The sequence below is a fragment of the Falsiroseomonas oleicola genome (genome assembly GCF_019029495.1).
Taxonomy (GTDB): Bacteria; Pseudomonadota; Alphaproteobacteria; order Acetobacterales; family Acetobacteraceae; genus Falsiroseomonas; species Falsiroseomonas oleicola.
Genome location: NZ_JAERQM010000001.1, coordinates 219,583 through 273,320, shown reverse-complemented (window position 1 = coordinate 273,320; position 53,738 = coordinate 219,583). Strand labels below are relative to the sequence as shown.

The following is a 53,738-nucleotide window of genomic DNA, read 5'->3' as shown; positions in this document are numbered from 1 at the left end:
CGGCGCGTGCCAGCGAAGGCGGAAACCAGCATCAGCAGCGTCGATTTCGGTAAATGAAAGTTGGTCAGCAGCGCATCCACGGCGCGGAAGCGGTGGCCGGGCAGGATGTAGATGCCGGTGAGGCCCCGGAAGGGCGCCACCGTGCCATCTACCGCCGCCGCGCTTTCCAGGGTTCGCAGCGCCGTGGTGCCGATGGCGACCACGCGGCGGCCCTCCGCCCGGGCGGCGTTGATGGCGGCGGCTGTGGCCTCCGGCACCTCGCACCATTCCTGGTGGATGTGATGGGCGCGGGGATCATCCTCCCGCACCGGCAGGAAGGTGCCGGCGCCGACATGCAGCGTCACCGTGGCGCGCCGGACGCCGCGCGCATCGAGGGCTGCCAGCAGATCGTCGGTGAAATGCAGGCTGGCCGTCGGCGCGGCCACCGCGCCGGGGTGGCGGGAGAAGATGGTCTGGTAGTCTGCCGCATCCTGCGGTCCGGGCGCACCCTCGCGCTGGATATAGGGCGGCAGGGGCACTTCCCCGGCGCGTTCCAGCGCGGTGGCCAGCGCCGCCTGGTCGGGGCCGAAATCCAGCATGGCGCTGCCGCCGTCGCGGGAGACGACGCGCGCGGTGCACTCCTCCGCGCCCTCGATCCGCACCTCGTCGCCCGGGCGCAGCCGGCGGGCGTTGCGGATCAGCGCGTGCCACAGCCCGCCGCCCTCCGCCCGGTTCAGCATGATCTCCACCCGCGCCGCGCCGCGCAGTCCGTGCAGTCTGGCCGGGATCACCCGCGTGTCGTTCACCACCAGTAGGTCGCCCGGGGCCAGCAGCGCGGGCAGGTCGCGCACGCCCCGGTCATCCAGCCCATCCGGTCGCACCACGAGCAGCCGGGCGGAGTCGCGCGGACGGGCCGGGGCCTGGGCGATCAGGGCCTCCGGCAGCGCATAGTCGAAATCATCGGTCCGCAAGGGAAGCATGGCGGGCGCATGTGGCCCGCCCGCTCCGGCTTGTCCAGTTCAGCCCGGATGCCAGCGCACCAGCCGTCCCGCCGCCGACACCTCACCCTCCGTCACCCCGATGATGGCGGAGACGTCGACCTGGCCCTGGCCCGGCACTTCGAGGGTGGGCGGCTCGACGCTGACGATCCGCGTTCCGGCCGGCGCCTCCAGATGGCCGGCGGGACGTGCCTCGGTAGAGGGAGTGTCGGCATCCCCGGCGCTGGTGGCGCTGCCCCGGCCGGCATAGCCGACGCCCTCCATCGGCGCGAAGGAATAGCGCGTCTCGGCCGCCTCGCCCTCCGGCTGGGTCTCGTAGCGATAGATGGGAAAGCGTTCGGCCATGGCGGAGGATCCTGTTCCTGTTCGGAACGGCAACGCGACGCCATGGCCACAGGTTGCTTTTTGTTCAGGCGCGGATCAGGCCGCGTAGGACGGTGACCGCGTTGCTGCCTGGGAAGGCGGCGCCGACGGCGGCTTCCGGCAGGCGCAAGTGATCGCGCAGCAGGCCCTTGGCGATGGCGCGGAGATCCTGCGTCGGCTGCAGGTCGCGATTCTCGAACAGCTTGTCCTCGCCGAGGCCAGGCCAGTCAGCGATGACGCGGCCACCCGCCACGGCGCCGCCGACCAGGAAGGCGACGCCGCCGGTGCCGTGATCCGTGCCCATATTGCCGTTCACCCGCGCGGTGCGGCCGAATTCGGTCACCACCAGCACGGCCGTCCGCGCCCATTCCGCGCCGAGTCCCTCCTTCAGGGCGCCCAGCCCGTCATCCAGCGCCCGCAGCGGTCCCATGATGCGGTTCATCTGCTGCACATGGGTGTCCCAGCCGCCCAGCTCCATCGCCGCGACGCGCGGGCCGCCGGGCTCCGCCATCAGCCGGCCGGCGGCGCCGGCGAGGTTGGCAAAGGCGGAGCGTTCGCGATCATTCTCCACCATGCCAAGCGTCTGGCTGGCAAAGCCCCGGCTGCGCATGCCCTCCGCGAAGGCGCGGCCGAGCGTGCTGTCCGAATCCTGCAAGGCCGCCAGCCGGTACATCAGCTCCGGGGCCGGGCGTTCCAGGCCCGGCGGGGAATAGGCACCGACCGGGACGGGCCCGCGCATCAGCAGCGGCACGGAGGTGCCGACCGCCAGCCCGGCCCGGGCCTGGTCGGGGCCCTGGCCGCCGCGCGGCAGCGCCTCCAGCGCGCGGTTCAGCCAGCCGCTGGCCAGCCGCTGCTCGCCGCCGCTTTCCAGCATGTCCTGGGCCTCGAAATGGCTGCGGCTGCGATAGGGGCCGGCCACCGCATGCAGCACTGCCGCCTCATTCGCCGCGAACATCCCATGCAGCCGGCCGAGGCCCGGATGCAGGCCGAACTTGCCGCCGAGGTCGAGCAGCCCGTCCTCCTGCCCAGGTTCGGGCAGCTTCAGCCGGCCGCGCAGACCTTCCAGCGCCGGATCGCCATAGGGCTGCACGACATACAGCCCGTCCAGCGCGCCGCGCAGCAGGATGACGACCAGCCGCCGGTCGCCCGGGGCCTCGCCGAAGGCAAGGCGGGCGGGGCCGACGGCAAAGCTGGCGCCGAGGCCGAGCAGCAGGCCGCGACGGGTGGTGCGGAAATGGGCATGGGGTGCATCGGTCATCGGTGCATGAACTCCGGGCTGCCGAGCAGCAGGGTCAGCGCGTCGCGCATCGATCCGGCGCGGCGCATTTCTGTCACCGTCTCCGCCCGGGCCAGCGGGCCGAGGGCGGTCTCCACTGCCTCCGCCGCATCCACCCCGCGCCCCGCGCGTCCGGCGAAGGTGTAGGCCCAGTCCACGCGGCGCATCAGCGCCTCCGGCGCCGCCCAGTCCGCGGCGATGTCGGGCCAGCCGATCGGCTGCTCCGGCCGCCACAGCGGCTGCGACAGGGTGTTGAAGCCATTGATCAGCTGGCTGGCCTGGGCGTCCGGCACGCCCAGGGCGCGGCCGGCGGCGATGACGTAGTCGATCGGTGGGCGGAATTTCGACAGGGGCGGATCCCAGGCCTGGGGCAGGGCGATCAGCGCGTGGCTGGTCGCCGCCAGGTCGCCCTTGCTGTCCCGCAGCACCGTCTCCAGCGCCCGCACGGCCTCGGGCGGCGGGCTATCGGCCACGAAATGTCGGGCCAGCTTCACCGCCAGATGCCGCCAAGTGGCCGGATGCTCGGCCAGGAAGCGGATCGCCTTCTCGCCCTCCGCCTCCCCGGGGCCGAAGCGGCGGCCGAGCAGGTGCTTGTCGCCGGGTTCATGCGAGGCGGCGCGGAACTGAAAGTCATAAGGTTCGCCGCCGCTGGCGAAGGACCAGCCCGTCAGGATCTTCGCCAACTCCTGCACATCGCCCTGGGTGTAGCCTCCCGCCGGGGACATGGTGTGCAGTTCCAGCATCTCCCGCGCCAGGTTTTCGTTCAGGCCGCGCCGGGAGCGACGGCCATTGGCGCTGCTCGGGCCGATGGATCCCGCATTGTCCAGATAGATCAGCATGGCTGGATGCCGCGCCACCGCAACGGCCATGTCGGCGAAGCGGCCGGTGACATGAGGACGAATCGCCCCCCGCTCATAGCTGCCGATCAGCGGCGTCAGGCTGCCGGAGCGGCGACTGACGGTGAAATGGTTCATCCAGAAATCGACCAGCCGTTCCCGGAACGGCTGCTCCCCGGTCAGCCGGCGCCGCACATGGCCCAGAGTCTCGGCGCGGATCAGTTGTGCCAGGGCGCGTCGCGTCTGCTGCGGGTCGCCGACCGGGTCGCGGGGGCGCCGGGCTGCAAAGTCGTCGCCGCGCAAGGCCAGGGCCTCGGCCAGCGATGGACCTTCCGGCGGGGCGCCCGGATGGTCGATCTGCGCCCGCAGCCAGGCCAGCGGGTCGGCGGGTGGCGCGTCCCCGTGCCGGAGGCCGAGGCCGAAACGAATGGCGGCGATATGGCCCATGATGCTCATGGGCGGCAGCCTAGCATCGGCGGCGCCAGCCGCCCCAACGCGGCTTCGTGACATAGGGTGACTCGGAGTCCCGCATCATCCCCCAGGGCATCCTCCCGCCATCGCGGATGCGTTGACCCCATGGCCGCAGAGTGCGAGAGATCATTCGTGAACGCCATAGACCCGGACATCGCTGGTCAACTCGCCTCAGAACTGCCTCGCGACGATTTCGTGCGGATCCTCCGCACCTTCGAGGATGATCTGGGACGGCTGGCCCGGCTTCTCGAAGCCGCTGTCGCCACCGGTGACGAGGATGGCTATCGCCGTGCGGCGCATAGCCTGGCCGGTGCTGCGGCGGCTGTCGGCGCCTTGCGGCTGGAGCATGTGGCCCGGATCGCCATGGATCCGCGCAACCCTGCCGATCCGCGGGCGCTTGCGGTCCAGGTGCGGCAGGAGGCTGCCGCGGCGCTGGCGGAACTCGCAGCCCTGGCGGACAATCCGCCGGGAAGTGCCTAGGGCCCGATGGCCCAGGCCGCAGCGCGGGTCCTGATCGTCGAGGACACGCCGACCCAGGCGGAGGTCGCCCGGGCGCTGTTGCGCGATCTGGGGCACGAGATTCGTCTTGCCGAGACCGGCGCGGATGCGCTGGAGCAGGGATTGGGCTGGCAGCCCGACGCCATCCTGATGGACCTGGAACTGCCCGATTTTTCCGGCTTCGAGGCGATGCGGCGGCTGCGCGCGGCGGGTGTGGAGGCCGCGATCATCGTTGTGACCGCGCATGGCAGCGTGAACCATGCGGTGGAGGCGATGCGCGAGGGCGCGGTGGACTTCATCGTCAAGCCCTTCGCCAAGACGCGGCTGACCGTGACCCTTCAGAATGCGCTGGAAAAGCGCGCCTTGGCCTCGGAACTGCGCGCGGTGAAGGCGCAGCTCAACCGCGACCGCTTTTTCGGTTTCATCGGGGCCTCCCCGACCATGCAGGCGGTCTACCGCACCATCGAAAGCGTCGCCGCCAGCAAGGCCAATGTCTTCATCACGGGGGAGAGCGGCTCCGGCAAGGAGCTGGCGGCCGATGCGGTGCACCGCGCCAGCCCGCGACGTGCCAAGCCGTTCATCGCCCTGAATTGCGGCGCCATTCCGCGCGACCTGCTGGAATCGGAGATCTTCGGCCATGTGAAGGGCGCCTTCACTGGCGCCACCGAGACTCGCCCGGGCGCCGCCCGCCTCGCCGATGGCGGTACCCTTTTCCTGGATGAGATCGGCGACATGCCCATCGATATGCAGGTCAAGCTCCTGCGCTTCGTGCAAACCGGCACCTTCCAGCCGGTTGGCGCCTCGAAGGCGGAGAAGGTGGATGTCCGCATCGTCTCAGCCACCAACCGCGACCCTTGGGCGGAGGTGGAGGCCGGGCGCTTCCGAGAGGATCTGTATTACCGCCTTTACGTCGTGCCGCTGGAACTGCCGCCGCTGCGCGATCGGGGTGACGATGTGCTGCTGATCGCGCGGCAGTTCCTGGGCACCTTCGCGCGGGAGGAGGGCAAGCGCTTCCGCGGCTTCACGCGGGAGGCGGAGCAGGCGCTGGCCGGCTATTCCTGGCCAGGCAATGTGCGGCAATTGCAGAATGCGATCCGCAACATCGCGGTTCTCCATGATGGGGAACGCGTGGAGCGTGCCATGCTGCCGCCCATGCTGTTGCGTTCTTCGCGAGTGCCGACGCCGGCGCTGTCAGCCTCTCCGGACCCAATCGCGGCCGATGCCCCGCCCGTCATGCCTGAACCCGGGCTGGCCCCGGCGGTCCTGGACAGCGCGGCGCCGCAGGCCGCTCCGTCCCCAGAAGCGCCGCCTGAGGATCCGCCGCGCGCGCCGGAGGCGTTCCTGTCGCTGGCCGAGGTTGAGAAACGCCACATCCTCGCCGCGCTGGATGCAACCGGCCAGGACGTGCCTCGCGCAGCCGCGATGCTGGGCGTCAACCCTTCGACCATCTATCGCAAGCTACAATCCTGGCGAGAATGACGATCTTGCGGGAATAAGGGCGTGACCGGTCAACGGTGGGAACCGGGGCGGATTATCATCGCTTGACCAGACAGGCGATGCGTCGCCCCGCATGATGATGGAGCCCGTTCTGTAGGGGCGCTGCGGCATGCAGCGCGAGGAGAGCTGGATGGAGATGATGCGTACATTGGCGGATCACAGCATCCGCCGGGCCCTCAGCTTCGCGGGGTTGGCGGTGGTGACCCTGATGCTGGCGCTGTCCTTCGACATCGTGCTTGCGCTGCGCACGGGCGGCAATCTGCTGGCCATGCTGTGCCTCGGGCTGATCTGGACCGCCTGGCGCACGCCGCATCGCAACATGCGGCGCAGCGAATTGTGGTCACTGTTGACCGAACACGCCGCCATCCTGGCGCGCAGCCTGCCGCCCGCCGAGGCGCAGCGCCTTATGGCGGCAACACTGCGCCAGCGTCTGCTGTGGCATGCCGAACAGGTCGGCGCCGCGGCGCTGGTGCTTTGGGTGGTGGCGCTTCTCCTGGGTTTCCTGGCGGGATAGCAGGGGCGGAGGATCAGGCGGGGGTCTCGGGCAGGGCGCGATCGCCCAGGCCGAGGGCGCGCTGCATGAAGACGACGTCCACCCAGCGGCCGAATTTCAGCCCCGCGGCCTTCAGCACCCCGGCCTGCCGGAAACCCAGCGAGATATGCAGGCCAATGGAGCCGACATTCTCCGAATCCCCGATCACCGCCAGCATCTGGCGGAATCCGCAGGCCGTGGCGCGATCCAGCAGGACCTCGACCAGTGCCTTGCCGACGCCCTGGCCACGCACATCGTCCCGGACGTAGATCGAATTCTCGGCGGCGAAGCGGTAGGCTGACCTTTCCCGGAACTGGTTGAAATAGGCGTAGCCGATGACAACGCCGTCCAGTTCCGCCACGAGCCAGGCCCAGCCCGCATTCTGCACCTTGGCGACGCGGGTCGCCATTTCGGCCTCGGAGGGTGGATCCTCTTCGAAGGTGCCTGTGCCGACCAGCACGTGATGGGCGTAGATGGCCGTGATGGCGGGCAGGTCGGCCGCGGTGGCGTCGCGGATCAGCATGTTGCGCGTGTCCCAGGATCAGCGGTGGGTCAAGGATTACAGCAATATCGCCGAAGGCGGTATCGCTTGGCCGGTTGCAAATCCGCCAGCGGCGGCCAGTCGCGCCGCCAGATATCAGACCGGCAGGCGCAACTCCGCCGCCACTCGCTCCGCCACCGCCAGCAAGGCGCGGTCGCGCCCCGGTGCCGCGGCCAGCGAGAGGCCTACCGGCGCGCCTTCGACCCGCGCGGCCGGCAGAGTGACCTCGCAAAGCCCGGCGAGGCCGGCGATGGCCGTGACGCCCATCGTGCGCTCCCGCACCGCCTGCTGCGCCTCTCCATCCGCGTCCAGCCTGGGCGCCGGGACCGGGGAGGTCGGGTAGATCAGCACCGCGCCGCCGGCCAGCAAAGCGCGCAGGCGCTGGCTGAACCCCCGGCGAAACTGCCGGGCGCTGGCGGCGATATGCGGATCAGTGGCCTTCGCGGCAGCGAAGCGCTCGCCCACGCCAGGACCGAAGGCGGGCTTCGTGGCCTCGACCCAGGTGCCGAGACTGGCCCATGCTTCCTCCGCCTGCGCCGCCCGGAAATGTTCGAAGACTTGCGCCAGCCCTTCCGGCGCCAGGTGGATGGACAGGCTGGGACCGAGCACGCGTTCCACCATCGCCAGGGCGCCGACCAGGGCGGTGGCGGTCTGCGGCACTGCATTCACCCAGGCTTCCTGCACCTTGATGAGCGGGCCGAGGCCGGATTCCCCGCTATGCGGGAGAAGCACCTCGCCGACCCGGCGCAGCACGCTGGCCTTGGCGGCGAACCAGCCTGCCGTGTCGAAGCTGGGGCCGAGCGGGCAGGCCCCCGTCAGGTTGACCGCCCCCCAGGACGGGCGGATGCCGAACAGGCCGCAATAGCTGGCCGGGATACGCACCGAACCGCCAGTGTCGCTGCCCAGCGCGAAATCGACCAGCCCAGCCGCCACGGCCGCGGCGGAGCCACAGGAGGAACCGCCCGGAAAGCGATCCGGTGCCGCGGGGTTGATCGGTGTTCCATACCAGACGTTCTCGCCGGTCAGGCCATAGGCGAGTTCCACCGTCTTTGTCTTGCCGCGAAGGTTCGCGCCGGCCTGGAGCAGGGCCAGGATCACGGGGGCCGTGGCGGCGGCGGGCGCATGGGTGCGAGCCCAATCCGGGTTGCCATAGCCGGTTGTCACGCCGGCCACGTCGAACAGGTCCTTGACCGCGAAATCGAGCCCCGAGAGCGGACCCTCCGCTGCGCCGGCCAGTTCGATCCTCGGGCCGGGGACGAAGGCGCCCACCTGATCGTCAATGGCACGCGGCATGGCTGGCCTCCGTCATCATCCCCGGCCGGATTCGCTCGCGGGCGGCCGGGTGCGCTATCGCATTACATCAGGGCCGGTTGTCGTTCCACTGTATCGCCCAACCCCGAATTGCGGTCAGGATGCGGATGGCGGATGCGCTTGGCTGAGGGATTGCCGGGGACGGTTCTGATGGTCCCAATTGGCATCCTCCAGCCAGGCGGCAATCCGGTCGCGCCGGGCCGGCCATTCATCCGCCAGGATGGAGAAGAAGGCGGTGTCGCGCCGCCGCCCCTTCACCACCAGATGCGCCCGCAGTTCACCCTCATACACGAAGCCCAGTCGCGCGGCGGCGCGGCGGGAGGGGGCGTTGAGCGCATTGCACTTCCAGACCAGCCGGCGGTAGCCAAGGTCATCCATCGCATGCCGCATCAGCAGGAACATCGCCTCCGTCGCCGCGCGCGTGCGCTGCAGGCGTGGGGCGAACCAGATATGGCCGATCTCGATCGCGGCATTGGCCGGCTGGATTTCCATCAGGGTCAGCCAGCCGGAGACGGCGCCGCTGGCATGCGGGCGGATCGCCCAAGCCATGGGGTCGTGCTGGGCTGCGAAGCTGGCCACATGCCGGCGCATCGCATCCGCATCCGCGAAGGGGCCGTAGCCCATATAGGCCCAGCCGTCGCCACGCGGGTCGCCCTGGGCGGCGTCCCAGAGCTCGGCGGCATGGCGAATGGCCAGCGGCTCCAGCGTCACGGACTGGCCGCGGTGGGGGATGCGGGCGGGCAGGGGGCGGGGCGTGGCATCGACGATCTCGCCGACGGGGGGCAGTTCGGTCATCGCGTTGGGGCCAGTCCTTTCGTGTCGCTGTCACCATGCCGCAGCACCGGCGCCACGGCGAGCCAGCGGAGCACCTTCAATCGCATTGCAGCAGGGCCGGCTATGTCGCATATCGGCGGCATGTCCTCCCCCAGCGCACCCGCCCCGCTTGAGACCGCCCCGCCCGGATTTTACCTGGAGCGGGTCCTCACCGTCCATCACTGGACCGATCGGCTGTTCTCCTTCACCTGTACGCGCGATCCGCGCTTCCGCTTCGTGGCGGGGCAGTTCGCGATGATCGGCCTGATGGTGGAGGGCAAGCCGCTGGTGCGGGCCTATTCCCTGGTCAGCCCGCCCTGGGAGGAAACCTTGGAGTTCCTCTCCATCAAGGTGCAGGACGGTCCCCTGACATCGCGCCTCCAGCACATCACGCCGGGCGACGGTGTGCTCATTGGCCGCAAGGCGACCGGCACGCTGCTGATCGAGAACCTGCTGCCAGGCGGCACGCTGTGGCTTTTCGCCACCGGCACGGGGCTGGCGCCCTTCCTCAGCCTGATCCGCGACCCGGAGACCTATGATCGTTTCGACCGGGTCGTCGTGGTGCATACCGTGCGGCAGGTGGCGGAACTGGCCTACCGGGAGTTGATCTCCACCGATTTGCCGCAGCATGAATTGCTGGGCGAACTGGCGCGGGACAAGCTTGTCTACTACCCCAGCGTCACGCGCGAATCCTTCCCGAACCAGGGGCGGGTGACGACGCTGGTCGAAAGTGGCCGGCTCTGCGCCGACCTAGGCCTGCCGCCCATCTCGCCGGAGCGGGACCGCGCCATGCTCTGCGGCAGCGAAGCAATGAACGCCGATATGCGGGTGCTGCTGGAGCATCGCGGCTTCACGGAGGGGGCGAACAACCGGCCCGCGACCTTCGTGGTCGAGAAGGCCTTCGTCACGAAGTAACGACCTCCGGCCCCGCCCCAAAAGGGGCATTGCGTATCATTGCTGCGATGCCTAATGAAGAAGGGGAGCAATGCGCCGATTGACCCGCTGAAGCGGGCAGGGGCACGTCCAGAGGGCAAAAAAATGAGCGAGACGAACACGCGTGCAGCCGGCCGCCGTGGCCTGCTCAAGGCGGCAGCCGTAGGCACCGCCGGAACCGCCATCCTGGCCACCCCGAGTGTCAGCCGGGCTCAGACCGTGACCATGCGCTTCCAGTCGACCTGGCCGCAGCGCGACATCTTCCATGAATTCGCGAATGATTTCGTCACCCGTGTCAATGCGATGGCGGGCGGCCGGCTGCGGCTGGAACTGCTGCCGGCCGGCGCTGTCGTGGGCGCCTTCCAGTTGTTGGATGCGGTCTCCGCCGGCACGCTGGATGGTGGGCATGGCGTCTCTGCCTATTGGTTCGGCAAGAACAAGGCCTTCAGCCTGTTCGGCACGCCGCCGGCCTGGTTCGGCAATGCCCATGAATATCTGGGCTGGTTCTACTATGGCGGCGGCGAGGCCCTGTACAACGAGTTGATCCGCGACATCCTGCGGGTGAATGTCGTGGGCTTCCAGACTGGGCCGATGCCGACCCAGCCGCTCGGCTGGTTCAAGAACCCCATCACCAGCGTCGACCAGTTGCGCGGCCTGCGCTATCGCACCGTGGGCCTGGCGACCGACCTGTTCAACGCGATGGGCGCCGCCGTGACGGCGCTGCCAGGCGGGGAGATCGTGCCGGCGCTGGAGCGTGGCGTGATCGACGGCGCCGAGTTCAACAACCCCTCCTCCGACCGCGTCCTTGGCTTTCCGGACGTGGCCAAGAACTACATGATCCAGAGCTTCCATCAGAACACGGAGACCTTTGAGATCCTGTTCAACCGGCCGCGCTACGATGCGCTGCCGGACGATCTGAAGGCCATCATCCGCCATGCCTCGGAAGCAGCATCATCCGACATGTCGTGGAAGCAGCAGGACCGCTATTCTCGCGACCTGATCGAAATGACCCAGACCCAGGGCGTCCAGGTGCGCCCGACCCCCCGCGCGATCCTGGATGCGCAGTTGCGGGCCTGGGACCAGGTGGTGACGAACCTGGAAAGCGACCCGTTCTTCAAGAAGGTGACGGACAGCCAAAGGACCTGGTGCCGTCGTGTCGGCAATTTCTACCTGCGCTACCAGGCGCCGGCGGCCATCTCCTACACCCATTTCTTCGCGCGCCAGAACTGACGCGCCCAGGTCACCTGCGATGGGACCCGTCCGGCACCACCGGGCGGGTCTTTGCGCGTCAGCCGTAGAGGTTGAGAGGGGAGAAGCAAGGTGCAGCCTGTCCTGCTGGCGATCGACCGGTTCAGCGCCTTCGTGGGGAAGCTCTTTGCCTGGCTGATCCTCGCGCTGACGCTGGCCATCTGTTACGAGGTCTTCGCGCGCTATCTGTTCCGGGCCCCGACGAGCTGGGCCTTCGACATGTCCTATATCCTATATGGCACGCTGTTCATGATGGCCGGCGCCTATACGCTGTCGCGCGGCGGTCATGTGCGGGCGGACTTCGCCTATCGGCTGGCATCCCAGCGACGTCAGGCCCTGATCGACCTCAGCCTCTATCTGCTGTTCTTCCTGCCGGCGATGATCGGCATGATGATCTATGGCTGGGATTTCTTCCTGCTGTCCCTGGCGCAGAATGAGCAGTCCTCGGTCAGTCCGGATGGCCCGCTGATCTGGCCCTTCAAGTTCATCATCCCCCTCGCCGCCGCCACCGTTCTGCTCCAGGGCTTCGCCGAGATTGCGCGCTGCGTGATCTGTCTGCGTGAAGGCGCCTGGCCTCAGAAGCTGAACGATGTGGAGGAAATGGAAGTGCTGGCGCTGGAGGCGGCGCGGCGACTCTACGAGGCCGAGCAGGCGGAGAAGTCGGCATGAGCGATCCAGTCATCGGCATGGTGATGCTGGGGAGCTTCATCTTCGTCATCCTGCTGGGCTTCCCGGTGGCCTTCACGCTGATGGCGATGGGCATTGGCTTCGGCTACCTCGCCATGGAAATGCGCGTCTTCGACCTGCTGGTGCAGCGCACCTATGCGGTGATGGCGAATGACGTCCTGATCTCCGTGCCCCTGTTCATCTTCATGGGCTATGTGATCGAGCGGGCGAATATCCTGGACCGCCTGTTCCGCTCCCTGCAGATGGCCTCCGGCGGCCTGCCCGGCGCGCTGGCGCTGGCGACGCTGGCCACCTGCGCGCTGTTCGCCACGGCCACGGGTATCGTTGGCGCGGTTGTCACCCTGATGGGGCTGCTGGCGTTTCCGGCCATGCTGCGCGCCGGCTATGATGCGCGACTGGCCGCGGGTGTCACCTGCGCCGGCGGTTGCCTGGGCATCCTGATCCCGCCCTCGATCATGCTGATCCTCTACGGCGCCACCTCCGGCACCTCGGTCGCCCGGCTTTACGCGGCCGCCTTCTTTCCGGGGCTCGGCTTGGCGCTGCTGTACATGCTGTATGTCGTGATCGTCGCCTCCGTGCGACCCGGCGCCGCGCCGCGCCTGCCGCCCGAGGAGCGCAATGTGCCGGTGGGCACGATCCTCCTGGCGCTGGTGACGTCCTTCTTCCCGCTGGCACTGCTGATCGGCATGGTGCTGGGCGCCATCCTTTTCGGCCTGGCGACGCCCTCGGAAGCGGCGGCCATGGGGGCGATGGGGTCCATCCTGCTAGCGCTGGCCTATCGCGCCCTGAACTTCCAGCGGCTTAGGGAAAGCGTCTTCCTGACGGCCCGCACCACCGCCATGGTCTGCTGGCTGTTCGTCGGCGCCTATATCTTCACCTCGGTCTTCGGCTATCTCGGCGGTCACCATGTGATCGAGAACATCTTCGTCGAGCAGCTCAGCCTCAACACCGTCACCTTCCTGATCCTGACCCAGTTCATCATCTTCCTGCTGGGCTGGCCGCTGGAATGGTCGGAGATCGTGCTGATCTTCGTGCCGATCTTCCTGCCCCTGCTGGATACCTTCGGCGTCGACCCGATCTTCTTTGGCGTGCTGGTCGCGCTGAACCTGCAGACCTCCTTCATGACGCCGCCCGTCGCAATGGCCGCCTATTACCTGAAGGGGGTGGCACCGCCGGAAGTGCGGCTGACGCAGATCTTCGCGGGCTGCCTGCCTTTCGTCGGCATCGTCATCGTCGGCATGGCCATGCTCTACATCTTCCCCGGCATTGCCACCTGGCTGCCTTCCTATCTGTATGACCATGTGCAGAGCGGGCCGGTGCAGGATCTAATGTCGATCCCCGAGGGCGGCTTCGACGTGCCGGAACTGCCCGACCTGCCGCCGCTGAACTGAGGACCGGATGACGCAGATGGGGGAGGTGGCGGACCGCGCCGCGGCGGCGGCGAAGTGGCTGGTGGAGGCCCTGGAAAGTGGCAATCCTCTGGCACCCTTGCCAGAGGGCCTGGCGCCCCGCGATGCGGAGGAAGGCTTCGAGATGGCCGCCGCCGTGCTGGAGGAAACCGGCCAGGCCCCCTGCGGCCTGCGGATGATGCTGCGGGGGATGGCGCCGCCGATCCTGGGGCCTATGCCGGAGGGCCGGCTGATGGCCGACGGCGCGACGGTGGCCCTGGCCGGGCTGCGCCACCCTTGCGCGACCGGTGCCGTGGTGGGGGTGCTGGCCGAGGCGCTGGAGCCGGGCTCCGACGCGCCCCCCGTGCTGGCGCGGCTGCATCCGGCGATCGACATCGCGGCGACGCGCTTCACCGACATGCCTTCCGATCCCGCCGTGCTGACGGCTGATCTTGGCGGGCTGGGCTACGTGGTCACCGGCAAGGCGCGGCCGCCTTCCGGGGCCGAGGTCGCCATCCATCTGGGGGCGCCGGACAGCCGGCGCCGCGGCATGGCGCTGGATCTGGCGCCGCGTTTCGCGGAGGCGGCCGCCGCGGCGCGGGGGCTGGGCGGGCTGCCGGCCGGCGCGCTGCTGGTCGTGGCCGGCCTGACGCTGGGGGTCGTGCCGGAGCCTGGCACCGCGCTGGCGACGCGAATCTCAGGCCTCGGCCGCGCGATGGTGCGCTTTGTCTGATCCTGGATCAGGCCAGGCGGAAGCGTGAACGGGTCAGGGGGTCATTCGCCAAAGCGGTGGTGATGGCCTCCCGCGCCAGGCCGCTATGTGTCACGCCCAGCACCTGCTTGAACCAGGGGCTGCGGCCCCGAATCCGGGCCTGGAACAAATGGTCCAGCGCCTCGGAGACGGCGCCCCGGCCCTTGCAGCAGCCGCATTCCGCCAGATGGCCGGTCGGTGCTGGCATGAACTCTGCCAGCGTGACCATGCCGGATGGCACCGGATGGGCGCGTGGCGCTTCCAGCAACAGTGCGACCTCCTGATCCGACCGCAGGGCGGACAGATCCTGGGGGGAGATCAGGCGCAAGGGGATTCGGGCGTCCATGGACCAGCTCATACCCTAGACATAAGGATATCTTTATGTCATTTGCAAGCCATGGATGACCTGCTCACCCAGCTTCGCGCGGCGGCCGAGCCGACCCGCCTGCGCCTGCTGTCGCTCTGTGCCCGTGGCGCGTTCTGCGTGTCGGATCTCTGCGGCATTCTGGGCCAGTCCCAGCCCCGTCTGTCGCGGCACCTCAAGCTGCTGGTCGAAGCCGGGCTGCTGGAACGGATGCCGGAGGGGGCGAATGTCTTCTTCCAGCTTCCGGCCAGTGCCGATCTGGTCCGCCAGATCCTGGCCCGGCTGCCGGAGGAAGACCCGCTGCTGGCCGCAGACCGCCGCGCCGCTGCGCGCCTGGCGGCGGAACGCGCGCGCATCGCCTCTGACGCCTTCCGCCGGCATGGCGCCGACTGGGACGAGATGCGGGCGCTGGAGCTTCCGGCGGCCGCGATCGAGGCGGCGCTGCTTCAGGCTCTGCCCAACAGCTTCGAGCGTCTGCTGGATATCGGCAGCGGCACGGGGCGGCTGATGGAGGTGCTGGCGCCGCGCTGCGCCCATGCGCTGGGCGTGGATGCGAGTCGGGAGATGCTGGCCCTGGCCCGAGCCCGGCTGGCCGAACGCGGGTTGAGCCATTGCGCCGTGCGCCAGGCCGACATGTACCGCCTGCCGCTGCCCGATGGCGGTTTCGACGTGGTGACCTTGCAGATGGTGCTGCACTACGCCGAGGACCCCGCCGCCGCCCTGGCCGAGGCGGCGCGGGTGCTGAATCCAGGTGGCATTCTTGTCGTGGTTGATCTGGCGCCGCATGCGCGCGCCGATCTGTTGGGCCGGCACGCGCATCGCTGGCCCGGCTTCGACGATGCCCAGCTCGCCGGCTGGCTGGGGGCGGCGGGCTGCGCGCTGCGCCACCCGCACAGCATCGATGGGGCATTGCCCGTGCGGCTATGGCCGGCGCAGCGCCAGACTGTCCCCGTTTCCGTTTCGTCTCGTTGAAGGGTCCATCCCCTATGTCCCGCCCGCATCTTCTCGACGCCCTTAAGGATCAGGTGCTGCTCTGCGATGGCGGCATGGGCAGCCGTGTCCAGGCGCTGACGCTCGACACCGACCGCGATTTCTGGGGCAAGGAGAATTGCACGGAGGTCCTGAACCTCTCGCGTCCCGACCTCGTCCGTGAAATCCACCGCGGCTATTACGAGGCCGGCGCCGACATGGTGCTGACCAACAGCTTCGGTGGCTCGCCTGTCACGCTCGCGGAGTTCGAGCTGGAGGACAAGGCCTTCGAGATCAACAAGCTCTCGGTCGAGCTGGCACGGGAAGCGGCGGAGAGCTTCGCCGATGGCCGCCACCGCTGGGTGATCGGCGATATCGGCCCGGGCACAAAGCTGCCGAGCCTGGGCAATATCGGCTACGACGCGCTGGAAGCCGCGCTTGTCCTGCAATGCGAGGGGCTGATCGCCGGCGGAGCCGATGCGTTGCTGACGGAGACCAATCAGGACACGCTGTTCATCAAGGCCGCGGTCAACGCCGCCAAGATCGCCCGCGCCCGGGCGAAGTCGGATATCCCGATCTTCGTGCAGGTGACCGTGGAGACCACCGGCACGCTGCTGGTCGGCCCCGACATCGCCGCCGCCACGACCGTGGTGCATTCCCTCGACGTGCCGCTGATCGGCCTGAACTGCGCCACCGGCCCGCAGGAGATGGCGGAGCATGTGCGCTGGCTGTCGCAGAACTGGCCCGGCTTCATCAGCGTGCAGCCGAATGCCGGCCTGCCGGAGCTGGTGGACGGCAAGACCCATTACCCACTCAGCCCGCAGGACCTGGCGAGCTGGATGGAACGCTTCGTGCTGGAGGATGGGCTGAACCTGATCGGCGGCTGCTGCGGCACCTCCACGCCGCATATCCAGGCGCTGGACGGTCTGCTGCGCAAGCTGGGCGGCGCACGCCACCGCCCGGCGCCGGTGCCGAGAAAGCCGGTCTGGGTGCCCTCCGTCGCCAGCCTTTATGGCGCGACCTCGCTGCGGCAGGAGAACAGCTACTTCTCGATCGGCGAGCGCTGCAACGCCAATGGCTCCAAGCTGTGGCGCCAGCGGCAGGAAGCGCATGACTGGGATGGTTGTGTTGCGATTGGCCGCGAGCAGGTGGCCGAGGGATCCAACTCGCTGGACATCTGCACCGCTTTTGTCGGCCGCAACGAGACGCGGGAGATGGACGAGGTCATCCGCCGCTTCACCAGCAGCGTGAATTCGCCGCTGGTGATCGACAGCACCGAGACGCCGGTGATCGAGGCCGCGCTGAAGCTGCATGGCGGCAAGCCCATCATCAACTCGATCAACTTCGAGGATGGCGAGGAAGCGGCGCATGACCGCCTCAAGCTGGCGAAGAAGTTCGGCGCCGCCGTCATCGCCTTGACCATCGACGAGGTCGGCATGGCGAAGACGGCGGAGGACAAGCTGCGCATCGCGACGCGGCTGGTGGACTTCGCCTGCAACCAATACGGCCTGGCCCAATCCGACCTGCTGATCGACCCGCTGACCTTCACCATCGCCACGGGCAATGAGGACGACCGCAAGCTTGGCCTCTGGACGCTGGATGGCATCCGCATGATCCGGGAGAAATTCCCGGACATCCAGATCATCCTCGGCCTGTCCAATATTTCCTTCGGCCTGAACCCCGCCGCGCGGCATGTGCTGAACAGCGTGTTCCTGGACCATGCGGTGAAGGCCGGGATGACCGGCGCCATCGTCCACGTCTCCAAGATCAAGCCGCTGCACCAGATTCCGCCGGAGGAGGTGGAGGTGGTGGAGGATCTGATCTTCGACCGCCGTCGCGAAGGCTACGACCCCTTGCAGAAGGTGCTGGAGATCTTCTCCGGCCGGAAGGCGGCGGACAACGTCAAGAAGGTCCGTGCCGAGACCGTCGAGGGCCGGCTGAAGGACCGCATCGTCGATGGCGACCGCAAGGGGCTGGGCGAGGAGCTTCAGGTCGCGCTCGACCAGGGCAATACGCCGCTGTCCATCATCAACGACGTGCTGCTGGACGGCATGAAGGTGGTGGGGGAGCTGTTCGGCGCCGGCAAGATGCAGTTGCCCTTCGTGCTGCAAAGCGCCGAGACGATGAAGGCCGCCGTCGCCTATCTCGAACCCTTCATGGAGAAGGTCGAGGGGCAGGAGAAGGGCACCATCGTGCTCGGCACGGTGAAGGGCGATGTGCACGACATCGGCAAGAACCTGGTCGACATCATCCTGACCAACAACGGCTACAAGGTCGTCAATCTCGGCATCAAGGTGCCGCTGATCGACATCGTGGCCGCGGCGAAGGAACACCGGGCCAATGCCATCGGCATGTCCGGCCTGCTGGTGAAATCCACCGTGGTGATGCGCGAGAATCTGGAGGAGATGAGCCGCCAGGGCATCGACATCCCCGTGATGCTCGGCGGCGCCGCGCTGACCCGCAACTATGTCGAGGATGATTGCGTGAAGGCCTATGCCTGCGGGCGCGTGGCCTATGCACGGGATGCCTTCGATGGCCTGCACCTGATGGACAAGGTGATGGGCAATGGCTTCGAGGACTACCTCCAGGCCTTGCAGGCCAAGCGCGTGGGCAAGGCGAAGAACGAGAAGCGCACCCTGGGCCAGGCCGATCCGCGCGGCTTCGCGCCGGTCGATCTCGGCTATGCGCAGGAACGCCGCCGCCGCGTCGCCGCCGAAAGCGCCGTGCCGGTGCCGCCCTTCTGGGGCGCGCGGGTGGTGGAGGCGCCGCCGAAGGCGATCATCCCCTTCATCAACGAACGCAGCCTGTACCAATTCCAATGGGGCTTCCGGAAGGCCGGGCGGTCGCTGGAGGATTTCCTCGGCTGGGCGAAGCAGGAATTGCGCCCGGTGTTGAAGCGCATGCTGGCGCTGGCGGAGGAGCAGAAGATCCTGAAGCCGCAGGCGATCTACGGCTATTGGAAATGCGCCGGCCAGGGCAACGACCTGGTGCTGTTCGCGGAGGACGGCGTGACGGAGCTCTGCCGCTTCAACCTGCCGCGCCAGCCGAAGCCGGACGGTGAATGCATCGCCGACTTCGTCCGCGACATCGAGGAGGGTCCGGCCGCGCGCGACGTGATCGGCCTTCAGGTCGTCACCGTGGGCCAGAAGGCTTCCGACATCGCCCGGGAATGGTTCGAGGAGAACCGCTACCAGGACTACCTCTATCTGCACGGCCTGTCCGTGGAGATGGCGGAGGCGATGGCGGAATACGTCCATAAGCGCATCCGCGCCGAGCTCGGCTTCGCGGCGGAGGATGACCGCGACATGGACAAGATGCTGCAGCAATCCTATCGCGGCGGCCGCTATTCCTTCGGCTACCCGGCCTGCCCGCGGCTGGAGGATCAGGAAGGCCTGCTACGCCTGTTGCAGGCGGAGCGAATCGGCGTGTCGTTGTCCGATGAGTGGCAACTGCATCCGGAGCAATCGACCAGCGCCATCGTGCTGCACCATCCGCGGGCCAAGTACTTCTCGGTCTGACGCAACGGTTGTCGCGGGGGCGTTACACCCCGTCGCTTTGCCCAAGGCATCGCGCCCGGGATATTGCGCCCGCCGCGGCATGGGGGCAGGGCGATGGGGTGGTTCTTGTCAGGGCTCGCGGGGCTTGGCCTTCTCGCTTCGGCCTGGAGTTCCGGCTTCTTCTGGACCTGGTCCTTCACGGTCATGCCGGGACTTGCCGAGGCGCCGCCGGAGGTGGCGATCGCCGCGATGAATGCGGTGAACGGTGCGATCCGAACGCCATCCTTCGGCTTCGTCTTCTTCGGCCCCCTGTTGCTGGCAGGGTTGCTGGCGGCGGCGGCGGTCTGGGCGCGCCATGCGCGCATGTCCGCGGTCGCGGCGGCGGCGCTGTTGGTCTATGGCGCTGGCGTCATCGGCGTCACGGCCGCCTTCAACCTGCCGCTGAATGCGGGCCTTGCCGCGGCCGCGCCGGTGGAGTTGGCGGCGGCGCGCGCCGTCTGGAACGATTATGCGGGGCCGTGGTCGGCGTGGAATCACCTTCGAACCCTGATGGCCACGGCCACCTTCGGCCTGTTTCTGCTCGCAGGACTGTTCTGCCTGCGGCGCTGAGCCTCGCCGCCACCGGGGTCCATCGCGCGGTCGGTGGGCGATGACGCGGCGCGGCAGACGCCGTGTCGACGGCAGGAGGGCGAAGCGTCGGGCGCGGGGCGTTGGCCTTGGCCTCCTGCTGTCCCTGCTGCTGCACATGGCCGGCGCCCTGGCGTTCCTGGGCGTGCAGCACGTGCCGGCGGTGGCGCCGCCTGAACAGCAGGTGGCGCTGGTCTGGGCGGACCAAACGCCCGGCGCGGGCGATGCGGCCGATGTGGCGCAGGCCGCGGCGCCGGCCGAGCCCTCGCCGCCGCAGCCGGCCCCCGCCCCGCCCGAAATCCCGCCCGAGGCGCCGCCCGTGCCGACGGAGGCACCCGCCGCCCCAGCGGAGCAGGCCGAGGCGCCGGCACCCGTCCCGCCGCCCCCGCCTCCCGCGCCGCGCCCGCCCCCCAGCCGCGCCGCCGCGCCGGCGCGACGAGAGGCGCCCCCACCTGAGGCGGCGCCGGCCGGCACGCCGGTGCCGATGGCGGCTGGGGCAGGGGAGGCCATTGGCGCCGTGGTGCCACCCCGCCAGGCGGCCGGCGCGTCCAATCCACCTCCCGAATACCCCCATGCCAGCCGGATCCGGAATGAGCAGGGTCGCGTCACGCTGCGGGTGGAGATTGACGCCATCGGCCGGGTCGTCGATGTGCGGGTGTTGCGCTCGGCCGGCTATCCCGCCCTGGACGAGGCGGCGATGCAGGCGGTGCGGCGATGGCGGTTCGAGCCGGCGATGCGCGATGGCGTGCCGGTTCTTTCCTCCACCGCCATCGGCATCACCTTCCAGCTTGAAGGAGACCGAAGATGGTAAGGCTGGACGTGATCATGACCCGTGGCGGCGATGCAGGGGAAACCTCGCTCGGCGATGGCACGCGGGTGCGCAAGGATGCCCTGCGCGTGGCGGCCTATGGCACAGTGGATGAGGCGAATGCCGTGATCGGCGTGCTGCGCCTGCATCTGGGGGGTGACCCGGCGGCGGATGCGATGATGGCGCGTATCCAGAACGACCTGTTCGATGTCGGCGCCGATCTCTGCGTGCCCGGCACCGGGGAGGACCGGCTGCGGGTGACCGATATGCAGTGCCTGCGGCTGGAAACGGAGCTGGCCGAGATGAACCGGCCGATCCCGCCCTTGCGCAGCTTCGTGCTGCCCGGCGGCAGCCCCGGCGCCGCCCATGCCCATCTGGCCCGCACCATCGCCCGACGGGCCGAGCGCGACGTGGTGTCGCTGGCGGCGGAGGATGCGGTCAACCCCGCCGTGATCCGCTACCTCAACCGCCTGTCGGACCACCTTTTCGTGCTGTCGCGCCGGCTGAACGGCAATGGCGCCGGGGACATTGCCTGGACCCCCGGCGCAAGCCGCTGAAATAGGTTAGCTGAGCGGTCCGGAGGCGTATTTGGCGCAGCCGGGCCGGGTGAGAAGCCGCTGGTACCAGGCCTCCAGCGCCGGCATCGGCGCCCGCTCGATCGGCATGACGAACCAGCGATGCGCGTAGATGCCCAGCGCGATGTCGGCCAGGGTGAAGTCCTCCCCGGTGATGAAGGCGCGCCCCGCCAGGTGCCCGTCCAGCATGGCCCAGAGCTGTTCGGCCTCGGCGCGCGCCTTGTGGGTCGCGGGCCAGTCCCGGTCCGCCTCGGGGATGCGGACATAGGTGAAGAAGACCGTCGTCATCGGCCGGTTCAGCGTACCGAGTTGCCAGTCCATCCAGCGGTTGCAATCGGCGGCCAGCCGCAGGTCGGCCGGGTAGATCGGATTTCCCGGCGCCTTGCCGCGCGCCAGGTAGCGCAGGATGGCGTTGCTCTCCCACAGCACGAAGCCATCCGGTTCCTCGATGGTGGGGACCAGCGCATTGGGGTTCTTGGCCAGGTAGTCGGGCTCCCGCGTGCGGCCGAAGGCGCCGCCGGCATCGATTCGCTCGAAGGGCAGGCCGAGCTCCTCGCACAGCCAGAGCACCTTCATGACATTGGACGAATTGGCGCGGCCCCAGATGCGCAGCATTTTGTCTTCCCCTCCGGTCTGCGTGGCACGTTAAGGCGCGGGGCGCAGGGGGTCCAGTTGCCGTCCGGCCCGCGCTGGCCGATGAATGCGGCACGATGAACGCCTCCTTCCTGGTCGCGGCCCTGGCCGCCGCGGCCCCCCTGATGGCCATGGGTTTCGAGCGCTGGCCCGGACTGGCCCCCTGTGCGCTCTGCCTCTGGCAACGCTGGCCCTATTGGGTGGCGGCAGCGCTGGCCGTGCTGGCCGGGCTGCTGCCCGTGCCCTGGCGCGCCTGGCTGCTGCGCGCCGCGGCGCTGGCCGTGGTTGTCTCCGGCGCGATCGCCGCCCTGCATGTCGGGGTGGAGCAGGGCTGGTGGCCCTCGCCCCTGCCGTCCTGCCTGGCGCCGAGTGTCGGCAGCGGAACCAGCGTGGATGACCTTCTGGCCAGCCTGACGCCGCTGCCGAGCAAGCCCTGCGACGAGCCGGCCTATCTTCCGGGCCTGCCCCTTTCCGTCGCGACGATGAACCTGATCTATGCCCTGGCGCTGGCCGGCTGGACCTGGCGCCAGGCCGGACGTTCAGGGAGGGTGTGATGCCGAATCGCGAGACCGCCGAGGGACGCCTGCCGGGCGACCCGACCCCGCGCGACTATGTCGCCCGGACCATCCGGGTGGACCATGCCGGCGAATATGGCGCCAAGCGGATCTATGAGGGCCAGCTCGCCGTGCTCGGCCGGACCAAATACGGGCCGGTGCTGGAGCATATGAAGGCGCAGGAACAGGTGCATCTCGACACCTTCACCCGGCTGATCGGGCAGCGCCGGGTGCGGCCGACGGCCCTGCTGCCGATCTGGCACGTGGCCGGCTTCGCGCTGGGCGCGGCCACCGCCCTGCTGGGCCATCGCGGCGCCATGGCCTGCACCGTGGCGGTGGAGGAGGCGATCGACGAACATTACCGCGCCCAGCTCGACACCCTCGGCGAGGATGAGGCCCCGCTGCGCGCCGATATCGAGCGCTTCCGGCAGGAGGAGCTGGAACACCGCGACATCGGCCTGGAGAACGAGGCGGAGCTGGCGCCCGCCTACAAGCTGCTGAGCGCCGCCATCAAGGCGGGCTGCAAGGTGGCGATTAAGGTCAGCGAGCGGGTGTGATCGCTCAGCTTTCCAGCTCGCTGTCCCAGTACAGGTAGTCGCGCCAGCTTTCATGCAGGTAGTTGGGCGGGAAGGACCTGCCGTTCTCCTGCAATTCCCAACTGGTCGGCTGGCGCGGCTCCTGCCGGGGGAACATCCGGCATTCGCGCGGCAGCTTGTTGGCCTTGCGCAGGTTGCAGGGGCCGCAGGCGGTGATGACGTTCTCCCAGGTGGTGCGGCCGCCGCGGCTGCGGGGGATCACGTGGTCGAAGGTCAGTTCCGGCGTCGGGCGTCCCTCGCCGCAGTACTGGCATTCGAAGCTGTCGCGCAGGAAGACGTTGAAGCGGGTGAAGGCCGGGCGGCGGGCCGCCGGGATGTAGTCCTTCAGCGCGATCACGCTCGGCAGGCGCATGGTCATGCTCGGCGAATGGACCGAGGCCTCATATTCCGACAGCACCGAGACGCGATCCAGGAAGACCGCCTTCACAGCATCCTGCCAGGCCCAGACCGAGAGGGGGAAATACGACAGGGGCCGGAAATCCGCGTTCAACACGAGCGCGGGAAATGACTGGCCGATCTGGAAGTGTCCGCCGTCAGGCAAGCGCCACTCCTATGAATGGCGACACATACCCAGCCCTGGGGCCACAACTGTTAGCAAAGCCCCATATTCTGTGGCAGCGCCGCGTTGACCGGACCTTCATGCCAGGGCCACTTCGCAGGCGCAACCGCCGGTTTTCGAGGTTTCACGCGGTGGTCATGCACCGCCCGCCAATTCGCGCTGGAGCGCGAGCGCGCCGAGGCTGATGCCGACCTCGTCGATGCCATGCGCGAGCCCTGGGCGATACACAGCCTCCACCGTCAGTCCCGCCGCGCGCAGCGCCTGTTCCGCCCGGCGGCTGGCGGCGGCGGGCACCACCTCATCGGCCTCGCCATGCACCAGAAGGATGGGTGGGGCCGTCGGGGGCAGGGAGTCGGGGGCGAGCAGCGCGCCGGCATAGGCCAGGATGGCGGCGCAGCCGCCGGGCCAGGAAAGCCCGGCCTGCAAGGCCATCATCGCCCCCTGGCTGAACCCCGCCAGGGCCAGATCGCGGGAGGTCAGGCCGAGGCGCGCCAGTTCCGCCTCCACATGCGGGCGCAGCCAGGCGGTGGCGGCTTCCGCCCCCGCGCGCATCATGGCGGGGGAGCGGTCCTGAAGGCTGAACCACTGCCGACCATAGGGGGCCATGTCGCAGGGCTCCGGCGCATGCGGAGCGATGAACAGCGCTTCCGGCACCGCCTTGCCCCAGCCGGGGGCGAGGTCGATCAGGTCGAAGCCATCGGCGCCGACGCCGTGCAGCAGAACCACCAGCTTGCGCGGCGTCCCAGCCGAGGCGGGGCCCCAGCGCGGCCCATCCCATCCATTCGCCATCGCTTGCTCCCCCTGCCGATCGTCCGCTACGCCCGGACAGGATGACCGCGCCCCGGCCCCTCGTCACCCGCTTCGCGCCCAGCCCGACGGGTTTCCTGCATCTGGGCCATGCCCATTCCGCCCTGGCGGGGTGGCGCCGGGCCCGTACCGGTGGCGGGCGCTTCCTGCTGCGGATCGAGGATATCGACGCGACCCGCTGCCGGCCCGAATTCACCGATGCGATTTTTGAGGATCTGACCTGGCTTGGCCTCGACTGGGACGGGCCGGTGCGGGTGCAGTCGCGCCACATGGCGGATTACCGCATCACATTGGATGCCTTGGCAGCGCGGGGGCTGCTTTATCCCTGCTTCTGCAGTCGCGGTGACATCGCGCGGGAAATCGCGGGCAGCGCGGCGGCGCCGCATGGCCCGGACGGCCCGCTCTACCCCGGCACCTGCCGCCGGCTGACGGAGGCCAAGCGGCGGGCGCGGCTGGCGGCGGGGGAGCCGCATGCGCTGCGCCTGGATATGGGCCGCGCATTGGCCGGATTGGCCGGGCCGTTGGATTTCGAGGAGGCGGGCCAGGGCCGCCTGCACTGTGACCCCGCCCGCTTCGGCGATGTGGTGCTGGCGCGGAAGGAGGTGCCGGCCAGCTACCATCTCTGTGTCACCCATGACGATGCGCGGGATGGCGTGACTCTGGTGACGCGCGGCGTGGACCTGCTGCCGGCCACCGACCTGCACCGGCTGTTGCAGCATCTGATGGGCTGGCCGGCGCCCGCCTATGCCCATCACGCCCTGCTGACCGACGCCTCCGGACGGCGCCTGGCGAAGCGGGACGGCGCGCCGACGCTGCGCGACCTGCGTCGCCAGGGCGCCAGCCCGGCGCAGGTGCGGGCCACGGCGGGGTGGCCTGACTGAAAGAGCGGACCGGTCGCTTGACCGGTCCGAGCGCCCAAATGGGCGCCGCGCCAAGTGGCGCGTAGCCAAGCCGGCGGATGCCGGCGCCGGCGATTGAGGCGGTGATCGGCTACGATCGCCGGGATTTGGTATTAATGCCCACCGCCCAGATAGGCGTCGCGGATTTCGGGGCGCGCCAGCAATTCGGCGCCGCTGCCGCTCATGGTGATGCGGCCGGTCACCAGCACATAGCCGCGATGGGCCAGGCGCAGCGCCTGGTTGGCGTTCTGCTCCACCAGCAGCACGGTCAGCCCCTCCCGCTCATTCAATTCGCGGATCGCGGCAAAGATCTGCCGCGAGATCAGCGGGGCGAGGCCGAGCGATGGCTCGTCCAGCAGCAGCAGGCGGGGGCGGGACATCAAGGCGCGGCCGATGGCCAGCATCTGCTGCTCGCCGCCCGAAAGCGTGCCGCCGCGCTGCGACTGCCGCTCCTCCAGCCGCGGAAACAGCGCGAAGACCTTGGGCAGTTGCGGTGCCGGGTCCTGCCCCGCGGCCTGCGCGCCGAGGATCAGGTTTTCCAGCACCGACATCCGCGGGAAGATGCGTCGGCCCTCCGGCGACTGGGCGACGCCGCTGCGCATGATCTCATGCGTCGGCTTCGCGGTGATGTCCTGGCCGTCCAGCAGGATCCGGCCGGTGCGGGCACGGGGATCGCCGCAGATGCTCATCAGCAGGGTTGATTTGCCGGCGCCATTGGCGCCGATCAGGGTGACGATCTCGCCCTTATCGACATGCAGGGACACGCCCTTCAGCGCCTCCACCGCGCCATAGCCGGTGGCCAGCCCCTCTACCTCCAGCATCGTGCCGGGCATCAGGCCTCCTCCTCCTCGCCCAGATAGGCGGCGATGACGTGGCGGTCGCTGCGGACCGTGGCGGGCGGCCCCTCGGCAATCTTCCGGCCGTGGTCGAGCACCACGACCTGGTCGGAAATCCGCATGACGATGCCCATGTCATGCTCGATCAGCAGCACGGAGGTCGGCGCGCTGGCGGTCGCCGTGCCGTCGCGGATGGCGGCGAGCAGTTTCGCCAGGTCGTCCGATTCACGCGGGTTGAGCCCGGCCGCGGGCTCATCGAGGCACAGCAAGGCCGGGCCGGTGCACATGGCGCGGGCGATTTCCAGCCGGCGCTGGGCGCCATAGGGCAGGGCGCCGGCCGCGTCATCGGCGCGGTCCAGCAGGTTGGTGGCGCGCAGCCAGTCCACCGCTTTCGCGATCGCCTCGGCCTCCGCCGCCTTGTAGCCGGACAGGCCGAGCATGGCGCCGATGCCGAAGCCGGTGGCCTTCTGCAGCTTCAGATGCTGGGCGATCAGCAGGTTCTCCAGCACCGTCATGCCGGCGAACAGCCGGATGTTCTGGAAGGTGCGTGCGACGCCGGCGCGGGCGATGCTGTGGTCCTTCAGGCGCTGCAACTCGGCGACGCTGCCATCCGCGCGGCGCAGGCGGATGCGGCCGCCGGTCGGGCGGTAGAAGCCGGTGATGCAGTTGAAGACGGTGGTCTTGCCGGCGCCGTTCGGGCCGATCAGAGCAGTGATGCTGCCGCGCTGGACCGCGAAATCCACCGCATCCACGGCGAGCAGCCCGCCGAAGCGCATGGTCAGCCCCTCGACCCGCAGGATCTCGCTGCCCGCCTCCTCCGTCGCGCCGCTCATCCGCGGCCCTCGCCCACCAGGCTTGCATCGATGCGCCGCCTCTCGCCCAGCAGCACGCTGGGAGCGCGGGAGCCGACGAGGCCGCGCGGGCGCGCCACCATGATGACGACCATGGCGGCGCCGAAGACCAGCATCCGGTACTCGTCCAGGTCGCGGAACAGCTCGAACCCGCCGATCATGACGATGGCGGCGACCGCGATGCCGATCTGGCTGCCGAGGCCGCCCAGCACCACGATGGCCAGGATGATGGCGCTTTCGATGAAGGTGAAGCTTTCCGGACTGATGAAGGCCTGGCGGGTGGCGAAGAAGGCGCCGGCGAAGCCCGCGAACATGGCACCCAGGGCGAAGGCGGTCAGCTTGGTATTTGTGATGTTGATGCCGAGCGCGCGGCAGGCGATTTCATCCTCCCGCAATGCCTCCCACGCCCGGCCGATGGGCTGGCGGCGGATGCGGATCGCGACCCAGTTGGTCAGCAGGGCCAGGCCGAGGATCAGGTAGTACAGGAAGATCACACGGTGGGAGGGGCTGGGCTCCAGCCCGAAGAAGCCGGCGAAGGTGCCGGGGCCGCCCGACATGCTGAAGGGCAGGCCGAAGAAGGTCGGGCGCGGGATGCCGGAGATGCCGTTGGGGCCACCGGTCAGGCTGACCCAGTTCAGCAGGACGATGCGGATGATCTCGCCGAAGGCCAGCGTGACGATAGCCAGGTAGTCGCCGCGCAGCCGAAGCACGGGGAAGCCAAGCAGCACGCCCCAGAAGGCCGCCAGGATTCCGGCCAGCGGCAGGCAGATCCAGAAGGACAGGCCAAAATACTGGGCCAGAAGCGCGTAGGAATAGGCCCCGACCGCGTAGAAGGCGACATAACCAAGGTCCAGCAACCCCGCGAGCCCGACCACGATGTTCAGCCCCCAGCCGAGCATCACATAGGTCAGCACCAGTATCCCAAGGTCGAGTTCGTAGCGGCCGATACCGGGGATGAAGGGCAGCACCAGCGCAACGGCGAGCAGCGCCGGCCCGAACAGCAGCCCCGCGCGGGTCAGCCCTGTGCCCAGCAAGGCCGAGCCGGCGGCTGGCAGGCGTGGCCGCACCCAGAGTGCCATGGCGAGGCGCAGCACGAAGACCGCCGCGCAGAGCAGCGCCACATCCATCCAGCGGGTGCGCAACAGCAGCGCGCCGCTCGAGCTGACATCGGTGCGCAGCCCCACCATCACCACGAAAAGGCCGAAGGCCACCAGCATCGCCTTGGCGGCATCGAGCAACGCCGCGCCGAGACGTCCTGCCTTGCCGGGCGCCGTCATACCTTCTCGACCTCCTGCCGGCCGAGCAGGCCGGTGGGCAGGAAGATCAGGGTCAGGACCAGGATGCTGAAGGCCGCAACGTCCTTGTATTGCACGGAGAAATAGGCGGACCAGAAGGTCTCGATCAGGCCGATCAGCAATCCGCCCAGCACGGCGCCGGGCAGGCTGCCGATGCCGCCGAGCACTGCGGCGGTGAAGGCCTTCACGCCGACGATGAAGCCCATGAAGAAGTCGGCGATGCCATAGCGCAGCAGATAGAGCGTGCCGGCGACCGCGGCCAGGGACGCGCCGATGACGAAGGCCAGGCTGATGGTGCGGTCGGTGTTGATCCCCAGGAGGGAAGCCATCCTGCGGTCCTGCTCGCAGGCCCGCATCGCTCGCCCCAGGGCTGTCTGCGTGACCAGCCATGTGAAGACGGCCAACACGGCCAGGGTGGATCCGATGATGAGCATCTGCATGTAGGAGAGCTGCACCACGAAATTGCCGTCCCGCATCAGCTCGATCCCGCCCTGGACCTGCGGCTCCAGCGGCTTCACCCGGGCGCCCTGGCTGACCTGGACGAAGTTCTGAAGCACGATCGACATGCCGATGGCCGAGATCAGCGGCGCCAGGCGGAAACTGCCGCGCAGCGGGCGGTAGGCCACCCGCTCCACCGTCCAGCCATACAGCGCGGTGAAGACCATGGAGATTGCCAGCACCAGGATGATGGCCGCCGGTCCGCCCATCAGGTCGCTGGAGGTCAGCAGCGTGATCGCGATCAGCGCCACGAAGGCGCCCACCATGAAGATGTCGCCATGGGCGAAGTTGATCATGCCGATGATGCCGTAGACCATGGTGTAGCCCACCGCGATCAGGCCGTAGATCATGCCAAGGCTGATGCCATTGATCAGCTGCTGGAGCGCATAGGCCAAGGCCGATTCCTTCTGCGGCGGCACCGTTGTCCCGACCGTCACGCAAGCCGTGGGGCTTCGCAAGGGGTTTTGGAGCATTTGGCAGCGCAACGGCCCTTGTCGCATCGCAACCGCCCTTCCATGCTGACGCCATCCTTATCAGCAAGAAGGCTGCCCTGGGCTTGCGCATCGGAATCGTCGGCGCTGGCCTATGCGGCCTCGCGAGTGCCGCGCTGCTGGCCCGCGACGGCCATGCGGTCGTGCTGCTGGAGCGCGCGCGGGTGGCGCGGCCTATCGGCGCGGGGCTTCTGCTGCAGCCGCCGGGCATCGCCATCCTCCGGGAACTCGGCGCCCTGCAGGCGGTCGCGGCGCAGGGCGCCCCGGTCCGCCATCTCGACAGCCGCGCGCGCGGCGGCGCCAGGCTGCTTGACCTGCATTACGCGGATCTGGCGCCGGGGCTCTACGGGCTGGGGCTGACGCGGCCCGCGATCTGGGCGGCGCTGCGGGATGCGGCGCTGGAGGCTGGCGCCGAGCTGCGGCAAGGGTGCGGCGTCGAGAGCGTGGCTGGCGCGGCGGATATGGCACAGGCCACCCTGGCGGATGGGCAGAGGTTGGACTTCGACCTGCTGGTCGTGGCCGCCGGCACCCATGCGGGGCTTTGGACCGGGCGCCCCGGCTATCGCACGCGGCTCTACCCCTGGGGTTGCCTATGGGCGACGGTGCGGTTGCCGCCAGGCTGGCCGCTGGATGTCCTTGCGCAGCGCTGCGACGGCACGGGCATCATGCTGGGCGTGCTCCCCATCAGCCTGTCGGACGGCGAGCAGCTTGGTGCGCTGTATTGGAGCATCCGCAACGACCGGGTCGCGGCCTGGCGTGCCGCACCTTTCGAGGATTGGCGGGCACAGGTGGCGCGCACCTGGCCCGAGGCGGGGGACCTGCTGCGCGGCTTGACCCACGCCGAGGTGGAACATGCCACCTATCGCGATGTCTGGGCGGCACCGCCCCATGATGGCCGCATGGTGGTGATGGGCGATGCCGCGCATGGCACCAGCCCGCAACTGGGCCAGGGCACCACCCAGGCCCTGCGCGACGCCAGGGCGCTGGCCGAGGCGTTGCGGCGCGACGGGCCGATCATGGACCGGCTTGGCGCTTATTGGCAGGAGAGGCGCCGCCGGACGGCCTATTACCGCCTGGCCAGCCGTGCGCTGACTCCGGTGTTCCAGTCCGACATTCCAGGGTTGGGCTGGCTCCGCGACCGACTGGCGGGGCCGGTCGGGCAAATTCCGATGGTGCGCCGGCAGGCGCTTCTGACTCTCGCAGGTCTGAAGAGCGGGCTGTGGTCGGCGGATGAGCCGAGCCATATCCCAGGCGCGTGAAGCGGGGCTTGCGGCAAGCGAGGGGGACGAATGGTGCCCAGGAGTGGAATCGAACCACCGACACTGCGATTTTCAGTCGCATGCTCTACCAACTGAGCTACCTGGGCCCAAGCGCGGATCGGCGAACCGTCTCCAGCGGCAGAGGCCGGCCTGATAGCCGATGGGCGGGGGCCTGTCCACCCATCCGCGGCTCAGGGTTCCTCGGAAGTTTCATCTTCCTCGCGCACCGGAATGGCGTAGTGCCCACCCAGCCAGCGCCCGAGATCAACGGCCGAGCATCGCTCCGAGCAGAAGCGGCTCTGGCTGGACGCGACCGGCTTGTAGCAGATCGGGCAGCGGCGTGCGCGCGGGGGGCGTTGTGGCGGCTGGGTCATGCGGGCAATTCCTCGATTCGCTCCTCGCCGAGCCTCAATTCCCTATCGGGCAGGAGAACCAGGGTGCGGCCGGCGGCCAGGCGATAGGTGTCCAGCGCCTGCGGCGCCGCGGCCAGTGCCTGGACAAGCTCCGGTGCCGCGACCAGCCGCAGCGGCGTGCCAGGGCGCGCCGAGACCTCGCGCAGCGCCTGTCGCAAGGCGGCCAGTCCAAGGGTCAGGGCGGTGGGTGGCAGGCCCAGCACCTCATGCAGCGGCGGGTGGATTCGGGGACGGACGATCTCCATCAGCCCCAGCCGGGTCATGCCAAGCAGCTGCGGCCCGAGAGGGTCGCCCTGCAACGCTTCTGCCAGGGGGGCAACAAGGGCGTCGCGGCGCCGCACCGACAGCCCGGCGAAATCGACCAGGATGGCGCCCGCCAGGTTGCGCAGCCTGATCTGGCGCGCCACCTCCTGCGCCGCAACGATGTTCATCCGCTCATGCGCAACGCCATCGCGCGAGCCTGCGAGGCTTCCCGCATCGACATCGATCGCGGTCAGCGCCGGAGTCGGGTGGATCGTCAGGCTCGCGCCGCCGGGCAGGGCGACGCGGGGGGAGGCCAGTTCGGCGAAGGCCTCCTCCAGTTCCGCATCGAAGACCGCGCCGTGGTGCAAGGTGATGCGTCCATGGTCGAGGTTGGCACGCAAGCCGGCGGCCATGGCCGCGCCATCGGTGATGATGGGCGCGTCGTCCCAGGCCCGGGCAAGCCGCAGGGCCGCATCATCGCCACGCTTCAGGAGGGCCGGCGCACGAGCGCCTTCCGCCAGCGCCAACTCAGGCGGCTTCAGCCGCGCCGTCACGCGTGGCCCCTTGCCGCCCTGTGCCGCACGCGTGACGCGCACTGGCAGCGCCAGCCCATCCTGCAAGGCCTTGGCGATGGGGCGGCGGGGGGGCGGCAATTCGCTTTCGGGGAGGAAGCCGGTCAGGCCCTCGGACAGGGTGAGGAAGGCGCCGCTCATGGCCGGGGAGATGGCGGAAACCCGCGCGAGATAAAGGTCGCCCACGCCATCGGGCTGGAAAGGGCGCTCGATCCAGGCGGCCTCCAGCCGGTCATCCACCAGGCCGGCCACCCGTACTTCGCCCGGCGAGACACTGACGCGGATCACCGCGTCCCGGCTCATGGCCGCAGCCAGCCGGCCCCGCGCAGAAGCTGCGCCGTCTCGAACAGCGGCAGGCCCACGACGTTGGAATGGCTGCCGGAGAGGAAGCGCACATACATCTCGGCGCGCTTCTGAATCTGGTAGCCGCCGGCCACACCGCGCCATTCGCCCGAGGCGACATGATCCTCGATCTGCGCCTGGGTGAGGCGCTGGAACGCCAGGATCGTGGTGACCAGTCGCGAAGTGCGGCGCCCGCCGGGCTGCATCAGGCAGACAGCGGTCATCACCCTGTGCCGGCGCCCCGACAGAAGGCCAAGGAAGCGCGCCGCCTCTGCCTCATCGGCCGGCTTGCCGAGGATCCTTCGTCCGACCCCCACCACCGTGTCCGCGGCGAGCACAAGCGCGTCCGTGGCCTCGGCGGCAACTGCCTCGGCCTTGGCGCGCGCCAAGCGCTCGGCAAGCTGCCTGGGCAGCTCCGTCTTGCGGGGCGTTTCATCGATATCGGCCGGCCGCACCTGGTCGGGCGTCACGCCGATCCGGGCCAGAAGCTCGATTCGACGCGGACTGCCGGAAGCCAGCAGGAAAGCGGGTCGCGGCCTCTCGGTGCCGAGCATGGTCGGCAAGGCGGCAGCTACTTGAAGCGGAAAGTGATGCGCCCCTTGGTCAGGTCATAGGGCGTCATTTCCACATTGACCCTGTCACCGGCCAGGACGCGGATGCGGTTCTTGCGCATCTTCCCGCTGGTATGGGCCAGCACCATGTGGTCGTTGTCGAGCTTCACGCGAAACATCGCGTTGGGCAGCAGCTCCGCGACGGTGCCGCTGAACTCGATCATGTCCTCTTTCGACATGCAGATCCTTCATCAAGGTCATGAGATCCGGCTCGGCCAGGGCGGGCAAAGCGCGGATGTGAGATTTATTTGCGCCAAGGCGCAAAGCGGCGCGGAAGATGGGCGTCAAGGCGCCTGCGGTCAAGGACGCTTGTCAGAACCTCCCATTCGGGCGGCGACGCTCATCGCATGGGCATCAAGTCCTTCGGCCCTCGCGAGGGTGACCGCCGCGCCACCGATGGCGGCCATGGCGCCGGCATCCGCCTCCACCCAGGTGGTCCGCTTCAGGAAGTCGAACACCGAGAGGCCGGAAGCGAAGCGCGCCGTGCGCCCGGTCGGCAGCACATGGTTGGGGCCAGCCACATAGTCCCCCAGCGCCTCCGGGCAGAAGCGCCCGAGGAAGGCCGCGCCGGCATGGCGGATCTGCGCCAGCAACTGCCGGGGCGAGTCGACCATGATCTGCAGGTGCTCCGGCGCCAGCCGGTTGGTCAGTTCCACGGCCTGCGACCAGTCCGCGACGGTGATGATCGCGCCATGCTGGTCCCAGGACGCTCCGGCGATGGCGGCGCGCGGCAGGCTGGACAGTTCAAGCTGAACCGCCTCGGCCACCCGACGACCGAAGCCGGCATCGTCGGTGATGAGGATGGATTGCGCCGCCTCGTCATGCTCGGCCTGGGCCAGCAGGTCGAGTGCGACATGGCGCGGGTCATTCGCGCCATCGGCCAGCACCACCACCTCGGAAGGCCCCGCGATGCTGTCGATGCCGACGCGGCCGAAGGCCTGGCGCTTCGCCTCCGCGACATAGGCATTGCCGGGGCCGACGATGCGGTCCACCGGCTGCACCTGCCGGGTGCCCCAGGCCAGCGCCGCGATGGCCTGGGCGCCACCGAGGCGCCAGATCTCCGTCACCCCCGCCAGGCGGGCGGCGGCCAGGACCAGCGGGTTCAAGGCCCCATCCGGCGTCGGCACGCACATGGCGATGCGCGCCACGCCGGCGACCCGGGCGGGCAGCGCGTTCATCAGCACGGAGGAGGGGTAGGCGGCCTTACCCCCGGGCACATAGAGTCCCACCGCGTCGACGGCATTCCAGCGCAGCCCGGTGCAGATGCCCTCCGTATCCGTCATCTCCAGGTCGCGTGGCAGCTGCGCGCGGTGGAAGGCCTCGATCCGGCGCGCGGCGACGGCCAGGGCTTCGGCCTGCTCGGCGGGGACCGAGGCGGTTGCCGCATCGATCTCAGCCGAGGTGATGCGCAATGCGCCCGCATCGGATGCGTCCCAGCGGTCGAGTCGTGCGGTCAGTTCGACCAGTGCCGCATCGCCGCGGCGCCTGACGTCCTCGATGATCCCGGAGACGATGGCATCGACACGGCTGGTCGTTTCCCGGGCATCATCCAGCAATGCCTGGAAGTCGGCCTCGAAGCCCGCATCCTGCGTATTCAGCCATTTCATCGCGAATGCGCCTCCGCCATCGCGGCCCGGAACCGCGCGATCCAGGCCCCGATGGCCTCCGGCCGGGTTTTCAGCGCGGTGCGGTTGACGATGAGGCGAGAGGATATGTGTGCGATCACATCGGTCTCGACCAGCCCATTGGCCTTCAGCGTCGATCCGGTCTGCACCAGGTCCACGATCAGCCGTGCGAGACCGAGCGACGGCGCCAATTCCATCGCCCCGTTCAGATGGACCACTTCCGCCTGGATGCCGCGGGCGGCGAAGTGGCGATGGGCGATGGTCGGATATTTCGTCGCCACGGTCACCCGCGACCAGGCAGCGATATCCTCCCGCGCCGCCAGCGCCACCGGCTCAGCGACCGAGACGCGGCAGCGACCGATGCCGAGGTCGAGGGGCGCATAGATCTGGTCGTAGTCGAATTCCATCAGCACATCGGCGCCGCAGACGCCGATATGGGCGGCGCCATGGGCGACGAAGGTCGCGACGTCGAAGGAACGCACGCGAACGACATCGAGATGGGTATGGTTGGTCTCGAATCGCAGGCGGCGGCTGCCCTCATCGGCGAAATCCGCGGCCGGGGTGATTCCGGCACGGGCCAGCAGCGGGGCGAGTTCGGACAGGATCCGGCCTTTCGGCAACGCCAGAACCAGGGGGCCGCCGGTTTCCGCGGGGGTTGATGGGTCGGCGGGAAGGGGCACGGTCGTCAAGGTTTCCATGTCCGGCCTGACTGCCTGGCGGCGATGTTCCGCCAGGGTTCCATATCGGCCCGGCGCAATATGCCAGGTGGCCGGGCGGATCGCAGAAGCGGCGGCTGGCGTCAACCTTCGGGGCGGGCGTGGCAGCCCGGCACAGGCCGCGGGTCAGACGGTGAACTGTTCCGCGATAATGCGTTCGGACAGGCCATGGTCGGGATCAAACAGCATGGTCAGCGACACCTGCCGATCCTCCCACACCTCCACCCGGCGGACGTCGCGCACCTCGGTATAGTCGGCCACGGCGGCCACCGGGCGCTTCTCCGGCTCCAGCACCTCGAACACCACCCGCGCCTCGGCCGGGAGCAGCGCGCCGCGCCAACGGCGGGGGCGGAAGGCGGAAATCGGGGTCAGGGGCAGCAGGTTGGCCCCCAAGGGTACGATCGGGCCATGCGCCGAGAGGTTGTAGGCGGTGCTGCCGGCCGGGGTGGCGACCAGCACGCCGTCGCAGATCAACTCCTCCAGTCGCTTCTTGCCATCCACCAGGATGCGGATCTTGGCGGCCTGCCGCGTCTCCCGCAGCAGGGACACCTCATTGATCGCCAGCGCCTCGACCGGATCGCCGGTGCCGACAAAGGCCCGCATGCGCAGCGGGTGCAGGGTTGCGGCCTGGGCCTGGGCGAGCCGGTCGGGAAGGCCATCTTCCCGGAAATCATTCATCAGGAAGCCGACGCTGCCGCAATTCATGCCGTAGATCGGCAGGTTGCGGCCCAGCAGCAGATGCTGTGTCTCCAGCATCATGCCGTCGCCACCCAGCGCCACCACCACGCTGGCATCGTCCAGGGCGGCATTGCCGTAGGCGGCGGCCAGGCGCCCCAGCGCCTCATTGGCCTGGTCGGTCGGCGCTGCGAGGAAGGCGATCCGGCCGGCCAGGGCCAACCCATCGGGCAGGGGGGCGAGGCCGCTCACCCCGACCGTCCGGCAAGCCGCCCGGTGCGGCGGTTCAATAGGACACCTGGGCCGCATCGCGATGTTCGAGCACGGGCATGTCGCGGCGTAGGCGGGCGGTGACGGCCTGGTCGATATCCGCCGCGGCGAAGCCGACCCCCTCCGGCAACTGCGCGACCACGCGGCCCCAGGGATCGACGATCAGGCTGTGGCCATAGGTCTGGCGCGGCCCGCCGCGTTCCTGATGCTCTCCCCAGGTCGCCGGCGCGGCGAACCAGCATTGCGTCTCGATCGCGCGGGCACGGATCAGCGTCTCCCAGTGATCACGGCCAGTCGGCACGGTGAAGGCTGCGGGCAGCAGGATCAGTTCCGCGCCGGCCCGGCGCAGGGCCAGGAACAGTTCCGGGAAGCGGATGTCATAGCAGATGGCGCAACCCACGCGGATGGGGCCGGCCTGGTAGGTCACCACCGCCTGCCCGCCGCCATAGGTCGCGCTTTCGCGGTAGCCGGCGCCATCCGGGGTGACGATGTCGAACAGGTGGATCTTCCGGTAGCGCGCCAGTTCCCGGCCCTCCGGCCCGAAGGCCAGGGTGGTATTGTAGAGCTTTTCGGGGCCACGTTCGCCGATGCTGCCACCATGCAGGTGGATGCCGTGCCGCCGCGCCATGCCGCGCAGGAATTCATAGGCCTCGCCGCCCGGATCCGGGCTGCCGGTCTCGGGAAGGGCCTCCGCGGCGGCATGGCGTGTCGCCCGGTCGCCGCCGAGGCAGGTCCAGATTTCCGGGAGCGCCACAAGGCCGGGCCGCTCGGCCGCGACCGCCGCATCGATCAGCCGTTCCGCCTGGGCGATATTGGCCGATTTGTCGTGCCCGGGATTCATCTGCACGACAGCAACGCGCATTCTGGAAAAGCTCCTGCTTCGACGCCCCACCATCAAGCCCCGCTCGCCTCCTCCCGGCAAGGGTCGCCTCAGCGAGGAGGGCGCGGCCAGTCGAGCCGGGGCTCGGCGCGCCTGGGAGCACTTCCCTCCGGCCAGGTTGCCGGTGGGGGGACTGGCGCAGCGATGGGCGGCCGGATGCGTGGCCCGGCAGCCTCGGCACGGGAGATCTGGGGCGGTTCGGCCCAGTCATCCTCTACGGGCGTGCGGCGCCGTGTGGCCTCAGGCAGGCGCGGTGCCAGGCTACGCAGCTCTGCCTGGATCTCATCGAGCTGGGTCTCAATCGCCTCCAGCCGGCCCTTCACGCCGAAGACACTGAAGGGCATCAGCAGATAGGCCAGACCGACCAGTGCCAGCAGCACCAGCACGACAAAGCCGGACCAGTCCGGCAGCCCCGGTATGGTCAGGGCAGCGGCAGCATCCTGCAACATCAGCCGCCCGTCACGCTCATATGCCTGGCCACGGCGGGTTGGCGGCGGGTGCGGTCGATCACGAAATCATGTCCTTTCGGCTTGCGTGCGATCGCGTCCAGGATCGCCTGCTGAAGCCCCGCTTCGTCGAGGTCCGGATCGCGGAGGTGGCGGCGCAGATCCGCCGAATCGTCCTGCCCCAGACACATATACAGGGTGCCGGTGCAGGTCAGCCGCACCCGGTTGCAGGATTCGCAGAAATTATGCGTCAGCGGGGTGATGAAGCCGATACGCTGCCCAGTCTCCCGCACGGTGAAGTAGCGCGCGGGGCCACCCGTGCTGTAGTCGGTCTCGTCCAGCGTCCAGTTCCGTTGCAGCCTGGTCCGCACGCTGGACAGCGGAAGGTACTGGTCGTTGCGGTCGGCCGAAATCTCACCCAGCGGCATGGTCTCGATCAGGCAAAGATCGAAGCCGTGTTCGCCGCACCACCCGATCATGCGGTCGAATTCATCCTCGTTCACGCCCTTCATCGCCACGGCATTGATCTTCACCGCCAGGCCCGCGGCCTTGGCTGCAAAAATGCCATCCAGCGTGGGCTCCAGCTTGCCCCAGCGGGTGATGGCGGCAAATGTGGCCGGGTCCAGCGTGTCCATGCTGACATTGATGCGCCGCACCCCGGCGGCGTGAAGGTCGCCCGCCATGCGGACGAGCTGGGTGCCATTGGTGGTTGTGGTCAGCTCCCGAAGCCCACCCTCGCCAAGCCGTGCGCCGAGGCTGCGGAACAGGCTCATCACGTTCTTCCGCACCAGCGGCTCGCCGCCCGTCAGGCGGATGCGGTCCACGCCGAGGCCGATGAAGGCGCCGCAGAGGCGATCCAGCTCCTCCAACGTCAGGACCTCCGCCTTGGGCAGGAAGGTCATGTCCTCCGCCATGCAATAGACACAGCGAAGGTCGCAGCGGTCGGTGACCGAGACGCGCAGGTAGCTCACCCTTCGGCCGAACGGGTCGATCATCTGGAGTCCTTCGGGCAGAGGCGCAGGCTGGTGTCGGACAGCATTTGGTCCGCCCCCCCCTCCGCGCGCAAGCCCCGCCCCGTCAGGCCAGCAATGCGATGACGCCGGTCGAGACCAGGAAAACCAGCGCGATCCGCTTGTACCAGCGTTCCGGCAACACGCGGAACAGCCTTGCGCCGGCCGGCACGCAGAGCATCATCACGGGCAGCAACAGCAATGCCTTGGCCAGGACGGCCCAGCCCATCAATCCGCCGATCGCCGGCGGGATGACGGAGATGATGGCGATGGTGCCGAAGAACAGGATGAGATTGGCGCGGTGCTGGCGCGCGGCCTCCGGCCCCGCCAGCAGGTAGAGGATGACGGGCGGGCCGCTCATCCCCGTCGCCCCCTTCAACAGCCCGGCCAGGCTGCCGATCAGCAGGTTCAGGGGCAGGGGGCGGGAGCCATGGTAGCGCCAGCCCGACATCATCAGCAGCCCGAACACCAGCACCAGCCCGCCGATGAAGCGCCGCAGCAGGTCCTGGTCGGCGGTCAGCAGGATGAAGGCTCCGAGCGGTGTCGCCAGGCAGGCCGCGGCGCCGATCGGCAGGATGACGCGGTGGTTGGCCTCCTTGATCGCCCGCGGCACCAGTTGCAGCGAGACGACCAGCTCCATCAGCAGCATCACGGGAATGCCGATTCGCGGACCCCAGAGAACCGAATAGGCGGGCGCCAGCAGCACGGCTGTACCGAACCCGGAATAACCCCGCATCAGCCCGGCGACGGCGGTGATGCCGATGGCGGCGTAGATCTGCCAGGACCGAAATAAACCCAGTATTTCCAGATGTATATCGGTCAAGACTCGTTCGGTTCCAGGGGGATGAGGGCGATCAGGTCACTGCGGATCATGACCTTTCCCGCATTCTCGAAGTTGACGGTTACGCGTTGTCCGACAACAGATTGGATCTGTCCAATGCCCCATTCCGGGCATTGGGGATGACGCACGCGCATGCCGGGTGAAAGTTCTGACCACACGGGCCGATGCTACCCATGCTCGTGGTCCCTCGCCTAGCCCGGCGCGGGACCTGGACAGGGAGTTGCCACATCGTCTTGGTGATCTGGCAACCTGCCGCCGGTATGCCGAAAGCCTGGTTCCTGGGCCGACCGTCGTGGCCGGCTCCTGCTCCGCGGAGGAATGAATGCTGCCTGACAACATCGCACTGGCCCAGGCCGTCTGCACGAGACTCTGCCATGACCTGGGGGGGGCTGCCGGTGCGCTGGCAGGTGCGCTCGACCTGCTGGAGGGGCCGGGTGACGACGCGATGGAGGTCGCGCGTGACGCGGCCCGGATCATGGACCGCCGCATCCGCTTCTACCGCGCCGCCATAGGTGCCGGTTGCGGCGACTGCAGGGTGGAGGAGATCGCGCAGATGGTGGAGGGGCTGACGCTCGGCCGGCGCGCAACCATCGACCTGGCGGATCTGGAGGCCACGGCGGTCTTTCCGGCCCATCTCGTGCAGGCGATGCTGCTTGCGGCCTGGATGGCGGTGGATGCCCTGCCGCGTGGCGGCGTGGCTCGGATGGGGGGTGATCCGGTGGGGGGGCTCTCGATCTGGCCCGATGGCCCGGGTGCCGCCTGGCCCACGGGCCTCGCGGCCGGGCTGGCGGGCGATGCCGTGCCGGTCAATCCGCGCAGTGTCTCGGTGCCCCTGCTGCTGGGCGTCGCCGCGGCGGCCGGGGTCCAGCTCGAAATGCTGATGGGGGCCGCGGGTGCCGCGCCGCTGATGCTGACCCTGGAGACGCGCAACTGAAAATGTGGAAGCGCGCCAAATCACGGCGCGTTTACCGAAAATTCGGCCTGTTCGGGCAAGCTCCGGAGACGATTAGGCGCCGGAGCCCCGAATGGACGACTTGCTCGCCGATTTCCTGACCGAGACACATGAAGGCCTGGTCGCGCTTGACGTCGCATTGCTGCGGCTGGAGCGATCCCCCGGTGACAAACCCACGCTGTCGGAAATCTTCCGACTCGTGCACACCATCAAGGGAACCTGCGGCTTTCTGGGCCTCTCCCGACTCGAACGGGTCGCACATGCCGCGGAGAATATCCTCGGCCTGTACCGTGATGGTGTGCTGACGGTCACGCCCGCCGGCGTCAGCCTGGTGCTGCGCGCGCTCGACCGGATCAAGGAGATCGTCGGCGCGCTCGAGACCGGCGGCACCGAACCCGCCGGCGACGACGCCCCGTTGATCGCCGAACTCGATGCTGCCGCCAGCGGTGACAGTGGAACTCTGCCGGCCTCCTCCGATGCGGCCGAGATCGAGGCGCAGTTCGACGTGGCCGCGAAGGACGCGACTCCGGCGATCGAGCAGCCCGCAGCGCCGATCGAGATCGCAGCGCCGAAGCCCGCGCCGTCGCCCAAGGCCGCACCAGCCGCAGAGGCGACGCCCGAGGAGCATTCCGGCGGCCGCGCGCCCCCGCAGAGCATCCGCGTCTCGGTCGATGTGCTTGAAGATCTGATGATGCTGGTCAGCGAGTTGGTGCTGACCCGCAACCAGTTGATGCAGCTGTCCCGCGCCCGCAGCGATGGCGCCTATAGCGTGCCGCTCCAGCGCCTGTCGCACATCACCTCCGACCTGCAGGACGGGGTGATGAAGACCCGGATGCAGCCGATCGGCAATGCCTGGGCGAAGATGCCGCGCCTGGTGCGCGACCTCTCGATCGAACTTGGCAAGAAGATCGACCTGGAGATGCGGGGCGCCGACACCGAGCTGGATCGGCAGGTGCTGGAACTGATCAAGGATCCCCTGACGCATATGGTCCGCAACAGCGGCGACCATGGGCTGGAGGGTCCGGAAGATAGGCGCCGCGCGGGCAAGTCCGAAACCGGCCGCATCATGCTGAACGCCTATCACGAGGGCGGCCACATCCTCATCGAGATCTCCGATGATGGTCGCGGGCTGAACACCGACAGGATCCGCCAGAAGGTCGTGTCCCAGGGCCTGGCCAGCGAGGCGGAGATCGCCGGGATGAGCGAGGCGGAGATCCACCGCTTCATCTTCCGCGCGGGCTTCTCCACCGCCGCCGCTGTCACCGCCGTCTCGGGCCGCGGTGTCGGCATGGATGTGGTCAAGACCAATGTGGAGCGGATCGGCGGCACCATCGATGTCAGCTCGGTCGAAGGGCGCGGCACCGGCTTCATCATCAAGATCCCGCTGACGCTTGCCATCGTCTCCGCCCTGATCGTCGAGGTCGCGGGGGAACGCTTCGCCATCCCGCAGATTGGCGTCCTCGAACTGGTGCGTGTCGGCGGTGGTTCCGGTTCCCGGGTCGAGCGGATCAAGGACGCGCCGGTGCTGCGCCTGCGCGACCGGCTGCTGCCTCTGGTTTCCCTCGGCCGTGTGCTGGGCCTCGATGAGGGTGCGGCGCCGGAGCTCGGCGAGAATGGCGACACCGGATTCGTGGTGGTCACGCAGGTCGGCGCCAATGTCTTCGGCATCATCGTCGACCGGCTGTTCGACACCGAGGAAATCGTGGTGAAGCCGGTGGCTCCGATCCTTCGTCACATCGGCATGTTCTCCGGGAACACCATCCTCGGCGATGGCAGCGTCATCATGATCCTCGATCCGAACGGGATCGCCCGGGTGACCGGCGTCGTCGCCGATGGTGCCGGGGCGCGTGCCGCGGAAGGGAAGGCGGCCAGCGCCGTGCGATCGAACGAGAAGACCTCCCTGCTGCTGTTCCGGGCCGGGGATGAGACGCCGAAGGCGGTGCCGCTCGGCCTCATCGCGCGGCTGGACGACATTCCGGTCGAGCAGATCGAGAATTCGGGCGGCACGCCGGTGGTGCAGTATCGCGGGCAGCTCATGCCGCTGCTGTCCATGGGCGGCTTCGCGCCGGCAGAAAGCGGCCGCACGCGGCAGACCGTGCTGGTCTTCAGCGAGGGCGAGCGCAGCCTTGGCATCATGGTCGATGCCATCCTCGACGTGGTCGATGAGGCGCTGAGCGTACAGGCGGGCCAGGGCCGTCCCGGCTTCCTGGGCTCCGCCGTGGTCGCCGGCAAGGTGACGGACGTGATCGATACGGCCTGGTGGCTCGGCCAGGGCGGCGGCGACTGGTTCCGCCCTGCGGCCTCCGCTTCGGTCAGCCGGCGCCTGCTGGTGGTGGAAGACAGCGCCTTCTTCCGCGAACTGGTCGTGCCGGCCCTGGCGGCGGAGGGCTACGAGGTGGTCGCGGTCGAAGGTCCGGTCCAGGCGTTGCGCCTGCGGGAGCGGGGCGAGGCCTTCGACGCCATCGTGTCCGATATCGAGATGCCGGAGATGGATGGCTATGCCTTCGCCCGCGACGTGCGCGGCGGCGGCACCTGGCAGGAACTGCCGATGATCGCGCTGACCGGGCGGGTCGATCCGGCGGCGGTGGCACGTGGCCGGGCAGCGGGCTTCACCGACTATGTCGGCAAGTATGACCGCGAAGCCCTGCTCGCGAGCCTCGCGGAGTGCCTTGCCGTGCCGGTTGCGGCCTGAAGCGGAGGATCTGGTCTTGCGTAATCAAGCAACCCAATCGGCAGTCACCGATGCCGATCTTTTCCTGACCCTGACCGTGGCGGGCCAGGCTTGCGGTGTCCCCGTGCTGGTCGTGCGCGATGTGCTCGGCCCACAGGTCATCACGCGCATTCCGCTGGCACCGCCCGAAGTGGCTGGCAGCCTCAACCTGCGGGGACGCATCGTCACCGCGGTCGATCTGCGGCGCAGGCTCGGCCTGCCGCCCAGGCCGGCGGACATCCAGCCAATGAGCATCGTGGTCGAGATGGCCGGTGAGCTCTACAGCATGCTGGCCGATGCGGTCGGCGAGGTTGTTCCGCTGCGCCAGGAGGATTCCGCGGCCAATCCTCCGACCTTGGATGCTGTCTGGCGCGAGGTTTCGCGCGGCGTGCATCGTCGGGACGGGCAATTGCTGATCGTCCTGGATGTCGAGCGTGTGCTCGCGATCGGCGGTGGCCGATGAGCGCCCCCGTGGATCAGGCGGCGGTGCGCCAGTGCCTCGTCGTCGATGACAGCCGTGTCGTGCGCAAGGCGGCGCGGCGCTTCATGGAAGGCTTCGGCTTCACCGTCCGCGAGGCGGGCGATGGCAGCGAGGCATTGACCGCCTGCCGCGAGCTGCTGCCGGAACTGGTGCTGCTCGACTGGAACATGCCAGTGATGGATGGCCTGTCCTTCCTGCGCGCGGCACGTGCCGAATTCGGCCGCGACCATCCGGTCGTCGTGCTCTGCACCACGGAGATCGCCTTCGAGCGCATCGTCGAGGCGCTGGAGGCGGGCGCCCAGGAATATGTGATGAAGCCTTTCGATGCCGAGATCCTGGGCAGCAAGCTGACGCAGCTCGGATTGCTGCAGGCAGCGGCGGCGTGATCAGCACTGGGCCTGTCCGGGTCCTGCTGTGCGACGATAGCGCGGCGGCGCGCACCATCATGTCGCGGATGCTGGCAACGGATCCGGACATCAAGGTGGTCGCCAGGGCGACCGATGGCGGCGACGCGCTCGCACAGTTGACGGCCATGCCCGTGGCGGAGAGGCCGCAGGTGGTGCTGCTCGACCTCGAAATGCCGCGCATGGATGGCATGACGGCACTGCCGCTGCTGCTGAAGGCAGCGCCGCAGACGGCGATCATCGTCGCCAGTGCGCTGAGCCAGCGCGGCGCGACGGCCACCATGGCGGCGCTGCGGGCCGGGGCGGTCGACTACGTGCCCAAGCCCTCCGCGGCGGCAGGCGGTATGAATGGTGGGCAGTTCCAGGCGGAGCTGGTCGCCAAGGTGAAGGGCTGGGCGCGCATGCGGCGCCCCGCCTCCCGCGCCGCTCCGACAGCCGCGCCTCGCTATGTCCTGGCGGCGCGTCCGGCGGTCATCGCTGGTAAGCCGCGCGCGATCGCCATCGGCTCCTCCACCGGTGGGCCGCAGGCGCTGGCCAGTCTTGTTGCGAAACTGGATCGTCCTCTGGGCATGCCGGTGGTCGTGGTGCAGCACATGCCGGCGGGGTTCACCACGCTGCTGGCGGATCACCTGAACCGCATCGGCACCTTGCCCTGCAGCGAGGCGAAGGATGGGGAGAAACTGCTGCCAGGCCGCCTCTATCTGGCGCCCGGCGATCGGCATCTTCTCATCAAGGATGTGGGGGGCAGCCTGGTGTCGCAACTTGGCGATGGTCCGCCGGAGAACTTCTGTCGCCCTGCGGTGGACCCGATGCTGCGCAGCCTGGTCGCTGCGTGCCAGGGACGCCTGCTGGTGGCGATCCTGACCGGCATGGGAAGCGACGGCCTTGCGGGCTGCCGTTCCGTGACCGGGGCAGGGGGCGCCGTCCTGGCGCAGGATGAAGCGAGTTCGGTCGTCTGGGGCATGCCCGGTGCGGTCGCAAAGGCCGGGATCGCCTCGGCGATTCTCAGTGTCGAGGACATTGCCAGCCGTATTCTTGTGGCTGGCGCAGACGGAAAGCGGACATGACGAACGACGATTTCGCTGAGATTGCCGGAGTTGTGCGACGCCGTTCCGGCATCGTGCTGACCTCGGACAAGGCCTATCTCCTGGAAACCCGCCTCGGGCCTGTGCTGAGCCGTTTCGGCCTGGCCTCCCTCGCGGCGCTGGGCCAGAAGCTGCGACGGCCGGATGAGGCGCTGGAGCGCGCGGTGGTGGAGGCGCTGACGACACATGAGTCGTCCTTCTTCCGCGATGGCAAGCCCTTCGAGCATCTCACCAAGGTCCTGCCCCGGCTGATAGCCTCCCGCTCCCCCGGCGCGCCCTTGCGGATCTGGTCGGCCGCCTGCTCGACGGGGCAGGAGCCCTATTCGATCGCCATGCTGGTGGCCGATACCATGGGCGCGCGCAAGGATTGCCGCGTGGAAATCCTTGCGACGGATATCTCGGCGGAAATCCTCCAGCGTGCGCGGCAAGGGGTCTTCACGCAGTTTGAGGTGCAGCGCGGTCTTCCGATCCGCTCCCTGGTGAAGCACTTCAAGCAGGATGGCGCGAAGTGGAAGATTTCACCGGAGCTGGCGGCGATGGTGCGTTTCGAGGAGCGCAACCTGCTGAACGATCTTTCGTCGCTGGGTCGTTTCGACGCGATTTTCTGCCGTAATGTGCTGATCTATTTTGATGCGCCAACCAAGACGCGCGTTCTCGATGCGCTCGCGCGGCGACTGACGCCGGATGGCGTCCTGTATCTGGGAGGGGCGGAGACGGTGCTTGGATTGACCGACCGGCTGGTGCCGATTGCTGGCGAGCGTGGCGCCTATGGCACATCCCCCCAGCGCGCTGCAGCCTGACAGGGAAGCAAGGGTTTGGCCATGCGCCCGGTGGGTGCATGGCGCATCATGACAAGCAAAAACCCGGCTTCCGTTGGGGGCCGGGTTTGAAGAGCAAGCTGTCGTGACATCGCCGGCCCACCCAGGCCATGAAACTGGACTGGGTGCAGATTATTGGCGCCGTTCGCCTCAGGCGGCGGCGCTTGCCGGGCCGCCGCGGCCATCAGGGCCTGCCGGCAGACGCACGGTATTGTTCGGCTCCCGCAGAACATAGCCACGGCCCCAGACGGTGCCAATCAGCTCCGCCGCGCCGGCGTTTGCCAATTTCTTGCGCAGCTTGCAGATGAAGACGTCAATGATCTTCACCTCCGGTTCATCCATTCCCCCGTAGAGGTGATTCAGGAACGCCTCCTTCGTCAGGACCACGCCTTTGCGAAGGGTGAGGAGTTCGAGAACCGCGTATTCCTTGCCGGTCAGATGCACAGCATGCCCATCGACCAGAACTTCGCGCGAGCCAAGGTTGAGGGTCAGCGGACCCACCGAGAGGGTCGGCTGGCTGAAGCCCTTGGCGCGGCGGACGATGGCCTGGATACGGGCCACCAACTCCTGCTGGTCGAAGGGCTTGGTGATGTAGTCGTCGGCACCCATGCCGAAGCCACGGATCTTCGCCTGCGGCCTTGTCAGGCCGGAGAGGATCAACACCGGCGTCTCGAGGCGCGCCGCACGCAGCCTGCGCACAACCTCATATCCTTCCATGTCAGGAAGCATGAGGTCGAGAATGACGATGTCGTAGTCATACAGCCTGGCAAGCTCGAGGGCTTCTTCGCCCGTGTCGGCCGTGTCCACGATCATGGCCGAGGCCTTGAGCGCTAGAGTGACACCACGCGCGACAATTGTATCATCTTCAACCAAAAGGACACGCATGGAACGCCTCCACACACCGGATGCGTGTATGAATACCACTTCTACGCGATTTGTGAAGGGCTTATTCACCGAAAAAACGCATCATACCCAAGGTATAAACGGGAAAATAGCTGTTCATGACATTTTTAGACATTCCATGAAAAGTAAGGAATGGTGGGCCGCGGCCCGTGCCTTGCGCCAAATCCCACGTCATCAGCGTCGCGGTATCGTCCAGGCCGCCGACCTGCTCGCGGTCGATGTTGCGGGAATTCGACCCAGCCTCGCAATCGGAGAAAGACTCGGTATTCAACTCAGGGGTTCTGCCGAACCGTCGCTGGCAGAGGTTGTCAGCATCGGGCGCTCCTCGGCGCGCGCCGTCATTTTCGGCGAGACATCTAACATGGCCGAGGGTGATGAGGTCGTTGCCCTCGAAAGCCCAGGATTGCGTGTGGGGCAGGGCTGGCTCGGGCGCGTGGTCGACCCGCTGGGCCGCCCGCTGGATGGCAAGGGGCCGTTGCTCGGCGGGCAGCACGCCCGGCCCACCCGCGCAGCGGCCCCTCCGGCCGCAACACGGCAGCGCCTTGGCCCGCCGGTCGGGGTCGGTGTCCGGGTCCTTGATGCCTTCTGCACCATGCGGGAAGGCCAGCGGATCGGGCTTTTCGCCGCCTCCGGGATCGGCAAGTCCACGCTGCTCGCCACCATGGCGCGGGCTGCAGCCTTCGATGTGGTGGTCCTTGGGCTGATCGGGGAACGCGGCCGCGAATTGCGGGAATTCATCGAGGACGATCTGGGACCGGAAGGCCTGGCACGCAGTGTCGTCGTCTGCGCCACCTCCGACGCCCCCGCGGCCCTGCGGCGCGAGGCCGGTTATGCGAGCCTGGCGGTGGCCGAGCGTTTCCGCGATGCCGGCCATCGCGTGCTGCTGCTGCTGGATTCCGTCACGCGCTTTGCCCTGGCCTGCCGCGAGATCGGCCTGGCGGCGGGGGAGCCGCCCGCGACCCGTGGCTATCCGCCCAGCGTCTTCCGGGAACTGCCGGCGCTGCTGGAACGGGCCGGCCCGGGCGGGCCTGGCGCCGGCAGCATCACCGCCCTGATGACGGTGCTGGTGGAGGGCGATGACCATGACGAACCCATCGCCGACGCTGTGCGCGGCATCCTCGACGGCCATGCGGTGCTGGAGCGGCGGATTGCCGAGGCGGGCCGCTACCCGGCGGTGGAGGTGCTGCGCAGCCTGTCGCGCAGCGCCCCGGGCTGCCTGACGCCGGATCAGGCGGGGCTGGTGCGCCAGGCCCGCAAGATATTGTCGTTGCGGGATGAGGTGGCGGATCTGGTCCGCCTCGGCGCCTATCGCGCCGGGACCGACGCCTCAGTCGATCAGGCTCTGCGCATGGCGCCACGCATCGATGCCATGCTGCATCAGGCGCGTGGCGAGGTCTCGACATTGGAGGAGGCCTTTGCCCGCCTCGCCGAGGCGCTGTCCGATGCCCCGGCCTAGCCCGATCGAGGCCCTGCGCCTGCTCCGCAGGATCGAGTTGGATGCGGCGCGCCGCAGCCTCGGGGATGCTTTGGCCCAGGAGAGCCAGGCGGCAGAGGCCCAGCAACGTGCTGAAGCGATGCGCGAGTCCGAAAGGGCGGGCGCGGCGCCGGAGGCCTTTGCCGCCTGGCTGCCCACCGCCCAGTCCCGGGTGGCGCAGCTTGCCGCCCGCCGCGATGCCATCGCCGCGGGCATTCTGCCACTGCGCGATGCGGTCGCCGCCGCCTCCCGCGCCGAGAGCGCCGTGGTGGAGGAGGCGGCGCGGCTGCGCAGCCAGGCGCGGGCCGAGCGGCTGGAGCGGATGCAGGCGCGGCTGGATGACCTGCCGCGCGGTGCGCTCAGGCCGCCGCCGGCTTGAGGACGCCGCGGCGGATCTGGTCCAGCTCGATGCTCTCGAACAGGGCGCGGAAATTGCCCTCGCCAAAGCCCTGGTCGCCCTGGCGCTGGATCAATTCGAAGAAGATCGGCCCGATGACGGTGTCGGTGAAGATCTGCAGCAGGCGGCCGCCCTCGGGCGTCGGTGCCCCGTCCATCAGGATGCGGTTGCGCCGCAGCCGATCAATTCCTGCCTCAATGCCAGGGAGCCGGTTGGGCAGCAGCTCATAATAGGTGTCGGGCGTGTCCAGGAATTTCACCTCGGCGGCGCGCATCGCCTCGACACTCGCATGGATGTCGGCGGTGCCGAGGGCGACGTGCTGGATGCCCTCGCCACCATAGGCGCGGAGAAATTCCTCGATCTGGCTGCGGTCGTCCGAGCTTTCATTGATCGGGATGCGGATCTGGCCGCAGGGGGAGGTGAGGGCGCGGGACTTCAGCCCGGTCAGCTTGCCCTCGATGTCAAAGTAGCGAATCTCACGGAAATTGAAGAGCTTGGCGTAGAACTGCCACCAGACATCCATGCGGCCGCGATGGACGTTATGGGTCAGGTGGTCGATCACGGTCAGGCCGCTGCCCTTGGGGCTGGGGTCGCGTTCGCCGGTCCAGTGGAAATCGACATCATAGATGCTGCCGCGCGGGCCGTAGCGGTCCACGAAATACAGCAGGGACCCGCCAATGCCTTCGATGGCCGGGATGTTCAGCTCCATCGGGCCGATCCTCCCCTGCACCGGCTTGGCGCCGAGCGCGATGGCGCGCTGATAGGCCTGGGCGGCATCCGCCACCCGGAAGGCCATGGCGCAGGCGCAGGGGCCATGCACCCGGGCGAAGGCCTGGGCGAAGCTCTCCGGCTCCGCGTTCAGGATGAAATTGACATCGCCCTGGCGCCAGAGCGTCACCGCCTTGGAGCGATGGCGCGCCACGGCCGAGAAGCCCAGGCGGGCGAACAGGGTCTCCAGATAGGGCAGGTCCGGGCCGGTGAACTCCACGAATTCGAAGCCATCCGTGCCCATCGGGTTGGCCTCGGAGATCTGGCCAGCATAGGCGCTGCGATCAGGCGGGACATCCATGGCGCTTCTCCCTGCGTCGGTGAGGCAACAGGAATACGCCATCCCGCGCGGTGAATTCCGGCGAATTTCCTTCCGACTGTGGGTGTGCTTTCGTGATATCGCCAAGAAAGGTTCGAAAAATGGCGAAATCCACCATTGTCCTGGATGAGATCGACCGGCGCATCCTGCGCCTGCTGCAGCAGGACGGCCGCATCGCCGTGACGTTGCTGGCCGAGCAGGTCGGGCTTTCCGCCACGCCCTGCCTGCGGCGGATTCGACGGTTGGAGGAGGCGGGCGTCATCGCCCGCTATGCCGCCGTGGTGGAGCCCAGCCGGGTCGGCCTGCCGATCCAGGCCTTCGTGCAGGTGGCTCTGTCCTCCCATGCCGAGGAGGTGGCGGCGGCCTTCCACAAGGCCCTGGCCGCGCGAGGCGAGGTGATCGCCGCCTATGCCATGAGCGGCGGCATGGACTACATGCTGCACGTCGTGGCGGCGGATTTCGAGGCCTATGCCGATTTCGCGCTCAAGGCGCTGCTGCGCATGCCAGGGGTGAAGGAGACCCGTAGCTCCTTCGTTCTGATGGCGCTGAAGCCGCCCGGTGCGGTGCCCGTCTGAGGCTCAGTCGTGGGTCCCGGCGAGCCAGTCCAGCACGCCCCGGGCGGCGGCAACGCCCGTGCTGAAGCAGCCTTGCAGCAGGTAGCCGCCGGTCGGTGCCTCCCAGTCCAGCATTTCGCCACAGGCGAAGACGCCGGGGCGCGCGCGCAGCATCAGCCTTGCATCCAGTTCGGACCAGGCAAGACCGCCGGCCGAGGAGATCGCCCGTTCGATCGGGGCAACACCGGTCAAGCGAAGCGGCAAAGCCTTGACCAACTGCGCCACCGGAGGGGGTGAGGCCCCGGCCCGCAGCGCCTCCTGCACCAGCCCTATGGCGACCGGAGGCAAGGCCAGCGCCTTGCGCAGGCCATTCGCTAGCGATTCCGCGCGCGGCCGCGCCACCATCCGTTCCGCCACCACGGCCGCGCTGAGATCGGGGCGCAGGTCCAGCTCGATCTCGGCCTGTCCGATATCGGCGATCGCCTGCCGCAGCGGCGCGGACAAAGCATAGAGTGCGCCACCCTCCAGCCCGGTCCTGGTGACCATGGCTTCCCCCCGCAGGGTCCGGCCGGCGAAGCGCAGGCCGATGCGCTTCAGGGGCATGCCCTGGAAGCGCTCCCGGAAATGGGCCGACCAATCGAGGGTGAAGCCCATATTGGCCGGCGCCCAGGGGGTAACGCGCGCTTCCGGCAACTGGGCCGGCCACAGCCCGTCGGAGCCGAGCCGGGGCCAGGAGGCGCCGCCCAGCGCCAGGATGGTCGCTTCCGGTCGCTCGCCTGTGCCGCCCTCGAAACAGGGGTGCCCTTGCGCGTCAAAGCCTGTCCAGCGGCTGCGGGTGCGGATCTCCACGTCCAGCGCATTCAGCCGCCCCAGCCAGGCGCGCAGCAGGGGCGAGGCCTTGAGGCTGCCGGGGAAGATGCGACCGCTGCTGCCCCGAAAAGTCGGCACGCCCAACCCTTCGCACCAGGCGATCAGCGCGGCCGGCGGAAAGCCCTGAATGGCTTGCAGCAACAGGGGTTCGGCGGGCTGGTAGCGGCCCAGCAGGGTCTCCAGCGTCTCCCCATGCGTCAGGTTCAGCCCGCCACGCCCGGCCATCAGGAACTTGCGGCCCACCGAGGGCATGTGGTCGTGGACCGTCACCCGCAGCCCCGCCTGGGCCAGGATTTCGGCCGCCATCAGGCCCGCGGGCCCGGCGCCGATGATGGTGACCGCGGGGTTCTGCACGTCTGTCGGCGGGGCGGCATTGTTCATGCATGGCTTACTGCGGCGGGCGGCACGGGATATCCAGGGGCCGGCGCCAAATTCGCGTGTCTCAAGGAGCTGCCCATGACCGCCATCCTCGTCACCGGAGGCGCCGGCTTCGTCGGCCTGAACCTCGTCGAGGCCTTGCTCACCCGGGGCGAGCATGTGGTGGTGTTCGGGCAGGAGACGGCACTGCCGGAACCGGCCGGCGACGTCTTCGCCCGTCTGCCCGGGCAGTTGGAGGTGGTGACCGGCGATGTCCGTGACCGGGCCGCCCTGGCGCGGCTGTTCGCCGAACGGCGGATCGACCGCGTCTTCCCCTTTGCCGCCATCACCGCTGGTCCGGCGCGGGAAGCGGCTGCGCCGGCTTTGGTGCTGGATGTTAATCTGCACGGCGTCATCGCCACGCTGGAGGCGGCGCGGGATGCCGGCACGGTGCGGCGCGTGGTGCTGCCGGCCTCCTCCGCCGTCTATGGCGAATCCGCCTATGCCTATCCGCTGCTGGACGAGGTCACCACGCCCTGCATGCCGATCAGCCTCTATGGCGTGACCAAATACGCCGTGGAACGCGCTGGCCTCCGGCTGGCGGGGCTCTGGGGCCTGGATGCGGTGGCGGCGCGGATCGGCGCGACCTTTGGGCCCTGGGAGCGGGATACCGGGCTGCGCGACACGCTCAGCCCGCATCTGGCGATCGCCCAGGCGGCGCTGCGCGGGGAGGTGGCGATCCTGCCGCCGGCGCCCCTGCCGCGCTACGACTGGATCTATGTGCGGGATCTCGTCGCCGGGCTGCTGGCGCTGCTGGACTGCGCCGATCCGCCGGGCCGGGTCTTCAACCTGGCCTCCGCGCAGGATTGGGCGCCGCATGCCGGCCCCTGCTGCGATGCCCTGGCCGCCGTCATGCCCGGCTTTTCCTGGCGCCATGCGGCGCCGGGGGAGGCGCCGAACATTTCCTTCAACGAGACGAGGCCGCGCGGGCTGATGGCCATCGACCGGGCTGCCGCGCTCGGCTGGGCGCCGATCTTCACCCCGGAAGCGGCCTATGCCGATTATGCGGCCTGGCTGCGGCAGACTGTCCGGCCGTAAGGCTTGGCCATCCGGCCCGGGCGTCCGATCATGGACCGCCGCCGATCGCTCCCCATCTCCATTGCCTAACCGCCGCGAGGTTCTGATGCCCGATCACAATATGCTGGACCCGACCCGCCTGAAGTTCGGTATCGGGCAGTCCGTTCCCCGCGCCGAGGACCCCATCCTGCTGACGGGCAAGGGGCGCTACACGGATGACATTGCGCTGCCCGGGCAGGTCTGGGCCGTGATGGTGCGCAGCCCCTATGCCCATGGCGTGATCCGCGGCATCGGCACGGAAACCGCGCGGGAAATGCCGGGCGTGCTGGGCGTCTGGACCGGCGCCGACCTCGCGGCCGCCGGCTATGGCCTGATGAAATGCGGCATGCCGCTGAAGAACCGGGACGGCTCGCCGCTGCGCACCACCCACCGCCCGGCGCTGGCCACCGACAAGGTGCGCTTTGTGGGAGACCCCGTGGCCTTCGTGGTGGCCGAGACCCGTGCCCAGGCCAAGGACGCGGCGGAAAAGGTTGAACTGGACATCGACTCGCTCCCCGCCGTCACCCTGGCCTCCGCCGCGGCGGCCCCCGGCGCGCCGCAGCTTTATGATGACATCCCGGGCAATGAGGTGCTGGACTTCCAGCAGGGCGACAGCGCCAAGGTGGCGGAGGCCTTCGCCCAGGCCGCGCATGTCACCCGCCTGTCCCTGCGCAACAACCGCATCGTCGTCTGCGCCATGGAGCCGCGCAGCGCCATCGGCAGCTTCGAGGACGACCGCTACGTCCTGCGCGTTGGCTGCCAGGGCGTCTTCGGCCTGCGCGCCCAGATGGCGAATGAGGTGCTCAAGGTCCCTAAGGAGCAGGTGCGCATCCTGACCGGCAATGTCGGCGGCAGCTTCGGGATGAAGGCCAATGCCTATCCCGAATATCTCTGCCTGCTGCATGCGGCGAAGGCGCTTGGCCTGCCGGTGAAGTGGACGGATGAGCGGACCAGCAGCTTCCTCTCCGACCAGCATGGCCGCGACCATGAGGTGGATGCCGAACTGGCGCTGGATGCGGAGGGCCGGTTCCTCGCCGTGCGCCTGACCTCCTTCGCCAATATGGGCGCCTACCTGTCGACCGTGGCGCCGCTGATGGCCACCGCCAATTTCTGGAAGAACGTCCAGGCCAATTACCGCACGCCGCTGATCGAGGTCATCACCCGCAGCCTGCTCACCAATACCAGCCCGGTCTCGGCCTATCGCGGCGCGGGGCGGCCGGAGGGCAATTACTTCATGGAGCGGCTGATCGAGACAGCGGCGCTGGAGATGGGGATCAGCGCGCTCGACATCCGGCGCCGAAACCACATCCAGCCGGCGGAATTCCCGTACGCCGCCGCTTCCGGCAGCATCTATGACGGTGGCGACTTCACCGCGCTGCTGGACCGCGCGCTGGGAGCCGCCGATGTCGCGGGCTTCCCGGCCCGCAAGGCGGAGAGTGCGCAGCGCGGGCTGCTGCGTGGCCTCGGCGTCGGCAACTTCCTGGAATGCACCGCCCCGCCGACCAAGGAACAGGGTGGCATCCGCTTCGAGGCGGACGGGACCGTCACCATCATCACCGGCACGCTGGACTACGGCCAGGGCCATTGGAGCGCCTTCGCGCAGGTGCTGCACCAGTCGATCGGCATCCCCTTCCACCAGATCCGCC

At 68.7% G+C, this 53,738-nt stretch carries 58 protein-coding genes and 1 tRNA gene (2 of these 59 only partly in view); 28 read left to right on the top strand and 31 right to left on the bottom strand.

Features of this window, described 5'->3' with window-relative positions; genetic code table 11:
* From queA to JJQ90_RS01340, 4 genes are all read right to left on the bottom strand, one after another.
* Window positions 1–959 carry the 5' portion of a tRNA preQ1(34) S-adenosylmethionine ribosyltransferase-isomerase QueA gene (gene queA / locus JJQ90_RS01355; RefSeq protein WP_216872674.1) on the bottom strand. 103 nt of this gene lie to the left of the window's left edge, so 959 of the gene's 1,062 nt are visible here — the first part of the coding sequence; the start codon lies at window positions 957–959; its stop codon lies beyond the left edge, outside the window.
* Window positions 960–998: 39 nt separating this feature from the next.
* A complete protein-coding gene (locus JJQ90_RS01350) occupies window positions 999–1,322 on the bottom strand; it encodes a hypothetical protein (RefSeq protein ID WP_216872673.1) in 324 nt (107 codons plus the stop codon).
* Between the two features lie 64 nt (window positions 1,323–1,386).
* A complete protein-coding gene (locus tag JJQ90_RS01345) occupies window positions 1,387–2,598 on the bottom strand; it encodes a DUF1501 domain-containing protein (RefSeq protein WP_216872672.1) in 1,212 nt (403 codons plus the stop codon).
* Window positions 2,595–3,908, bottom strand: coding sequence for a DUF1800 domain-containing protein (locus tag JJQ90_RS01340; RefSeq protein ID WP_216872671.1), 1,314 nt, complete (start codon window positions 3,906–3,908; stop codon window positions 2,595–2,597). Before JJQ90_RS01340 ends, JJQ90_RS01345 begins: the two co-directional genes overlap by 4 nt.
* 147 nt (window positions 3,909–4,055) lie before the next feature.
* On the opposite strand from JJQ90_RS01340, the gene JJQ90_RS01335 reads away from it, so the two are divergent.
* From JJQ90_RS01335 to JJQ90_RS01325, 3 genes are all read left to right on the top strand, one after another.
* Window positions 4,056–4,403: an Hpt domain-containing protein gene (locus JJQ90_RS01335; protein ID WP_216872670.1), complete on the top strand. Its 348-nt coding sequence runs from the start codon at window positions 4,056–4,058 to the stop codon at window positions 4,401–4,403.
* A 6-nt stretch (window positions 4,404–4,409) separates the two neighbouring features.
* The gene (locus JJQ90_RS01330; RefSeq protein ID WP_216872669.1) at window positions 4,410–5,900 is read left to right on the top strand and encodes a sigma-54-dependent transcriptional regulator; all 1,491 of its coding nucleotides are present in this window, start codon (window positions 4,410–4,412) and stop codon (window positions 5,898–5,900) included.
* A 148-nt stretch (window positions 5,901–6,048) separates the two neighbouring features.
* On the top strand, window positions 6,049–6,432 hold the full coding sequence (locus tag JJQ90_RS01325; RefSeq protein ID WP_216872668.1) for a hypothetical protein: 384 nt from the start codon (window positions 6,049–6,051) through the stop codon (window positions 6,430–6,432).
* A 13-nt stretch (window positions 6,433–6,445) separates the two neighbouring features.
* Here JJQ90_RS01325 and JJQ90_RS01320 read toward each other — a convergent pair whose 3' ends face one another.
* The 3 genes from JJQ90_RS01320 to JJQ90_RS01310 form a co-directional block, all read right to left on the bottom strand.
* Entirely contained in the window at window positions 6,446–6,973 is a 528-nt protein-coding gene (locus JJQ90_RS01320) for a GNAT family N-acetyltransferase (protein ID WP_216872667.1), read from the bottom strand.
* Window positions 6,974–7,087: 114 nt separating this feature from the next.
* Complete coding sequence (locus JJQ90_RS01315) at window positions 7,088–8,284, bottom strand: amidase (RefSeq protein ID WP_216872666.1); 1,197 nt, start codon at window positions 8,282–8,284, stop codon at window positions 7,088–7,090.
* A 114-nt stretch (window positions 8,285–8,398) separates the two neighbouring features.
* Entirely contained in the window at window positions 8,399–9,097 is a 699-nt protein-coding gene (locus tag JJQ90_RS01310) for a GNAT family N-acetyltransferase (RefSeq protein WP_216872665.1), read from the bottom strand.
* Between the two features lie 102 nt (window positions 9,098–9,199).
* Between JJQ90_RS01310 and JJQ90_RS01305 the strand changes: the two genes are divergently transcribed.
* The 5 genes from JJQ90_RS01305 to JJQ90_RS01285 all read left to right on the top strand — a co-directional run bounded on the left by JJQ90_RS01305 (window position 9,200) and on the right by JJQ90_RS01285 (window position 14,104).
* Entirely contained in the window at window positions 9,200–10,030 is an 831-nt protein-coding gene (locus JJQ90_RS01305) for a ferredoxin--NADP reductase (RefSeq protein ID WP_457851876.1), read from the top strand.
* Between the two features lie 123 nt (window positions 10,031–10,153).
* Complete coding sequence (locus JJQ90_RS01300) at window positions 10,154–11,278, top strand: TRAP transporter substrate-binding protein (RefSeq protein ID WP_216872664.1); 1,125 nt, start codon at window positions 10,154–10,156, stop codon at window positions 11,276–11,278.
* Window positions 11,279–11,368: 90 nt separating this feature from the next.
* On the top strand, window positions 11,369–11,965 hold the full coding sequence (locus JJQ90_RS01295; RefSeq protein WP_216872663.1) for a TRAP transporter small permease subunit: 597 nt from the start codon (window positions 11,369–11,371) through the stop codon (window positions 11,963–11,965).
* Window positions 11,962–13,374 (top strand): TRAP transporter large permease, encoded by a 1,413-nt coding sequence (locus JJQ90_RS01290; protein ID WP_216872662.1) that lies wholly within the window; start codon window positions 11,962–11,964, stop codon window positions 13,372–13,374. Before JJQ90_RS01295 ends, JJQ90_RS01290 begins: the two co-directional genes overlap by 4 nt.
* Window positions 13,375–13,381: 7 nt before the next feature.
* A complete protein-coding gene (locus JJQ90_RS01285) occupies window positions 13,382–14,104 on the top strand; it encodes a hypothetical protein (RefSeq protein ID WP_216872661.1) in 723 nt (240 codons plus the stop codon).
* 7 nt (window positions 14,105–14,111) lie between these two features.
* Here the strand turns inward: JJQ90_RS01285 and JJQ90_RS01280 are convergent, their stop codons facing one another.
* Window positions 14,112–14,468, bottom strand: a complete 357-nt coding sequence (locus JJQ90_RS01280) for a hypothetical protein (protein ID WP_216872660.1) — start codon at window positions 14,466–14,468, stop codon at window positions 14,112–14,114.
* 51 nt (window positions 14,469–14,519) lie between these two features.
* Between JJQ90_RS01280 and JJQ90_RS01275 the strand changes: the two genes are divergently transcribed.
* The 5 genes from JJQ90_RS01275 to JJQ90_RS01255 all read left to right on the top strand — a co-directional run bounded on the left by JJQ90_RS01275 (window position 14,520) and on the right by JJQ90_RS01255 (window position 20,944).
* Window positions 14,520–15,458 (top strand): ArsR/SmtB family transcription factor, encoded by a 939-nt coding sequence (locus JJQ90_RS01275; RefSeq protein ID WP_216872659.1) that lies wholly within the window; start codon window positions 14,520–14,522, stop codon window positions 15,456–15,458.
* Window positions 15,459–15,472: 14 nt separating this feature from the next.
* The gene (gene metH / locus JJQ90_RS01270) at window positions 15,473–18,973 is read left to right on the top strand and encodes a methionine synthase (protein WP_216872658.1); all 3,501 of its coding nucleotides are present in this window, start codon (window positions 15,473–15,475) and stop codon (window positions 18,971–18,973) included.
* A gap of 105 nt (window positions 18,974–19,078) precedes the next feature.
* Window positions 19,079–19,561: an anthrone oxygenase family protein gene (locus tag JJQ90_RS01265; RefSeq protein WP_216872657.1), complete on the top strand. Its 483-nt coding sequence runs from the start codon at window positions 19,079–19,081 to the stop codon at window positions 19,559–19,561.
* Between the two features lie 136 nt (window positions 19,562–19,697).
* Entirely contained in the window at window positions 19,698–20,390 is a 693-nt protein-coding gene (locus JJQ90_RS26760) for an energy transducer TonB (protein WP_230410294.1), read from the top strand.
* On the top strand, window positions 20,384–20,944 hold the full coding sequence (locus JJQ90_RS01255; protein WP_216872656.1) for a cob(I)yrinic acid a,c-diamide adenosyltransferase: 561 nt from the start codon (window positions 20,384–20,386) through the stop codon (window positions 20,942–20,944). Before JJQ90_RS26760 ends, JJQ90_RS01255 begins: the two co-directional genes overlap by 7 nt.
* Before the next feature lie 6 nt (window positions 20,945–20,950).
* Here the strand turns inward: JJQ90_RS01255 and JJQ90_RS01250 are convergent, their stop codons facing one another.
* Window positions 20,951–21,577 (bottom strand): glutathione S-transferase family protein, encoded by a 627-nt coding sequence (locus JJQ90_RS01250; protein ID WP_216872655.1) that lies wholly within the window; start codon window positions 21,575–21,577, stop codon window positions 20,951–20,953.
* A gap of 95 nt (window positions 21,578–21,672) precedes the next feature.
* Between JJQ90_RS01250 and JJQ90_RS01245 the strand changes: the two genes are divergently transcribed.
* On the top strand, window positions 21,673–22,149 hold the full coding sequence (locus JJQ90_RS01245; RefSeq protein WP_216872654.1) for a disulfide bond formation protein B: 477 nt from the start codon (window positions 21,673–21,675) through the stop codon (window positions 22,147–22,149).
* Window positions 22,149–22,706 carry a demethoxyubiquinone hydroxylase family protein gene (locus JJQ90_RS01240; protein WP_216872653.1) on the top strand — a complete coding sequence of 186 codons (558 nt, stop codon included), beginning with the start codon at window positions 22,149–22,151 and terminating at the stop codon, window positions 22,704–22,706. Before JJQ90_RS01245 ends, JJQ90_RS01240 begins: the two co-directional genes overlap by 1 nt.
* Before the next feature lie 4 nt (window positions 22,707–22,710).
* Here JJQ90_RS01240 and JJQ90_RS01235 read toward each other — a convergent pair whose 3' ends face one another.
* Both JJQ90_RS01235 and JJQ90_RS01230 read right to left on the bottom strand, forming a co-directional pair.
* A complete protein-coding gene (locus JJQ90_RS01235) occupies window positions 22,711–23,286 on the bottom strand; it encodes an HNH endonuclease (protein ID WP_230410293.1) in 576 nt (191 codons plus the stop codon).
* Between the two features lie 153 nt (window positions 23,287–23,439).
* The gene (locus tag JJQ90_RS01230; protein WP_216872652.1) at window positions 23,440–24,093 is read right to left on the bottom strand and encodes an alpha/beta hydrolase; all 654 of its coding nucleotides are present in this window, start codon (window positions 24,091–24,093) and stop codon (window positions 23,440–23,442) included.
* A 41-nt stretch (window positions 24,094–24,134) separates the two neighbouring features.
* Between JJQ90_RS01230 and gluQRS the strand changes: the two genes are divergently transcribed.
* Window positions 24,135–24,992, top strand: a complete 858-nt coding sequence (gene gluQRS / locus JJQ90_RS01225; protein WP_216872651.1) for a tRNA glutamyl-Q(34) synthetase GluQRS — start codon at window positions 24,135–24,137, stop codon at window positions 24,990–24,992.
* A gap of 131 nt (window positions 24,993–25,123) precedes the next feature.
* Here gluQRS and JJQ90_RS01220 read toward each other — a convergent pair whose 3' ends face one another.
* The 4 genes from JJQ90_RS01220 to JJQ90_RS01205 are packed head-to-tail and all read right to left on the bottom strand — an operon-like array spanning window position 25,124 to window position 28,885.
* The gene (locus JJQ90_RS01220; protein WP_409349056.1) at window positions 25,124–25,843 is read right to left on the bottom strand and encodes an ABC transporter ATP-binding protein; all 720 of its coding nucleotides are present in this window, start codon (window positions 25,841–25,843) and stop codon (window positions 25,124–25,126) included.
* Window positions 25,843–26,679 carry an ABC transporter ATP-binding protein gene (locus JJQ90_RS01215; protein WP_216872650.1) on the bottom strand — a complete coding sequence of 279 codons (837 nt, stop codon included), beginning with the start codon at window positions 26,677–26,679 and terminating at the stop codon, window positions 25,843–25,845. Before JJQ90_RS01215 ends, JJQ90_RS01220 begins: the two co-directional genes overlap by 1 nt.
* Window positions 26,676–27,974, bottom strand: coding sequence for a high-affinity branched-chain amino acid ABC transporter permease LivM (gene livM / locus JJQ90_RS01210; protein WP_216872649.1), 1,299 nt, complete (start codon window positions 27,972–27,974; stop codon window positions 26,676–26,678). The genes JJQ90_RS01215 and livM overlap by 4 nt, the downstream gene beginning before the upstream one ends.
* Window positions 27,971–28,885: a branched-chain amino acid ABC transporter permease gene (locus tag JJQ90_RS01205; protein ID WP_216872648.1), complete on the bottom strand. Its 915-nt coding sequence runs from the start codon at window positions 28,883–28,885 to the stop codon at window positions 27,971–27,973. Before JJQ90_RS01205 ends, livM begins: the two co-directional genes overlap by 4 nt.
* Window positions 28,886–29,046: 161 nt before the next feature.
* On the opposite strand from JJQ90_RS01205, the gene JJQ90_RS01200 reads away from it, so the two are divergent.
* Window positions 29,047–30,240, top strand: a complete 1,194-nt coding sequence (locus tag JJQ90_RS01200) for an FAD-dependent oxidoreductase (RefSeq protein WP_216872647.1) — start codon at window positions 29,047–29,049, stop codon at window positions 30,238–30,240.
* A gap of 31 nt (window positions 30,241–30,271) precedes the next feature.
* Here the strand turns inward: JJQ90_RS01200 and JJQ90_RS01195 are convergent.
* From JJQ90_RS01195 to JJQ90_RS01135, 13 genes are all read right to left on the bottom strand, one after another.
* Window positions 30,272–30,347 (bottom strand) — tRNA-Phe (locus JJQ90_RS01195).
* An 84-nt stretch (window positions 30,348–30,431) separates the two neighbouring features.
* Window positions 30,432–30,614 carry a DNA gyrase inhibitor YacG gene (locus tag JJQ90_RS01190; protein ID WP_216872646.1) on the bottom strand — a complete coding sequence of 61 codons (183 nt, stop codon included), beginning with the start codon at window positions 30,612–30,614 and terminating at the stop codon, window positions 30,432–30,434.
* Window positions 30,611–31,771, bottom strand: coding sequence for a ribonuclease E/G (locus JJQ90_RS01185; RefSeq protein WP_216872645.1), 1,161 nt, complete (start codon window positions 31,769–31,771; stop codon window positions 30,611–30,613). Before JJQ90_RS01185 ends, JJQ90_RS01190 begins: the two co-directional genes overlap by 4 nt.
* A complete protein-coding gene (locus tag JJQ90_RS01180; RefSeq protein WP_216873713.1) occupies window positions 31,768–32,364 on the bottom strand; it encodes a Maf family protein in 597 nt (198 codons plus the stop codon). Before JJQ90_RS01180 ends, JJQ90_RS01185 begins: the two co-directional genes overlap by 4 nt.
* A gap of 17 nt (window positions 32,365–32,381) precedes the next feature.
* Window positions 32,382–32,600: a translation initiation factor IF-1 gene (infA, locus tag JJQ90_RS01175; protein WP_216872644.1), complete on the bottom strand. Its 219-nt coding sequence runs from the start codon at window positions 32,598–32,600 to the stop codon at window positions 32,382–32,384.
* Between the two features lie 120 nt (window positions 32,601–32,720).
* Window positions 32,721–34,028: a histidinol dehydrogenase gene (gene hisD, locus JJQ90_RS01170; protein WP_216872643.1), complete on the bottom strand. Its 1,308-nt coding sequence runs from the start codon at window positions 34,026–34,028 to the stop codon at window positions 32,721–32,723.
* Window positions 34,025–34,744, bottom strand: a complete 720-nt coding sequence (gene hisG, locus JJQ90_RS01165; RefSeq protein ID WP_216872642.1) for an ATP phosphoribosyltransferase — start codon at window positions 34,742–34,744, stop codon at window positions 34,025–34,027. Before hisG ends, hisD begins: the two co-directional genes overlap by 4 nt.
* Before the next feature lie 144 nt (window positions 34,745–34,888).
* Window positions 34,889–35,689 carry an NAD kinase gene (locus tag JJQ90_RS01160; RefSeq protein ID WP_329959339.1) on the bottom strand — a complete coding sequence of 267 codons (801 nt, stop codon included), beginning with the start codon at window positions 35,687–35,689 and terminating at the stop codon, window positions 34,889–34,891.
* A 34-nt stretch (window positions 35,690–35,723) separates the two neighbouring features.
* Window positions 35,724–36,569: a carbon-nitrogen hydrolase family protein gene (locus JJQ90_RS01155; RefSeq protein ID WP_216872640.1), complete on the bottom strand. Its 846-nt coding sequence runs from the start codon at window positions 36,567–36,569 to the stop codon at window positions 35,724–35,726.
* Window positions 36,570–36,637: 68 nt separating this feature from the next.
* Window positions 36,638–37,036: a hypothetical protein gene (locus JJQ90_RS01150; RefSeq protein ID WP_216872639.1), complete on the bottom strand. Its 399-nt coding sequence runs from the start codon at window positions 37,034–37,036 to the stop codon at window positions 36,638–36,640.
* On the bottom strand, window positions 37,036–38,028 hold the full coding sequence (gene moaA / locus JJQ90_RS01145; RefSeq protein WP_216872638.1) for a GTP 3',8-cyclase MoaA: 993 nt from the start codon (window positions 38,026–38,028) through the stop codon (window positions 37,036–37,038). The genes JJQ90_RS01150 and moaA overlap by 1 nt, the downstream gene beginning before the upstream one ends.
* Window positions 38,029–38,110: 82 nt before the next feature.
* Window positions 38,111–38,866: a sulfite exporter TauE/SafE family protein gene (locus JJQ90_RS01140; protein WP_230410292.1), complete on the bottom strand. Its 756-nt coding sequence runs from the start codon at window positions 38,864–38,866 to the stop codon at window positions 38,111–38,113.
* Window positions 38,863–39,018, bottom strand: coding sequence for a DUF3553 domain-containing protein (locus JJQ90_RS01135; RefSeq protein WP_216873711.1), 156 nt, complete (start codon window positions 39,016–39,018; stop codon window positions 38,863–38,865). The genes JJQ90_RS01140 and JJQ90_RS01135 overlap by 4 nt, the downstream gene beginning before the upstream one ends.
* A 188-nt stretch (window positions 39,019–39,206) precedes the next feature.
* On the opposite strand from JJQ90_RS01135, the gene JJQ90_RS01130 reads away from it, so the two are divergent.
* From JJQ90_RS01130 to JJQ90_RS01105, 6 genes are all read left to right on the top strand, one after another.
* On the top strand, window positions 39,207–39,818 hold the full coding sequence (locus JJQ90_RS01130) for a histidine phosphotransferase family protein (RefSeq protein WP_216872637.1): 612 nt from the start codon (window positions 39,207–39,209) through the stop codon (window positions 39,816–39,818).
* Window positions 39,819–39,909: 91 nt separating this feature from the next.
* A complete protein-coding gene (locus tag JJQ90_RS01125) occupies window positions 39,910–42,528 on the top strand; it encodes a hybrid sensor histidine kinase/response regulator (protein ID WP_216872636.1) in 2,619 nt (872 codons plus the stop codon).
* A gap of 16 nt (window positions 42,529–42,544) precedes the next feature.
* Window positions 42,545–43,009 carry a chemotaxis protein CheW gene (locus JJQ90_RS01120; RefSeq protein WP_230410291.1) on the top strand — a complete coding sequence of 155 codons (465 nt, stop codon included), beginning with the start codon at window positions 42,545–42,547 and terminating at the stop codon, window positions 43,007–43,009.
* The gene (locus JJQ90_RS01115; protein WP_216872634.1) at window positions 43,006–43,413 is read left to right on the top strand and encodes a response regulator; all 408 of its coding nucleotides are present in this window, start codon (window positions 43,006–43,008) and stop codon (window positions 43,411–43,413) included. Before JJQ90_RS01120 ends, JJQ90_RS01115 begins: the two co-directional genes overlap by 4 nt.
* Window positions 43,410–44,498 carry a protein-glutamate methylesterase/protein-glutamine glutaminase gene (locus tag JJQ90_RS01110; protein WP_329959338.1) on the top strand — a complete coding sequence of 363 codons (1,089 nt, stop codon included), beginning with the start codon at window positions 43,410–43,412 and terminating at the stop codon, window positions 44,496–44,498. The genes JJQ90_RS01115 and JJQ90_RS01110 overlap by 4 nt, the downstream gene beginning before the upstream one ends.
* Window positions 44,495–45,316, top strand: coding sequence for a CheR family methyltransferase (locus JJQ90_RS01105; RefSeq protein ID WP_216872633.1), 822 nt, complete (start codon window positions 44,495–44,497; stop codon window positions 45,314–45,316). The genes JJQ90_RS01110 and JJQ90_RS01105 overlap by 4 nt, the downstream gene beginning before the upstream one ends.
* A gap of 168 nt (window positions 45,317–45,484) precedes the next feature.
* On the opposite strand, the gene ctrA is transcribed toward JJQ90_RS01105, so the two are convergent.
* Window positions 45,485–46,219, bottom strand: coding sequence for a response regulator transcription factor CtrA (ctrA, locus tag JJQ90_RS01100; protein WP_216872632.1), 735 nt, complete (start codon window positions 46,217–46,219; stop codon window positions 45,485–45,487).
* Between ctrA and JJQ90_RS01095 the strand changes: the two genes are divergently transcribed.
* Window positions 46,146–47,693, top strand: a complete 1,548-nt coding sequence (locus JJQ90_RS01095; protein WP_329959337.1) for a FliI/YscN family ATPase — start codon at window positions 46,146–46,148, stop codon at window positions 47,691–47,693. The two genes, ctrA and JJQ90_RS01095, sit on opposite strands and share 74 nt — an antisense overlap.
* Complete coding sequence (locus tag JJQ90_RS01090) at window positions 47,680–48,090, top strand: hypothetical protein (RefSeq protein WP_216872631.1); 411 nt, start codon at window positions 47,680–47,682, stop codon at window positions 48,088–48,090. Before JJQ90_RS01095 ends, JJQ90_RS01090 begins: the two co-directional genes overlap by 14 nt.
* Here the strand turns inward: JJQ90_RS01090 and hppD are convergent.
* Window positions 48,071–49,177 (bottom strand): 4-hydroxyphenylpyruvate dioxygenase, encoded by a 1,107-nt coding sequence (hppD, locus tag JJQ90_RS01085; protein ID WP_216872630.1) that lies wholly within the window; start codon window positions 49,175–49,177, stop codon window positions 48,071–48,073. The two genes, JJQ90_RS01090 and hppD, sit on opposite strands and share 20 nt — an antisense overlap.
* A gap of 119 nt (window positions 49,178–49,296) precedes the next feature.
* On the opposite strand from hppD, the gene JJQ90_RS01080 reads away from it, so the two are divergent.
* A complete protein-coding gene (locus tag JJQ90_RS01080) occupies window positions 49,297–49,770 on the top strand; it encodes an Lrp/AsnC family transcriptional regulator (protein ID WP_216872629.1) in 474 nt (157 codons plus the stop codon).
* Window positions 49,771–49,773: 3 nt separating this feature from the next.
* Here JJQ90_RS01080 and JJQ90_RS01075 read toward each other — a convergent pair whose 3' ends face one another.
* The gene (locus tag JJQ90_RS01075) at window positions 49,774–51,000 is read right to left on the bottom strand and encodes a BaiN/RdsA family NAD(P)/FAD-dependent oxidoreductase (RefSeq protein WP_216872628.1); all 1,227 of its coding nucleotides are present in this window, start codon (window positions 50,998–51,000) and stop codon (window positions 49,774–49,776) included.
* Window positions 51,001–51,075: 75 nt separating this feature from the next.
* On the opposite strand from JJQ90_RS01075, the gene JJQ90_RS01070 reads away from it, so the two are divergent.
* Window positions 51,076–52,074 carry an NAD-dependent epimerase/dehydratase family protein gene (locus JJQ90_RS01070; protein WP_216872627.1) on the top strand — a complete coding sequence of 333 codons (999 nt, stop codon included), beginning with the start codon at window positions 51,076–51,078 and terminating at the stop codon, window positions 52,072–52,074.
* 85 nt (window positions 52,075–52,159) lie between these two features.
* Window positions 52,160–53,738 carry the 5' portion of a xanthine dehydrogenase family protein molybdopterin-binding subunit gene (locus JJQ90_RS01065; protein ID WP_216872626.1) on the top strand. Its footprint extends 782 nt past the window's final position, so 1,579 of the gene's 2,361 nt are visible here — the first part of the coding sequence; the start codon lies at window positions 52,160–52,162; its stop codon lies off the right edge, out of view.

What these genes read in the sequence shown, in the direction of transcription:
- JJQ90_RS01350 (WP_216872673.1), bottom strand. Translation starts at nt 1,322, where the DNA reads ATGGCCGAACGCTTTCCCATCTATCGCTACGAGACCCAGCCGGAGGGC.
- JJQ90_RS01345 (WP_216872672.1), bottom strand. Translation starts at nt 2,598, where the DNA reads ATGACCGATGCACCCCATGCCCATTTCCGCACCACCCGTCGCGGCCTG.
- JJQ90_RS01340 (WP_216872671.1), bottom strand. Translation starts at nt 3,908, where the DNA reads ATGAGCATCATGGGCCATATCGCCGCCATTCGTTTCGGCCTCGGCCTC.
- JJQ90_RS01330 (WP_216872669.1), top strand. Translation starts at nt 4,410, where the DNA reads ATGGCCCAGGCCGCAGCGCGGGTCCTGATCGTCGAGGACACGCCGACC.
- JJQ90_RS01325 (WP_216872668.1), top strand. Translation starts at nt 6,049, where the DNA reads ATGGAGATGATGCGTACATTGGCGGATCACAGCATCCGCCGGGCCCTC.
- JJQ90_RS01320 (WP_216872667.1), bottom strand. Translation starts at nt 6,973, where the DNA reads ATGCTGATCCGCGACGCCACCGCGGCCGACCTGCCCGCCATCACGGCC.
- JJQ90_RS01315 (WP_216872666.1), bottom strand. Translation starts at nt 8,284, where the DNA reads ATGCCGCGTGCCATTGACGATCAGGTGGGCGCCTTCGTCCCCGGCCCG.
- JJQ90_RS01310 (WP_216872665.1), bottom strand. Translation starts at nt 9,097, where the DNA reads ATGACCGAACTGCCCCCCGTCGGCGAGATCGTCGATGCCACGCCCCGC.
- JJQ90_RS01305 (WP_457851876.1), top strand. Translation starts at nt 9,200, where the DNA reads ATGTCGCATATCGGCGGCATGTCCTCCCCCAGCGCACCCGCCCCGCTT.
- JJQ90_RS01300 (WP_216872664.1), top strand. Translation starts at nt 10,154, where the DNA reads ATGAGCGAGACGAACACGCGTGCAGCCGGCCGCCGTGGCCTGCTCAAG.
- JJQ90_RS01290 (WP_216872662.1), top strand. Translation starts at nt 11,962, where the DNA reads ATGAGCGATCCAGTCATCGGCATGGTGATGCTGGGGAGCTTCATCTTC.
- JJQ90_RS01285 (WP_216872661.1), top strand. Translation starts at nt 13,382, where the DNA reads ATGACGCAGATGGGGGAGGTGGCGGACCGCGCCGCGGCGGCGGCGAAG.
- JJQ90_RS01280 (WP_216872660.1), bottom strand. Translation starts at nt 14,468, where the DNA reads ATGGACGCCCGAATCCCCTTGCGCCTGATCTCCCCCCAGGATCTGTCC.
- JJQ90_RS01275 (WP_216872659.1), top strand. Translation starts at nt 14,520, where the DNA reads ATGGATGACCTGCTCACCCAGCTTCGCGCGGCGGCCGAGCCGACCCGC.
- metH (WP_216872658.1), top strand. Translation starts at nt 15,473, where the DNA reads ATGTCCCGCCCGCATCTTCTCGACGCCCTTAAGGATCAGGTGCTGCTC.
- JJQ90_RS26760 (WP_230410294.1), top strand. Translation starts at nt 19,698, where the DNA reads ATGGCCGGCGCCCTGGCGTTCCTGGGCGTGCAGCACGTGCCGGCGGTG.
- JJQ90_RS01255 (WP_216872656.1), top strand. Translation starts at nt 20,384, where the DNA reads ATGGTAAGGCTGGACGTGATCATGACCCGTGGCGGCGATGCAGGGGAA.
- JJQ90_RS01250 (WP_216872655.1), bottom strand. Translation starts at nt 21,577, where the DNA reads ATGCTGCGCATCTGGGGCCGCGCCAATTCGTCCAATGTCATGAAGGTG.
- JJQ90_RS01245 (WP_216872654.1), top strand. Translation starts at nt 21,673, where the DNA reads ATGAACGCCTCCTTCCTGGTCGCGGCCCTGGCCGCCGCGGCCCCCCTG.
- JJQ90_RS01240 (WP_216872653.1), top strand. Translation starts at nt 22,149, where the DNA reads ATGCCGAATCGCGAGACCGCCGAGGGACGCCTGCCGGGCGACCCGACC.
- JJQ90_RS01230 (WP_216872652.1), bottom strand. Translation starts at nt 24,093, where the DNA reads ATGGCGAATGGATGGGATGGGCCGCGCTGGGGCCCCGCCTCGGCTGGG.
- gluQRS (WP_216872651.1), top strand. Translation starts at nt 24,135, where the DNA reads ATGACCGCGCCCCGGCCCCTCGTCACCCGCTTCGCGCCCAGCCCGACG.
- JJQ90_RS01220 (WP_409349056.1), bottom strand. Translation starts at nt 25,843, where the DNA reads ATGCCCGGCACGATGCTGGAGGTAGAGGGGCTGGCCACCGGCTATGGC.
- JJQ90_RS01215 (WP_216872650.1), bottom strand. Translation starts at nt 26,679, where the DNA reads ATGAGCGGCGCGACGGAGGAGGCGGGCAGCGAGATCCTGCGGGTCGAG.
- livM (WP_216872649.1), bottom strand. Translation starts at nt 27,974, where the DNA reads ATGACGGCGCCCGGCAAGGCAGGACGTCTCGGCGCGGCGTTGCTCGAT.
- JJQ90_RS01190 (WP_216872646.1), bottom strand. Translation starts at nt 30,614, where the DNA reads ATGACCCAGCCGCCACAACGCCCCCCGCGCGCACGCCGCTGCCCGATC.
- JJQ90_RS01185 (WP_216872645.1), bottom strand. Translation starts at nt 31,771, where the DNA reads ATGAGCCGGGACGCGGTGATCCGCGTCAGTGTCTCGCCGGGCGAAGTA.
- JJQ90_RS01180 (WP_216873713.1), bottom strand. Translation starts at nt 32,364, where the DNA reads ATGCTCGGCACCGAGAGGCCGCGACCCGCTTTCCTGCTGGCTTCCGGC.
- infA (WP_216872644.1), bottom strand. Translation starts at nt 32,600, where the DNA reads ATGTCGAAAGAGGACATGATCGAGTTCAGCGGCACCGTCGCGGAGCTG.
- hisD (WP_216872643.1), bottom strand. Translation starts at nt 34,028, where the DNA reads ATGAAATGGCTGAATACGCAGGATGCGGGCTTCGAGGCCGACTTCCAG.
- hisG (WP_216872642.1), bottom strand. Translation starts at nt 34,744, where the DNA reads ATGGAAACCTTGACGACCGTGCCCCTTCCCGCCGACCCATCAACCCCC.
- JJQ90_RS01155 (WP_216872640.1), bottom strand. Translation starts at nt 36,569, where the DNA reads ATGCGCGTTGCTGTCGTGCAGATGAATCCCGGGCACGACAAATCGGCC.
- JJQ90_RS01150 (WP_216872639.1), bottom strand. Translation starts at nt 37,036, where the DNA reads ATGTTGCAGGATGCTGCCGCTGCCCTGACCATACCGGGGCTGCCGGAC.
- moaA (WP_216872638.1), bottom strand. Translation starts at nt 38,028, where the DNA reads ATGATCGACCCGTTCGGCCGAAGGGTGAGCTACCTGCGCGTCTCGGTC.
- JJQ90_RS01135 (WP_216873711.1), bottom strand. Translation starts at nt 39,018, where the DNA reads ATGCGCGTGCGTCATCCCCAATGCCCGGAATGGGGCATTGGACAGATC.
- JJQ90_RS01130 (WP_216872637.1), top strand. Translation starts at nt 39,207, where the DNA reads ATGCTGCCTGACAACATCGCACTGGCCCAGGCCGTCTGCACGAGACTC.
- JJQ90_RS01125 (WP_216872636.1), top strand. Translation starts at nt 39,910, where the DNA reads ATGGACGACTTGCTCGCCGATTTCCTGACCGAGACACATGAAGGCCTG.
- JJQ90_RS01115 (WP_216872634.1), top strand. Translation starts at nt 43,006, where the DNA reads ATGAGCGCCCCCGTGGATCAGGCGGCGGTGCGCCAGTGCCTCGTCGTC.
- JJQ90_RS01105 (WP_216872633.1), top strand. Translation starts at nt 44,495, where the DNA reads ATGACGAACGACGATTTCGCTGAGATTGCCGGAGTTGTGCGACGCCGT.
- JJQ90_RS01095 (WP_329959337.1), top strand. Translation starts at nt 46,146, where the DNA reads ATGGCCGAGGCCTTGAGCGCTAGAGTGACACCACGCGCGACAATTGTA.
- ctrA (WP_216872632.1), bottom strand. Translation starts at nt 46,219, where the DNA reads ATGCGTGTCCTTTTGGTTGAAGATGATACAATTGTCGCGCGTGGTGTC.
- JJQ90_RS01090 (WP_216872631.1), top strand. Translation starts at nt 47,680, where the DNA reads ATGCCCCGGCCTAGCCCGATCGAGGCCCTGCGCCTGCTCCGCAGGATC.
- hppD (WP_216872630.1), bottom strand. Translation starts at nt 49,177, where the DNA reads ATGGATGTCCCGCCTGATCGCAGCGCCTATGCTGGCCAGATCTCCGAG.
- JJQ90_RS01080 (WP_216872629.1), top strand. Translation starts at nt 49,297, where the DNA reads ATGGCGAAATCCACCATTGTCCTGGATGAGATCGACCGGCGCATCCTG.
- JJQ90_RS01075 (WP_216872628.1), bottom strand. Translation starts at nt 51,000, where the DNA reads ATGAACAATGCCGCCCCGCCGACAGACGTGCAGAACCCCGCGGTCACC.
- JJQ90_RS01070 (WP_216872627.1), top strand. Translation starts at nt 51,076, where the DNA reads ATGACCGCCATCCTCGTCACCGGAGGCGCCGGCTTCGTCGGCCTGAAC.